General features: G+C 69.8%; 56 protein-coding genes and 1 tRNA gene (2 of these 57 only partly in view). 31 read left to right on the top strand and 26 right to left on the bottom strand.

Annotated elements, in window-relative coordinates; translation table 11 throughout:
• On the top strand, positions 1-923 hold the 3' portion of the coding sequence (egtB, locus tag AC4GYY_RS08405) for an ergothioneine biosynthesis protein EgtB (RefSeq protein WP_491120231.1). 292 nt of this gene lie to the left of the window's left edge; 923 of the gene's 1,215 nt are visible here — the last part of the coding sequence; its start codon lies off the left edge, out of view; its stop codon occupies positions 921-923.
• Between the two features lies 1 nt (position 924).
• Positions 925-1,902 carry an L-histidine N(alpha)-methyltransferase gene (gene egtD / locus AC4GYY_RS08400; RefSeq protein ID WP_491119819.1) on the top strand — a complete coding sequence of 326 codons (978 nt, stop codon included), beginning with the start codon at positions 925-927 and terminating at the stop codon, positions 1,900-1,902.
• On the opposite strand, the gene AC4GYY_RS08395 is transcribed toward egtD, so the two are convergent.
• On the bottom strand, positions 1,899-2,894 hold the full coding sequence (locus AC4GYY_RS08395; protein WP_491119818.1) for a DUF1176 domain-containing protein: 996 nt from the start codon (positions 2,892-2,894) through the stop codon (positions 1,899-1,901). The two genes, egtD and AC4GYY_RS08395, sit on opposite strands and share 4 nt — an antisense overlap.
• A 74-nt stretch (positions 2,895-2,968) precedes the next feature.
• On the opposite strand from AC4GYY_RS08395, the gene AC4GYY_RS08390 reads away from it, so the two are divergent.
• From AC4GYY_RS08390 to AC4GYY_RS08375, 4 genes are all read left to right on the top strand, one after another.
• The gene (locus AC4GYY_RS08390) at positions 2,969-3,838 is read left to right on the top strand and encodes a 3-hydroxybutyryl-CoA dehydrogenase (protein ID WP_491119817.1); all 870 of its coding nucleotides are present in this window, start codon (positions 2,969-2,971) and stop codon (positions 3,836-3,838) included.
• A 27-nt stretch (positions 3,839-3,865) separates the two neighbouring features.
• Complete coding sequence (locus AC4GYY_RS08385; RefSeq protein WP_491119816.1) at positions 3,866-4,825, top strand: alpha/beta fold hydrolase; 960 nt, start codon at positions 3,866-3,868, stop codon at positions 4,823-4,825.
• Positions 4,822-4,968: a hypothetical protein gene (locus AC4GYY_RS08380; RefSeq protein WP_491119815.1), complete on the top strand. Its 147-nt coding sequence runs from the start codon at positions 4,822-4,824 to the stop codon at positions 4,966-4,968. The genes AC4GYY_RS08385 and AC4GYY_RS08380 overlap by 4 nt, the downstream gene beginning before the upstream one ends.
• A gap of 88 nt (positions 4,969-5,056) precedes the next feature.
• Positions 5,057-5,602, top strand: a complete 546-nt coding sequence (locus AC4GYY_RS08375) for a fasciclin domain-containing protein (RefSeq protein ID WP_491119814.1) — start codon at positions 5,057-5,059, stop codon at positions 5,600-5,602.
• Between the two features lie 42 nt (positions 5,603-5,644).
• On the opposite strand, the gene AC4GYY_RS08370 is transcribed toward AC4GYY_RS08375, so the two are convergent.
• Genes AC4GYY_RS08370 through AC4GYY_RS08360 form a run of 3 tightly spaced genes read right to left on the bottom strand, consistent with a single transcriptional unit; the run spans position 5,645 to position 8,092 of the window.
• Entirely contained in the window at positions 5,645-6,415 is a 771-nt protein-coding gene (locus AC4GYY_RS08370) for a MerR family transcriptional regulator (RefSeq protein ID WP_491119813.1), read from the bottom strand.
• Between the two features lie 49 nt (positions 6,416-6,464).
• Complete coding sequence (locus AC4GYY_RS08365; RefSeq protein WP_491119812.1) at positions 6,465-6,728, bottom strand: DUF1294 domain-containing protein; 264 nt, start codon at positions 6,726-6,728, stop codon at positions 6,465-6,467.
• Between the two features lie 35 nt (positions 6,729-6,763).
• Entirely contained in the window at positions 6,764-8,092 is a 1,329-nt protein-coding gene (locus AC4GYY_RS08360) for a NupC/NupG family nucleoside CNT transporter (RefSeq protein ID WP_491119811.1), read from the bottom strand.
• A 180-nt stretch (positions 8,093-8,272) separates the two neighbouring features.
• Between AC4GYY_RS08360 and AC4GYY_RS08355 the strand changes: the two genes are divergently transcribed.
• Genes AC4GYY_RS08355 through AC4GYY_RS08320 form a run of 8 tightly spaced genes read left to right on the top strand, consistent with a single transcriptional unit; the run spans position 8,273 to position 13,422 of the window.
• The gene (locus AC4GYY_RS08355; protein ID WP_491119810.1) at positions 8,273-8,911 is read left to right on the top strand and encodes a queuosine precursor transporter; all 639 of its coding nucleotides are present in this window, start codon (positions 8,273-8,275) and stop codon (positions 8,909-8,911) included.
• Positions 8,912-8,916: 5 nt separating this feature from the next.
• Positions 8,917-9,546: a TMEM175 family protein gene (locus AC4GYY_RS08350; protein ID WP_491119809.1), complete on the top strand. Its 630-nt coding sequence runs from the start codon at positions 8,917-8,919 to the stop codon at positions 9,544-9,546.
• Positions 9,536-10,036 carry a DUF2306 domain-containing protein gene (locus tag AC4GYY_RS08345; RefSeq protein ID WP_491119808.1) on the top strand — a complete coding sequence of 167 codons (501 nt, stop codon included), beginning with the start codon at positions 9,536-9,538 and terminating at the stop codon, positions 10,034-10,036. The genes AC4GYY_RS08350 and AC4GYY_RS08345 overlap by 11 nt, the downstream gene beginning before the upstream one ends.
• Before the next feature lie 44 nt (positions 10,037-10,080).
• Positions 10,081-10,971, top strand: a complete 891-nt coding sequence (gene argB, locus AC4GYY_RS08340) for an acetylglutamate kinase (RefSeq protein ID WP_491119807.1) — start codon at positions 10,081-10,083, stop codon at positions 10,969-10,971.
• A gap of 54 nt (positions 10,972-11,025) precedes the next feature.
• Entirely contained in the window at positions 11,026-11,331 is a 306-nt protein-coding gene (locus tag AC4GYY_RS08335) for a YggT family protein (protein WP_491119806.1), read from the top strand.
• Positions 11,328-12,194: a bifunctional methylenetetrahydrofolate dehydrogenase/methenyltetrahydrofolate cyclohydrolase FolD gene (gene folD / locus AC4GYY_RS08330; RefSeq protein ID WP_491119805.1), complete on the top strand. Its 867-nt coding sequence runs from the start codon at positions 11,328-11,330 to the stop codon at positions 12,192-12,194. Before AC4GYY_RS08335 ends, folD begins: the two co-directional genes overlap by 4 nt.
• 14 nt (positions 12,195-12,208) lie before the next feature.
• On the top strand, positions 12,209-12,784 hold the full coding sequence (locus tag AC4GYY_RS08325; protein WP_491119804.1) for a hypothetical protein: 576 nt from the start codon (positions 12,209-12,211) through the stop codon (positions 12,782-12,784).
• Positions 12,781-13,422, top strand: coding sequence for a MarC family protein (locus AC4GYY_RS08320; RefSeq protein WP_491119803.1), 642 nt, complete (start codon positions 12,781-12,783; stop codon positions 13,420-13,422). Before AC4GYY_RS08325 ends, AC4GYY_RS08320 begins: the two co-directional genes overlap by 4 nt.
• 731 nt (positions 13,423-14,153) lie before the next feature.
• Here the strand turns inward: AC4GYY_RS08320 and AC4GYY_RS08315 are convergent.
• On the bottom strand, positions 14,154-17,414 hold the full coding sequence (locus tag AC4GYY_RS08315; protein ID WP_491119802.1) for an error-prone DNA polymerase: 3,261 nt from the start codon (positions 17,412-17,414) through the stop codon (positions 14,154-14,156).
• A gap of 52 nt (positions 17,415-17,466) precedes the next feature.
• Here AC4GYY_RS08315 and AC4GYY_RS08310 point away from each other — a divergent pair, with 52 nt between their 5' ends.
• Positions 17,467-17,706: a type II toxin-antitoxin system Phd/YefM family antitoxin gene (locus tag AC4GYY_RS08310; RefSeq protein WP_491119801.1), complete on the top strand. Its 240-nt coding sequence runs from the start codon at positions 17,467-17,469 to the stop codon at positions 17,704-17,706.
• Positions 17,703-18,113 (top strand): type II toxin-antitoxin system VapC family toxin, encoded by a 411-nt coding sequence (locus tag AC4GYY_RS08305; RefSeq protein ID WP_491119800.1) that lies wholly within the window; start codon positions 17,703-17,705, stop codon positions 18,111-18,113. The genes AC4GYY_RS08310 and AC4GYY_RS08305 overlap by 4 nt, the downstream gene beginning before the upstream one ends.
• 11 nt (positions 18,114-18,124) lie before the next feature.
• Here the strand turns inward: AC4GYY_RS08305 and AC4GYY_RS08300 are convergent, their stop codons facing one another.
• Together AC4GYY_RS08300 and AC4GYY_RS08295 are read right to left on the bottom strand one after the other, a co-directional pair.
• Positions 18,125-20,494 (bottom strand): Y-family DNA polymerase, encoded by a 2,370-nt coding sequence (locus tag AC4GYY_RS08300; protein ID WP_491119799.1) that lies wholly within the window; start codon positions 20,492-20,494, stop codon positions 18,125-18,127.
• Positions 20,409-21,158 carry an ImuA family protein gene (locus tag AC4GYY_RS08295; protein ID WP_491119798.1) on the bottom strand — a complete coding sequence of 250 codons (750 nt, stop codon included), beginning with the start codon at positions 21,156-21,158 and terminating at the stop codon, positions 20,409-20,411. The genes AC4GYY_RS08300 and AC4GYY_RS08295 overlap by 86 nt, the downstream gene beginning before the upstream one ends.
• 168 nt (positions 21,159-21,326) lie before the next feature.
• On the opposite strand from AC4GYY_RS08295, the gene AC4GYY_RS08290 reads away from it, so the two are divergent.
• The 3 genes from AC4GYY_RS08290 (at position 21,327) to AC4GYY_RS08280 (ending at position 25,143) form a co-directional block, all read left to right on the top strand.
• A complete protein-coding gene (locus AC4GYY_RS08290; RefSeq protein WP_491119797.1) occupies positions 21,327-22,640 on the top strand; it encodes a thiamine pyrophosphate-dependent enzyme in 1,314 nt (437 codons plus the stop codon).
• 41 nt (positions 22,641-22,681) lie between these two features.
• Entirely contained in the window at positions 22,682-23,686 is a 1,005-nt protein-coding gene (locus AC4GYY_RS08285) for an alpha-ketoacid dehydrogenase subunit beta (protein WP_491120230.1), read from the top strand.
• 122 nt (positions 23,687-23,808) lie between these two features.
• Positions 23,809-25,143: a dihydrolipoamide acetyltransferase family protein gene (locus AC4GYY_RS08280; RefSeq protein WP_491119796.1), complete on the top strand. Its 1,335-nt coding sequence runs from the start codon at positions 23,809-23,811 to the stop codon at positions 25,141-25,143.
• 97 nt (positions 25,144-25,240) lie between these two features.
• On the opposite strand, the gene AC4GYY_RS08275 is transcribed toward AC4GYY_RS08280, so the two are convergent.
• From AC4GYY_RS08275 to AC4GYY_RS08260, 4 genes are all read right to left on the bottom strand, one after another.
• On the bottom strand, positions 25,241-25,387 hold the full coding sequence (locus tag AC4GYY_RS08275; RefSeq protein ID WP_491119795.1) for a lmo0937 family membrane protein: 147 nt from the start codon (positions 25,385-25,387) through the stop codon (positions 25,241-25,243).
• 180 nt (positions 25,388-25,567) lie between these two features.
• Positions 25,568-25,870: a hypothetical protein gene (locus tag AC4GYY_RS08270; protein ID WP_491119794.1), complete on the bottom strand. Its 303-nt coding sequence runs from the start codon at positions 25,868-25,870 to the stop codon at positions 25,568-25,570.
• A gap of 250 nt (positions 25,871-26,120) precedes the next feature.
• Positions 26,121-26,843 carry an NTP transferase domain-containing protein gene (locus tag AC4GYY_RS08265; RefSeq protein WP_491119793.1) on the bottom strand — a complete coding sequence of 241 codons (723 nt, stop codon included), beginning with the start codon at positions 26,841-26,843 and terminating at the stop codon, positions 26,121-26,123.
• A complete protein-coding gene (locus AC4GYY_RS08260; protein ID WP_491119792.1) occupies positions 26,844-27,947 on the bottom strand; it encodes an inositol-3-phosphate synthase in 1,104 nt (367 codons plus the stop codon).
• Between the two features lie 111 nt (positions 27,948-28,058).
• On the opposite strand from AC4GYY_RS08260, the gene AC4GYY_RS08255 reads away from it, so the two are divergent.
• Positions 28,059-28,949 (top strand): CDP-alcohol phosphatidyltransferase family protein, encoded by an 891-nt coding sequence (locus AC4GYY_RS08255; protein ID WP_491119791.1) that lies wholly within the window; start codon positions 28,059-28,061, stop codon positions 28,947-28,949.
• Complete coding sequence (locus AC4GYY_RS08250) at positions 28,949-29,479, top strand: superoxide dismutase family protein (protein ID WP_491119790.1); 531 nt, start codon at positions 28,949-28,951, stop codon at positions 29,477-29,479. Before AC4GYY_RS08255 ends, AC4GYY_RS08250 begins: the two co-directional genes overlap by 1 nt.
• Before the next feature lie 186 nt (positions 29,480-29,665).
• Here AC4GYY_RS08250 and AC4GYY_RS08245 read toward each other — a convergent pair whose 3' ends face one another.
• The 4 genes from AC4GYY_RS08245 to AC4GYY_RS08230 form a co-directional block, all read right to left on the bottom strand.
• Entirely contained in the window at positions 29,666-31,186 is a 1,521-nt protein-coding gene (locus AC4GYY_RS08245; RefSeq protein WP_491119789.1) for a TadA family conjugal transfer-associated ATPase, read from the bottom strand.
• Between the two features lie 87 nt (positions 31,187-31,273).
• Positions 31,274-32,785 carry a hypothetical protein gene (locus AC4GYY_RS08240; RefSeq protein WP_491119788.1) on the bottom strand — a complete coding sequence of 504 codons (1,512 nt, stop codon included), beginning with the start codon at positions 32,783-32,785 and terminating at the stop codon, positions 31,274-31,276.
• A gap of 81 nt (positions 32,786-32,866) precedes the next feature.
• Positions 32,867-34,360 (bottom strand): hypothetical protein, encoded by a 1,494-nt coding sequence (locus AC4GYY_RS08235; protein ID WP_491119787.1) that lies wholly within the window; start codon positions 34,358-34,360, stop codon positions 32,867-32,869.
• Between the two features lie 66 nt (positions 34,361-34,426).
• Positions 34,427-35,452: a bifunctional transcriptional activator/DNA repair enzyme AdaA gene (locus tag AC4GYY_RS08230; RefSeq protein WP_491119786.1), complete on the bottom strand. Its 1,026-nt coding sequence runs from the start codon at positions 35,450-35,452 to the stop codon at positions 34,427-34,429.
• A 158-nt stretch (positions 35,453-35,610) separates the two neighbouring features.
• Here AC4GYY_RS08230 and AC4GYY_RS08225 point away from each other — a divergent pair, with 158 nt between their 5' ends.
• Positions 35,611-36,591, top strand: coding sequence for a class I SAM-dependent methyltransferase (locus tag AC4GYY_RS08225; protein WP_491119785.1), 981 nt, complete (start codon positions 35,611-35,613; stop codon positions 36,589-36,591).
• 77 nt (positions 36,592-36,668) lie between these two features.
• A complete protein-coding gene (locus tag AC4GYY_RS08220; RefSeq protein WP_491119784.1) occupies positions 36,669-37,454 on the top strand; it encodes an enoyl-CoA hydratase in 786 nt (261 codons plus the stop codon).
• A gap of 10 nt (positions 37,455-37,464) precedes the next feature.
• Here the strand turns inward: AC4GYY_RS08220 and AC4GYY_RS08215 are convergent, their stop codons facing one another.
• The 5 genes from AC4GYY_RS08215 to AC4GYY_RS08195 form a co-directional block, all read right to left on the bottom strand.
• On the bottom strand, positions 37,465-38,244 hold the full coding sequence (locus AC4GYY_RS08215; protein WP_491119783.1) for a tyrosine-protein phosphatase: 780 nt from the start codon (positions 38,242-38,244) through the stop codon (positions 37,465-37,467).
• Positions 38,245-38,285: 41 nt separating this feature from the next.
• On the bottom strand, positions 38,286-39,323 hold the full coding sequence (locus AC4GYY_RS08210) for an alcohol dehydrogenase family protein (protein ID WP_491119782.1): 1,038 nt from the start codon (positions 39,321-39,323) through the stop codon (positions 38,286-38,288).
• A complete protein-coding gene (locus AC4GYY_RS08205; protein WP_491119781.1) occupies positions 39,320-40,366 on the bottom strand; it encodes an amidohydrolase family protein in 1,047 nt (348 codons plus the stop codon). Before AC4GYY_RS08205 ends, AC4GYY_RS08210 begins: the two co-directional genes overlap by 4 nt.
• Positions 40,367-40,516: 150 nt before the next feature.
• Positions 40,517-41,743 (bottom strand): acyl-CoA dehydrogenase family protein, encoded by a 1,227-nt coding sequence (locus AC4GYY_RS08200; RefSeq protein ID WP_491119780.1) that lies wholly within the window; start codon positions 41,741-41,743, stop codon positions 40,517-40,519.
• A 12-nt stretch (positions 41,744-41,755) separates the two neighbouring features.
• On the bottom strand, positions 41,756-42,820 hold the full coding sequence (locus tag AC4GYY_RS08195; RefSeq protein ID WP_491119779.1) for a phosphotransferase family protein: 1,065 nt from the start codon (positions 42,818-42,820) through the stop codon (positions 41,756-41,758).
• A gap of 95 nt (positions 42,821-42,915) precedes the next feature.
• Between AC4GYY_RS08195 and AC4GYY_RS08190 the strand changes: the two genes are divergently transcribed.
• Both AC4GYY_RS08190 and AC4GYY_RS08185 read left to right on the top strand, forming a co-directional pair.
• Positions 42,916-43,563 carry a TetR/AcrR family transcriptional regulator gene (locus AC4GYY_RS08190; RefSeq protein ID WP_491119778.1) on the top strand — a complete coding sequence of 216 codons (648 nt, stop codon included), beginning with the start codon at positions 42,916-42,918 and terminating at the stop codon, positions 43,561-43,563.
• On the top strand, positions 43,553-44,680 hold the full coding sequence (locus AC4GYY_RS08185; RefSeq protein ID WP_491119777.1) for a serine hydrolase domain-containing protein: 1,128 nt from the start codon (positions 43,553-43,555) through the stop codon (positions 44,678-44,680). The genes AC4GYY_RS08190 and AC4GYY_RS08185 overlap by 11 nt, the downstream gene beginning before the upstream one ends.
• Here the strand turns inward: AC4GYY_RS08185 and AC4GYY_RS08180 are convergent.
• The 5 genes from AC4GYY_RS08180 to AC4GYY_RS08160 all read right to left on the bottom strand — a co-directional run bounded on the left by AC4GYY_RS08180 (position 44,632) and on the right by AC4GYY_RS08160 (position 48,038).
• Positions 44,632-45,549, bottom strand: coding sequence for an alpha/beta fold hydrolase (locus AC4GYY_RS08180; protein ID WP_491119776.1), 918 nt, complete (start codon positions 45,547-45,549; stop codon positions 44,632-44,634). The genes AC4GYY_RS08185 and AC4GYY_RS08180 overlap by 49 nt on opposite strands.
• A gap of 1 nt (position 45,550) precedes the next feature.
• Entirely contained in the window at positions 45,551-45,754 is a 204-nt protein-coding gene (locus AC4GYY_RS08175; protein WP_491119775.1) for a helix-turn-helix transcriptional regulator, read from the bottom strand.
• The gene (locus AC4GYY_RS08170; RefSeq protein WP_491119774.1) at positions 45,751-46,149 is read right to left on the bottom strand and encodes a hypothetical protein; all 399 of its coding nucleotides are present in this window, start codon (positions 46,147-46,149) and stop codon (positions 45,751-45,753) included. Before AC4GYY_RS08170 ends, AC4GYY_RS08175 begins: the two co-directional genes overlap by 4 nt.
• A gap of 190 nt (positions 46,150-46,339) precedes the next feature.
• Positions 46,340-46,594 carry a DUF6356 family protein gene (locus AC4GYY_RS08165; protein WP_491119773.1) on the bottom strand — a complete coding sequence of 85 codons (255 nt, stop codon included), beginning with the start codon at positions 46,592-46,594 and terminating at the stop codon, positions 46,340-46,342.
• A gap of 31 nt (positions 46,595-46,625) precedes the next feature.
• The gene (locus AC4GYY_RS08160; protein WP_491119772.1) at positions 46,626-48,038 is read right to left on the bottom strand and encodes a glutamate ligase domain-containing protein; all 1,413 of its coding nucleotides are present in this window, start codon (positions 48,036-48,038) and stop codon (positions 46,626-46,628) included.
• Between the two features lie 217 nt (positions 48,039-48,255).
• Between AC4GYY_RS08160 and AC4GYY_RS08155 the strand changes: the two genes are divergently transcribed.
• From AC4GYY_RS08155 to AC4GYY_RS08140, 4 genes are all read left to right on the top strand, one after another.
• Positions 48,256-49,071 (top strand): LD-carboxypeptidase, encoded by an 816-nt coding sequence (locus AC4GYY_RS08155; protein ID WP_491119771.1) that lies wholly within the window; start codon positions 48,256-48,258, stop codon positions 49,069-49,071.
• A gap of 113 nt (positions 49,072-49,184) precedes the next feature.
• On the top strand, positions 49,185-50,984 hold the full coding sequence (locus AC4GYY_RS08150; RefSeq protein WP_491119770.1) for an aminopeptidase P family protein: 1,800 nt from the start codon (positions 49,185-49,187) through the stop codon (positions 50,982-50,984).
• Positions 50,948-51,082, top strand: coding sequence for a hypothetical protein (locus AC4GYY_RS08145; protein ID WP_491119769.1), 135 nt, complete (start codon positions 50,948-50,950; stop codon positions 51,080-51,082). Before AC4GYY_RS08150 ends, AC4GYY_RS08145 begins: the two co-directional genes overlap by 37 nt.
• A 210-nt stretch (positions 51,083-51,292) precedes the next feature.
• Positions 51,293-51,367 (top strand) — tRNA-Thr (locus tag AC4GYY_RS08140).
• Between the two features lie 294 nt (positions 51,368-51,661).
• On the opposite strand, the gene AC4GYY_RS08135 is transcribed toward AC4GYY_RS08140, so the two are convergent.
• The gene (locus AC4GYY_RS08135; protein WP_491119768.1) at positions 51,662-52,189 is read right to left on the bottom strand and encodes a RidA family protein; all 528 of its coding nucleotides are present in this window, start codon (positions 52,187-52,189) and stop codon (positions 51,662-51,664) included.
• 208 nt (positions 52,190-52,397) lie between these two features.
• Here AC4GYY_RS08135 and AC4GYY_RS08130 point away from each other — a divergent pair, with 208 nt between their 5' ends.
• Complete coding sequence (locus AC4GYY_RS08130; RefSeq protein WP_491119767.1) at positions 52,398-53,471, top strand: GlxA family transcriptional regulator; 1,074 nt, start codon at positions 52,398-52,400, stop codon at positions 53,469-53,471.
• 274 nt (positions 53,472-53,745) lie between these two features.
• Positions 53,746-54,304: the 5' portion of a beta-L-arabinofuranosidase domain-containing protein gene (locus AC4GYY_RS08125; protein ID WP_491119766.1), read on the top strand. 1,472 nt of this gene lie beyond the right edge of the window; only the first 559 of its 2,031 coding nucleotides appear in the window; the start codon lies at positions 53,746-53,748; its stop codon lies beyond the right edge, outside the window.

Below are 54,304 nucleotides of genomic sequence, written 5' to 3'. Positions count from 1 at the left end.
GCGCGCACGTCGATGCGGCGATCACGCGGGCGATGCCGGCGCTTTCCGAGGCGGCACGTGCGCTGGTCGAGTTGGGCTGCCACCACGAGGAGCAGCACCAGGAACTGCTCGTCACCGACATCCTGCACCTGTTCGGCGAGAACCCGCTCGAACCCGCGCTATGGCCTGCCGCGCCCAAGGTGCCGGTGGCGATGCCCGAACCGACCGGGTGGATCGAATCGCCCGAACGGATCGTCGAGATCGGCGACGATGGCGCGGGTTTCGCCTTCGACTGCGAGGGGCCGCGCCATCGCGCGCTCCTCCCCGCTTATGCGATCGCCGATCGTACCGTCACCAACGGCGAATGGCAGGCGTTCATCGCCGACGGCGGCTACCGCGATGCGCGCTGGTGGCTCGCCGACGGCTGGGCCTGGGTGCAGCGCGAGGGGGTCCACGCGCCGCTCTATTGGGAAGAGCGCGATGGAGTGTGGACCCGCTTCGGGCTCGACGGTCGCCGGCCGATCGATCCCGCCGCGCCAGTGACCCACGTCAGCTTCTTCGAGGCCGACGCCTATGCGAGCTGGGCGGGGGCGCGGCTGCCGACCGAGTTCGAATGGGAGGCCGCGGCGGCCCCGTCCGATCCGAACGGCGGTAACCAGATGGCTGCCGCCGGGCCGGTCGAGCCCCGGCCTGCGACCGGAGGGCCGGCCTTCTTCGGCGACGTCTGGGAATGGACCGGGAGCGCATACCGGCCCTATCCAGGCTTCGCCGCTGCCGAGGGTGCGGTCGGCGAATACAACGGCAAATTCATGAGCGGGCAGTTCGTGCTGCGCGGCGGATCGTGCGCGACCCCGCGCGGCCACGTCCGCGCGAGCTACCGCAACTTCTTCTACCCCCACCAGCGCTGGCAGTTCACCGGCGTCCGGCTGGCGAAGGATCTGTAGGATGCTCAAGCCCGAGATCGAGGATGGCGACGTCACGCTTGCCGATCCGCAGTTCCGCGCCGACGTGTCGGCGGGACTCGCGCGCCGTCCGCGCGCGATCCCGGCGCGGTGGTTCTACGACCGACGCGGGTCGGAGCTGTTCGAGGCGATCACCGAACTTCCCGAATATTATCCCACGCGCACCGAGGCGGCGCTGCTCGCCAGGATATGCCCCGAGCTGCCGCCGCTGATCGGCGAGGGGCGGGCGGTGGTCGAGTTCGGCTCGGGCTCGTCGACCAAGACGCCGCTGCTGCTGGAGGCGATCGCGCCGTCCGCCTATGTCCCGATCGACATTTCGGGCGCATTCCTGCGCGAGAGTTCGCGCGTCCTCTCGGCGCGGTTCCCGGGATTGCTGGTGCTGCCGTTCGAGGCGGACTTCACCCGGCCGCTGACGCTGCCGCGCGCGATCGCCGACGCGCCCAAGCTGGGGTTCTTCCCGGGCTCGACGATCGGCAACCTGACCCCGTTCGCCGCGGCCGACCTGCTGCGGGCTATGCGCGGCTCGCTGGCGGACGGCGCGATGCTGCTGATCGGGATGGACCGGGTGAAGTCTCCGGACGTGCTCGTCCCCGCCTATGACGACGCCGCGGGCGTGACGGCGGCGTTCAACCTCAACCTGCTCGAGCGGATCAACCGCGAACTGGACGGCACGATCCCGCTGGACGCCTTTCGGCACGTCGCGCGGTGGAACGACGCGGCGGCGCGGATCGAGATGCATCTGGAGGCGACCCGCGACGCCGCGTTCGAAGTCGCGGGGCAGGCGTTCGCCATCGCCGCCGGCGAGACGATCCACACCGAGAACAGCCACAAATATGGTCCGCGCGACGCCCGGCTGCTGCTGCGCGCGGGCGGGTGGACGCCGGTCGCCGAGTGGACCGATCCGGACGAGCGGTTCGCGGTGCTGCTCGCGGAGGCGTCGGTCGGCGAGGACGTGCCTTAACGGCTCGTCACGCGCGCGCGCCAGGTGGTGATCCAGTCGATCGAGCCGCGGCATTCGCCCATGCCGGTCGCTTTGACGAGGCGAAAGCGCGCGCCGTCCCAGGCGAATTCGGAACTGCCGCCGCAGTCGCCCACCCCGCGCGCCTTGACGTAATCGGACAAGCGTTGCGTCTGGGCGTCCCAGCCGCCGTTGGTCAGCTCGTTGGTGACGTCCTCGCCCATGCCGACGGGCGTGTCGAACGTCGCCTGCGCCGCGCGACCGCCCTCGTCGACGACATAGATGCTGGTGAAGGCGTTGTACGCGCCGTTGCCGCAAGGGTGCGGCACCATGACGAGGGTGTGCGCCGCGTCGAGCCGGTGCGCCTCCGGCTGGACCGGACCCGCGTCGTCGCAGGTGGTCGCATCCTTGCCGATCAGGGTCGCTGCGGCAGCAGGCGTGAGCGTCTTCGGCGGCTTCGCGGTCGGCGCGGGCGAGACGATGACGGGGAGCGCGGGGGCGACCACGCTCGCATCGGGCTTCGCGCCCGGGCGGCGGAGCGCGCCGGTCGTGCCGAGCCGGCCCTGCTGGTCGTCGATGTAGAGCATCGCCGCGGCGAGCCCCGCGAGCGAGGCGTGCGCGACCGGCTTGCCGCCGACGACCAACGTCGCCGCCTTGCCGTTGGCGAGCGCGGTGGCGGCGGCGCGATCGAGCGGGATCGTCGCGGTCGGATCGCCGCCGTCCGGGGAGGGCTTCGGCATGACCCGAGCGATCGGCCTCCCGTCGACGGCGAGCATGCCGCGCGCGCTCGCCGGCATCGTCAGCGTCGTCTGCGCCGCGCCGTCGCCGTCGCGCTTGAGGACGAGCAACAGATAGGTGTCGCGGTCGTCGCTGTCGGGGACGAGCGCGACCGCCTGGCAGCGCGCGCCATTGTCGCACCCGACGGTCCAATCGGCGAAGGTCTTAAGGTCGCCGGGGTGAGGCGCGGCGGCGGCGAGGAGGAGAGCGGCGATCATGCTGGCCGGTCTAGGCGGGTGTCCGCGCGGCGAAAAGCGGCTAAGCGCGCCCGCGAAATGGCGAAAGGACGGACGTGCAGACGATTGGCGTGATCGGGGCGGGGCAGATGGGCGCGGGGATCGTCCAGGTCTCGGCGCAGGCGGGCTACCGCGTGCTGGTGTCGGACGTCGATCAGGCGCGCGCCGAAGCCGGCAAGGCAGGGATCGCCAAGCGACTCGCGCGCGACCTCGAGAAGGGCAAGATCGACGGCGAGTCGCGTGACGCGGCGCTGGCGCGGATCGCGGCCGTCGACTCTCTGCAAGCCATGGGCGAGTGCGCGCTGGTGATCGAGGCGGCGACCGAGCGCGAGGAGATCAAGCGCGCGATCTTCAAGACCGTCGGCGAAGTGCTGGGCGCGGGTGCGGTGCTGGCGTCGAACACCTCGTCGATCCCGATCACGCGGCTGGCGCAGGCCGCGCCCGATCCGGCGCGCTTCATCGGCGTCCACTTCTTCAACCCCGTTCCCGTGATGGGACTGATCGAGGTGATCCGTGGGCTGGCGACTTCGGACGCCACGGTCGCGGTGGTCGAGGAGTATGCGGCGAAGCTCGGCAAGCGGGTGGTGCGCGCGAACGACGCGCCGGGTTTCATCGTCAACCGCGTGCTGATGCCGATGCTCAACGAGGCGTGCTTCGCGCTGGGTGAGGGCGTGGCGACGATCCTGGACATCGATGCGGCGTGCCAGCTCGGGCTCAACCATCCGATGGGTCCGTTGACGCTCGCCGACTTCATCGGGCTCGACACCTGCCTCGAGATCACGCGCGTGCTGTTCGAGGGGACCGGCGATCCCAAGTTCCGCCCCGCGCCACTGCTGGTGAAATATGTCGAGGCGGGCTGGTACGGGAAGAAGACGGGGCGCGGCTTCTACGATTACTCGGGTGCGGAGCCCGTGCCGACGCGCTAGGTTCTCGCAGAACGACGGGAGGAGCGGATGGCTGAGTTCATCACGGTGGCGGGCGACGTGCCAATCCGCGTGGCGGTCGAGGGCGAAGGGCCGCTGGTCCTGATGGTCCACGGCTTTCCCGAGAGCTGGTATTCGTGGCGGCATCAGCTGGCGCCGGTCGCGTCGGCGGGCTTCACCGCGGCGGCGATCGACGTGCGCGGCTATGGCGGATCGGGGAAGCCGGAACCGGTCGAGGCCTATTCGCTCGAGGCGATCGTCGGCGACGTCGTCCGCGTCGCCGACCATTTCGGCGGCGAGCCCGCGATCCTGGTCGGGCACGATTGGGGGGCGCCGATCGTGTGGAACTCGGCGCTGACCCGACCCGATCGGTTCCGCGCGGTCGCCGGGCTGTCGGTGCCGTTCACCGGCGTGCCGCAGCGCCCCTTCACCGAGGTGTTCCGCCGCGCCTTCACCGACAAGGGCAAGTTCTTCTACCAGGAATGGTTTCAGGAGCCGGGCCGCGCCGAGGCCGAGATCGAACCCGACGTCCGGCGGTTCCTGCGGATGTTCCTCTACGCCATCTCGGGCGATGCGCCGCCGGGGACCTGGCCCGACAAGCCGGCGGGAGCGTCCCTGCTGGAGGGGATGGTCGATCCGGGCGTGATGCCGACGTGGCTGAGCGAGGCGGACCTCGATTACTATACGGCCGAGTTCGAGGCTTCGGGGATGCGCGGGCCGCTCAATCGCTATCGCAACCACGAACGCGACTTCGCCTGGCTCCAGCCGTTCGCCGATCGCCGGATCGAGCAGCCGGCGCTCTTCATCGGCGGGACCAAGGACCCGGCGACGACGCTGTTCGGCGCGGTCGCCGATCCGGTCGCGGCGATGCGGCCGTTCGCGCCGCGGGTCGAGGGGCATCTGCTCGACGGCTGCGGGCATTGGACGCAGCAGGAACGCCCCGGGGAGGTTAATCGTTTGCTGATGCCCTGGCTGGAGCGGCAGCGGTGAGCATAGACGACACCATCATCGACACGCCCGACGGACCGATGACGTTCGCCGCGTGGAAGAAGAAGAACCCGGTCCAGATTCCCTCACGCCGAACGAAGGGCAAGAAATTGCCCAACAAGGTCAAGCTCATCACCGAAGAATAGCGTCAAGGGCGCGCGGCGACTGCATCCGCCGTCCACTAAGTGGCGTATAATCTCCGAGCTTCCATCTGGAAATCTCAGGAGACCGATCATGCACGCAGGATTTCGCACCTCGATCGCCGCCTTGGCGCTGCTCGCCAGCACCGGCGCGCTCGCCCGCAACCCGATGGTCGGCGGCGCCGCGATGTATCCGACCAAGACGATCGTCGAGAATGCGGTGAACTCGAAGGACCACACCACGCTGGTCGCCGCAGTCAAGGCGGCCGGACTGGTCGAGACGCTGTCGGGCGCCGGGCCCTTCACCGTGTTCGCGCCGACCAACGCCGCCTTCGCCAAGCTGCCCGCGGGAACCGTCGATACGCTGGTCAAGCCCGAGAACAAGGCGACGCTGACGTCGATCCTCACCTATCACGTCGTCCCCGGCACGATCACCGCGGCGGACATCGCGGCCAAGGCGAAGGCGAACGGCGGCACCGCAACCTACACCACCGTCCAGGGCGGATCGCTGATGTTCAAGGAGGCCGGGAGTGGCTGGGCGATCATGGACGCGAAGGGCGACACCGGAAAGATCACCATCGCCGATGTCCGCCAGTCGAACGGGATGATCCACGTCGTCGACACGGTGATGATGCCCTGACGGATCGCGGCGAGGCGGCCGGTCGCTGCCCCGCCGCCCGGCTCAGCGCGCGCCGGCGACCGGCGCGGGGCCGACCGATTTGATGAACGCCCAGACGGCGGGCGAGAAGGGCGGCGTCTGCTCGCCCTGCCACTCGCCGATGCGGTCGTAGATCTTGCCCACGCCCTGCATCATCGCCGGGGTGGCGATCGCGGTGAACGGCGCGAGCAGCGCGATCCACTCGTCGTAGAAGGCGCGCGCCCGCGGCGAGGCGGGGTCCATCGGCAGCGCCGCCTCGATCCGCCCCGCGAGGTCGGTCCATTTGGCGGAATATGCCGCCTGGTCGAAGCCAGCGGGCATCTTGGGCAGCGCCGTGGCGAAGTCCGCCTTGGCCTCGTCGCCGAGATAGCGGTCGGTCACCGCCTGCCAATTCTCGTGTTCCATCATTCGGTCTCCTTGTCGGATCAGCGAGCAGAGCGTCGCGACGTCGATCGGCTCGCCGCGATCGATGCGGGACTGGACCTGGAGGAGCAGCCGGCGGGTCTCGGCGATCGATTCTGCCGCCGCCTCGACCTCGGAGAGCTGCGCCGCGATCACTCGCCCCAGCTGGGGCGTGCGGCCGGCGAGCAGCTCGGCGATGCGCGACAGGCTGAACCCGGCGCGCTTGAGCGCGGTGACCGCGGTCAGCCGCGCGAGTTCGCCCGCGCCATATACCCGCCGCCCACCCGCGGTGCGCAACGGCCTCACCAGCCCCCGCGCCTCGTAGAAGCGCAACGCGCGGAGCGTCAGCCCCGTCCGTCTCGCGACTTCGCCGATATCGAGCACGTCCTCCATGCCGACTCGTGTAGCGGGTGACGTAACGTTAGGAGCAAGCGCGAATTTGCTAAAAGAGGAACGACGCGCCGACGCCCGCCTGCGCCGCCGCGATCAGCCATAGGCGGGTGGAAAAGGGCTGCTTCCTTGTCTTGTGACGGAAGCGGTGGCGGGCGAAGAATGCGCCGGGGGTGCCGCCGATCGCGGCCAGGAACAGCAGATCGGCTTCGGGAATCCGGCGAGCCCCCGCGACAGCACGCGCCTTGTCGTCGGCGAAGCGCCAGATCGTGAGGAGGTTTACGAGGCAGAGAGCGAGCAGGAGCGCGACGATCATGTCCGGCAGGATAACGGTGGACGGTAGCCGCTTCGTTATCCCACCATCAGCCCCGCCAGCGCCGCCGACATCAGGTTGGCGAGGCTTCCAGCCGCGAGAGCGCGCAGCCCGAGGCGGGCGATCACCGGGCGCTGGTTCGGGGCGAGGCCGCCGGTCACCGCCATCTGGATCGCGATCGAGGAGAAGTTGGCGAAACCGCACAGCGCGAAGGTGACGATCGCGACGGTGCGCGGCGAGAGCGCCGCCGCCTGCTTGCCGAGATCGATATAGGCGACGAACTCGTTGAGGACGATCTTCTCGCCGAACAGCCCGCCGGCGATTCCCGCCTCGGTCCACGGCACGTTCAAGAGGACCATGATCGGCTGGAAGACATAGCCGAGCAGCCGCTGGAAGCTCAGCCCCTCGATGCCGAACCAATGGCCGACGCCGCCGAGCAACCCGTTGGCGAGCGCGACCAAAGCGACGAAAGCGAGCACCATCGCGCCCACCGCGACGGCGAGGCGGACCCCGGTCTGCGCGCCCTGCGCAGCGGCCATGATGAGGTTGGCGGGCCGCTCCTCGTCGTGCGTCGCCTGTGGCATCGGCTCGCCGGGCGTCTCGGACAGCGCCGCATAGCCCCGCCCGCTGACGCGGTGTTCGGAAAGGCGGATCTCGGCATCGGCGTCGGGCAGGTCGCCGAGCGGCAGCTCGCCTTCGGGGGGGACCGAGCGATCGGGCATGATGATCTTCGCCATCAGAATCCCGCCGGGCGCGGCCATGAAGCTGGCGGCGAGGAGGTAGTCGATGCGGATGCCCATCGAGGCGTAGGCGGCGAGGATCGTGCCGGCGACCCCCGCCATCCCGCTGGTCATCACCGTGAAGACCTGCGGCGGGGTCAGTCCGGCGAGATAGGGTCGGATCACGAGCGGCGATTCGCTTTGCCCGACGAAGATGTTGGCGGCCGCGCAGAGCGATTCGACCTTCGACACGCCGATCACCCATTCGATCGCGCCGCCGAGCCAGCGGACGATCCGCTGCATCACGCCGAGATAATAGAGGATCGAGACGAGCGAGGCGAAGAAGATGATCACCGGCAGCGCGGCGATCGCGAACGAGGTGCCGCCGATCTCGGGCTTCGCCAGCGGGCCGAACAGGAACTCGACCCCGGCATGGGCGTAGCCGAGCAAGTTCGACACCCCGCCGGACGCCGCGCCGAGCGCGGCGACGCCCCACGGCGCCTTGAGCACGACCGCGGCGATCGCGACCTGGAGCGCGAAGGCCGCGCCGACCACGCGCGGGCGGATCGCGCGGCGATCGGTCGAGAGCGCGAGCGCGATGAGCAGGAGAACGGCGATCCCGGCCACGCCGATCAGGAACCGGCTCATGCGCGGGGAGACGGATTGAGGCGGTTGAGGCGTGGACGCAAGACGTGAGAACCCTCTGCGGCGGCCCTCGGAGCGAGCCTCGATCGCCTTATGCCGACAACGATAGGAGTAGGACAGGGGGGATGCCGGTTCGCCGACGCGAGCTTTGCGCCGCGGGCGTGCGCGGGTAAGCGTTGCGCGATGGACGCACGCCCCTCGCCCCGCTCGATCCCGCTTTCGCTGTTCGCCTTTGCTATCTTCTACGGCGGGATGGTGACGACCGCGGGGGTGCTCGGAGTCAAGCAGGTGGCGCTCGGGCCGCTCGCGGTGGAGGCGGGGATCTTCGCCTTTCTGCTGCTCGTCGTGATGTCGAGCGCGGTCGCCGAGCTCCACGGGCAGCGGACGGCGACGCTGCTGGTCCGGATGGGCTTCGTCCCGCTGATCGTCGCGGCGCTGCTAATCCGTCTCGTCATCGCGCTGCCGCACGACCCCGGCATGTACCCGCCGGCGATCGCCGCCTTCCCGATCGTCGTCGGGCAGGGCGCGCGGATGATGATCGCGGGGCTGATCTCCTACGGCCTGTCGCAGACGCTCAACGTCGCGCTGTTCGATCGTCTGCGCGCGCCGACGGGGCGATTGGTGTGGCTGCGCGGGATGATCGCGAGCGTCGTCTCGCAGATCGTCGACACGGTGCTGTTCATCACCATCAGCTTCCTCGGCACGCGCCCGATCCTCGACCTGATGGCGGGACAGATGTTGACCAAGGTGGTGCTGTCGGTGGTGCTGGTGCCGTTCCTGATCACAGGCTTCGTGGCGCTGGGGCGGCGGCTGGACGGGTAGCGGGCATGGACGAGCACGGCAGACTCGAGCGGTTGACGTTCTTTTCCGACGCGGTGTTCGCGATCGCGATGACCTTGCTCGTCATCGAGGTCCGCGTGCCGCATCTGGCAGGTGCGACCGATCGAGCGCTGGCGCAGGCGTTGGTCGATCTCGTGCCGAACTACATCGGCTTCGTCGTCAGCTTCGTGGTGATCGCGCGGTTCTGGATCGGGCATCACCGGGTGATGGCGATGCTGCGCGCCGCCGACACGCGGCTGGTGACCGCGAACCTCGGACTGCTCATGGCAATCGCGTTCATGCCATTCCCGACCGCGGTGCTGAGCGACTATGCCTCGCTGCGCGTCGCGGTCGGGGTCTATGCCGGATATCTGATGCTCGTCGGGGCCGCGAACGTCCTGCTAATCCGGGTGGCCCTGGGCGGAGGCCGGCTGCTTCGGGAGGATGCGCCGGAGCGTGAGATCGCACGGCTTCGGCGATCGATGTGGCTGCCGCTGTCGATCGGTGCGCTGGCGTTCGCGGCGGCGATGGTCGCGCCGTGGCTGGGTTTGGTGGCGCTGACGGCGGGTTCGGTGGCGCTCAACTGGATCGTTTCGCGCTCCGGCCCCACGCCGGTCACGGTGGTCGATGGCCGCTAGTCCGGCCGCCAGGGTGGTGACCACGCCCGGCGCGCTCGACCGGGTGCTGGCGGTCGCCGCCACCATCCTGTTCGCCGCGGCGGCGACCGCGATCGGCCTTGGCCGCGCGGAATGGGGCGCGGTGCCCGCGGTGATCTGGCTGCACCTGGCGACGGTGCTGACGGCCACCGCCCTGACCCCGGTCATGCTGCTCCGGCGCCGCGGGACTGGCGCGCATCGCGCGCTCGGGACGATCTGGGTCGCGGCGATGCTGCTGACCGCGATGATCTCGCTGTTCGTTCATGTCTCGGGCGCGGGGCGGTTCAGCGTGATCCACCTTCTGTCGGTGTGGACGCTGATCCAGGTGCCGATCCTCTGGTGGGCGGCGCGCACGCACCGGGTGGCGCGGCACAGGCGCGCGGTCCACGGCATGGTGATCGGCGCGCTGCTGGTCGCGGGATTTTTCACCTTTCCGTTCCACCGCCTGTTGGGCGGATGGCTGTTCGGGTGATGGGCGCGCTTCCCCGCTTGCCACGCCCCCGCTAAGCGCCGCCCATGACCGACCTCTCCCCCGCCCTGAAGGCCGAGACGCTCGTCGAGGCGCTGCCGTATCTCCAGCGTTATGCGGGTAAGACCTTCGTCGTGAAGTACGGCGGGCACGCGATGGGCGATCCCGAGGCGGCGCGGGACTTCGCCGAGGACGTGGTGCTGCTCAAGGCGGTGGGGATCAACCCGGTGGTCGTCCACGGCGGCGGGCCGCAGATCGGGGCGATGCTGAAGCGCCTGGGGGTCGAATCGCGCTTCGTCGATGGGCTGCGCGTCACCGACGCCGAGACCGCCAAGGTCGCCGAGATGATCCTGGCGGGCAGCATCAACAAGGAGATCGTGGGCTGGATCGCGGGCGCGGGCGGGCGTGCGGTCGGGATCAGCGGCAAGGACGCCGGGCTGGTCACCGCCGAGAAGGTGGGCGGACGGCGCGAGGCCGATCCCTTGCAGGGCGTCGAGCGCCACGTCGACCTGGGCTTCGTCGGCGAGCCGGTGGCGGTCGACGCCTCGATCCTGCGGAGCCTCTCCGCCGACGGCATCATCCCGGTGGTCGCGCCGATCGGCCTGGGCGCGGATGGCCACACCTACAACATCAACGCCGACACCGTCGCCGGGGCGATCGCCGCCGAGCTCAAGGCATCGCGCTTCTTCCTGCTGACCGATGTCGCCGGGGTGCTCGACAAGGACAAAAGGCTGGTGAGCGACCTGACCCCGGCGGGGATCGCGGCACTGCGCGCGGACGGGACGATCACCGGCGGGATGATCCCCAAGGTCGAGACCTGCGTCGCCGCGGTCGAGGCAGGGGTCGACGCCGCCGTCATCCTCGACGGGCGGGTACCGCATGCGATGCTGCTGGAGATGTTCACGCGGGCGGGCGCCGGGACGCTGATCCGGCGCTAGTCGGCTCGCGGCGGTTCGGCTAGAGAAGCGCGGTAATCCAGGAGACGCCCGCGCGTGGTGACGCTGACCATCATCCAGATCCTCCAGGTGATCCTCGACGTCGCGTGGTGGATCATCTTCGTCCAGTTCATCCTGTCCCTGCTGATCGCGTTCAACGTGATCAACACGCATAGCCCGTTCGTCCGCTCGCTGTGGGACGGGCTCGACCGGCTGACGGAGCCGATGTACCGGCCGATCCGCCGCGTGCTGCCGGCGACCGGCGGGCTCGATTTCGCGCCGATGGTGGTGCTGGTGATCCTGGCGATCCTCAACATCATCCTCAACAACACCTACGCCAGCGTCGCCGTGGGGGCGGTGTGACGGCGCAGGTCATCGACGGCAAGGCGTTCGCCGCTGCCTTACGCGCGCGAGTCGCCGAGGCGGCGGCCGAGGTGGTGGCGGCGGCGGGGCGCAAGCCGGGGCTGGCGGTCGTGTTGGTCGGCGAGGACCCGGCCTCGCAGGTCTATGTCCGCAACAAGGGCAAGGCGACGATCGCCGCGGGGATGGAGAGCTTCGAGCACCGGCTGCCGGCGGGGACCGAGCCTGGCGAGCTGTTCGCGCTGATCGACCGTCTCAACGCCGATCCGGCTGTCGATGGCATCCTCGTCCAGCTCCCCGCCCCGGGGATCGACGAGGGGGCGATCACGACGCGGATCGATCCCGAAAAGGACGTCGACGGGCTCAATCCGGTCAACGCCGGGCGGCTGGCGCTGGGGCTCGAGGGGTTCGTCCCCTGCACCCCGCTCGGCTGCCTGATGCTGTTGAAGGATGTGCGCGGCGATTTGGCGGGGCTCGATGCGGTCGTGATCGGCCGGTCGAACCTGGTCGGCAAACCGATGGCGCAGCTGCTGCTCGCGGCGAACTGCACGGTGACGCTTGCGCACTCGCGGACGCGCGACCTCCCCGACGTGGTGCGGCGCGCCGACATCGTCGTCGCGGCAGTGGGCCGGGCTGGGTTCGTCAAGGCGGACTGGGTTAAGCCCGGCGCGACGGTGATCGACGTCGGGATCAACCGGACCGAGGCCGGGCTGGTCGGCGACGTCGAGCCGGAGGTGTCGAACGTGGCCGGGGCGCTGACCCCGGTGCCTGGAGGAGTGGGTCCGATGACGATCGCCGTGCTCTTGAGAAACACCGTCGTCTCGGCGGCGCGGCGCGAGGGCGTGACGCTCTCGGACGCACTATGATCGCGGCGCTGCTGATGGCTGGAACCGCCGTCGACGCCGAGCGCGCCTTCGCCGCGCGCGCGCAGGCGGCGGGACAGTGGAAGGCCTTCGCCGAGTTCGCCGCCGAGAATGCGGTGATGTTCGTGCCCGAGCCGGTCAAGGCCAGGGACTGGCTGCCCAAGCAGACGGAGCCGCCGCGATCGGTCGAATGGGCGGCGACGGCGAGCTACGTCTCGTGCGACGGTGAGACCGCGGTCAACACCGGGCCGTTCTGGCTCGCGAGCGCGAAGCTCGACGGATTCTTCACGACGGTGTGGAGCAAGAGTGCCGAGGGCTGGCGCTGGACCTATGACGGCGGTGCGCCGCTCAAGACGCCGCGTCCGCGCGTCGCCGAGCCCAAGCTCGAGCGCGCGAGCTGCGCCGAGTCGCCGATCGACATGGCGCCGGTCATGCGGCGGGGCGTGAAGACCGGCGGCGGCGCGTCGCGCGACCGCTCGCTCGTCTGGGGCTGGTCGGTCGAGGCGAACGGCGCGCGCCACTTCAAGGCGCAGCTGTGGACCGGGGAGGCGTACCGTACGGTCGTCGAGGACGTGGTGCCCGCGCCCAAGTGATCGAGCTGTTCGCCTCGGCCTTCGTCACCTTCTTCGTGGTGATCGACCCGCCGGGCTGCGCGCCGATCTACGCCGGTCTCTCGGCGGGGGCGAGCGCGGCGCAACGCCGGGCGATGGCGATCCGCGCGGTGGTGGTCGCCGGGCTGATCCTGTTCGGCTTCGCGCTGTTCGGCGAGGCGCTTCTGAGCGGGCTCGGGATCGAGCTGGCGAGCTTCCGGATCGCGGGCGGGATCATGCTGTTCCTGATCGCGCTGGAGATGGTGTTCGAGAAGCGTACCGAACGCCGCGAGGACCGCGCCGCCAAGGTTTCGGCGGAGCAGGCCGACTCCGAGGTCGTCAACGATGTCTCGATCTTCCCGATGGCGATGCCGATGATCGCCGGGCCGGGATCGATCGCGACCGTCATGCTGCTGATGGCGCGGACCACGGGACTCGAACGCTCGGCGGTGGTGCTGGCGGCGATGGCGGCGAACCTCGCGCTCACGCTGATCGCGCTGCTGGCGGCGGGGCCGCTGATGCGGCTGCTCGGGCACAAGATCGAGGCGGTGATCACCCGGCTGCTCGGCGTGCTGCTGGCGGCGCTGGCGGTGCAGTTCGTGATCGACGGAGTGCAGAGCCAGCTGGGATTGGGGCGGTGACCTTCCGACACAAGCGGTTCTTGGTTCGTGTAAGATAGCGTTTGCGCGCGGTTGCGCGAGTAATTGTCTTCACGTGGGGTATCGCCGGGAAGCGCAAGAGGGGGCTGAGCAAGCAGGAGAAGACTCGATTTATCAAAACGATGAACCATCGATATCTTGCGCTGTCGGTCGGAATCACACTTTCGATCCTGCTGGGCAGCCGCAACGCAATCACGCAGGTTCAGTCGAACGTCTGGGGATCGCTCGACACAGAGGGGTTGCGTCTTTTCGGCAGGACGCTGCTTGGCTGGTACCTATTGTCTCGATGCACCGAAATTGCTTACTCGTTCCTGGTGGATGCGGGCGACAAGCTCAGGCTTGAGAAATCCGCAGCGAGCGGGCTGCGCTGGCATGAGCGCGTTCGACTAGCGCTAAACAGCTATGTCGAGCTGATCCTTAACTTTGGGCTTGTCTATGCGATGTTGCCGGCAAGCCTGTGGGGTTGCCCCAAGGTCGAGCGCATCGTGGGCGCAATTTGGTACAGCGCCAACGTTATAACTACCAGTGGTGGCGGCGGATTCGTTCCAGCAAACGGTGGTTGGCAAGCCTTATTCTTGCAGATTGTTACAGGGTATGAGATCGCGTGCGGGCTGATCCTGCTGGTAGTCTGCTTCACCATCTACGTTGGTCACGGAATCGCCAGTTCGAGCCGGGATGGAACCGGAAGAAGGACGAGGGCTCGGCATGCGTTGTCAATGAAAGTCGTGGGTCTTCACCCGCAGCGCCTCTTCCCTGAAGTGATAGTCGGTCCGCCCCCGCGGCTGCCAGCCGGGATCGCCGCGGTCGGGCGCGCCGGGATAGGTCGCGCCGTCGCCGCGTGAGACCATGCGCGGCAGGTCGAGGTCGCCGACCTGGCGCAGGAGCGGGGTCAGATCGGTGATCAGGTCGGCGACGACGTGGATCACCGGTCCCTCCTTCTGCACCCGGCCGCGGATCGAGACCATCGCCGAGGACATGACGGTGCGCCGCTGCGCCTCGAACCGGTCGGGCCAGAGGATGCCGTTGGCGACCCCGGTCTCGTCCTCGATGGTGATGAACAGGACGCCCTTGGCCGAGCCCGGGCGCTGGCGGACGAGGATGATGCCGGCGACGTCGACGTGCCGGCCGTCCTTGATCGTCGCGAGATCGGCGCAGGGAACCATCCGCCGGCGGGTCAGCTCGGCGCGCAGGAAGGTCAGCGGGTGCGCGCGCAGGCTGAGCTGGGTGGCGCGGTAATCCTCCACCACCTCGCGCCCCGCGGTGAGCGCCTTGAGGTGAACCGGCTCCTCGCGGCGCTCGAGTCCGGCGAGCAGGGGGAGAGGCGAGTCGCCGAGACCCTTGATGGCCCACAAGGACTGGCGGCGGTCGAGGCCCATGCCGGCGAAGGCGTCGGCCTTGGCGAGTTTCTCGAGCGTGGCGAGCGGGACGCCCGAGCGGCGCCACACGTCCTCGACCGAGGTAAAGGGTCGTTCGGCGCGCGCGGCGAGGATGCGGCCCGCGTCGGCGGCGGAGAGACCGTGGATCACGCGCAGGCCGAGGCGGAGGGGGGATCCGCCCTGCCGGAGTGACGGAAGAAGAATGGTATCCCACTCGCTCCGCATCACGCACGGCGGCAGCACCTCGACGCCGTGCGCGCGCGCGTCGCGGACGATCTGCGCGGGGGCGTAGAAGCCCATCGGCTGCGCGTTGAGCAGCGCCGCGCAGAACACGTCGGGGTGGTGGCATTTCATCCACGACGAGGCGTAGGCGATCTTGGCGAAGCTCGCCGCGTGGCTCTCGGGGAAGCCGTAGCTGCCGAAGCCCTCGATCTGCTTGACGAGGCGTTCGGCGAACGCCTGGCTGATGCCGTTCCCCAGCATCCCGCCGATCAATTTGTCGCGGAACTCGCCGACGCCGCCGGTCATCTTGAAGGTCGCCATCGCCCGGCGCAGCTTGTCCGCCTCGCCCGGGGTGAAGCCCGCGCCGATGATCGCGACCTGCATCGCCTGTTCCTGGAACAGCGGCACGCCGAGCGTCTTCTCGAGCACTGCCCTCAGCGCGTCGTTGGGATATTCGACCTTCTCGCGCCCGTCGCGGCGCTTGAGATAGGGGTGGACCATGTCGCCCTGGATCGGCCCCGGGCGGACGATCGCGACCTGGATGGCGATGTCGTAGAAGTTGGTGGGCTTCATCCGCGGCAGCATGCTCATCTGCGCGCGGCTCTCGATCTGGAACACGCCGAGCGTGTCCGCCTTCCGGATCATCGCGAAGGTTTCCGGATCGTCGGTCTGCAAGGCGTCCGACGCGAGCGTCAGCCTGAGGCCCCGGCGCGTCTCGAGCAGATCGAACGCGCGGCGCATGCAGCCGAGCATCCCGAGCCCGAGGATGTCGACCTTCATGAAGCCGAGCTCCTCGATGTCCTGCTTCTCCCATTCGACGACGCGCCGATCGACCATCGCCGCGGGCTCGATCGGGACGAGATCGTGCAAGGGATCGCGGGTCAGCACGAAGCCGCCGGGATGCTGCGACAGGTGGCGGGGCGTGCCGATCAGCTGGCGCGCGAGATCGAGCGCCAGCGCGAGGCGCGGCTCGGTCGCGTCGAGGTTGAGCGCGGCGACGTGGCTGTCGGGCACGCCTTCGTTCGACCAGCCCCAGACCTGGCCGGCGAGCGCGCCGGTCATGTCTTCGGGCAGACCCAGCACCTTGCCGACCTCGCGGATCGCGCCGCGGGTGCGGAAGCGGCTGACCACCGCAGTCAGCGCGGCATGGTCGTGGCCGTAGGTCTCGTAGATCCACTGGATCACCTCCTCGCGCCGCTCGTGCTCGAAATCGATGTCGATGTCGGGGGGCTCGTGGCGCTCCTCGGAGATGAAGCGTTCGAACAGGAGCTGGTGCTTGACCGGGTCGATCGAGGTGATGCCGAGGACGAAGCAGATCACCGAATTGGCCGCCGAGCCGCGCCCCTGGCACAGGATGCCGATGAAGCGGGCGTAGCTGACGATCGCGTAGACGGTGAGGAAATAGGGCGCATAGCCCATCCTGGCGACGAGCGAGAGTTCGTGTTCCAGCAGCTTCGAATAAGCGGGGGGCGGCGCGCCGTCGTGCAGCGTCGCCAGCGCGTCGCGTGCGAGCCGTTCCAGCGCCTCCTGCGGTGTCCGGCCGCTCATCACGATCTCGTCGGGATATTGATAGTCGAGTTCGCGCAGCGAGAAGGTGCAGCGCTCGACGATCGCGTCGATCGCGGCGAGCGCCTGCGGGTGGTCGCGGAACCGGCGCGCCATCTCCTCGGGCGGTTGCAGGTGGCGATCGGCGCTGCGCTCGCGGCGCAGCCCGAGTTCGTCGATCGTGGTCTTCTCGCGGATGGCGGTGACGACATCCTGGAGCATCCGCTGGTCGGGGGTCGCATAGAGGACGTCGCCGGTGGCGAGCGGGATCAGGCCATGGCGTCTCGCGACCCCGTCCAGCCGGTGCAGCCGCAACGCCTCGCCGGGACGATGGTGATGCGTCAGGCACAGATGTCCGCGATCGCCGAACGCTTCCGCCATCCAGCGGGGCGCGCGATCATCCTCGGCGTAGGTCTCGCCGATGCCGGGAACCAGCGCGGCGACCAGACCGTCGGCATGGGCGGCGACATCCTCCCAGTGAAGGAAGCAGCGGCCCTTCTCGCCGCGCTGGGCATCGGCGCGCGACTTGCCGAGCGTGAGCAGCCGGGTGAGGCGGCTCCACGCCGCGCGGTCCTCGGGCCACACGAGGACGGACGTGCCGTCGACCAGATCGAGCCGGCAGCCGGGGATCGATCGGATGACGAGGCCGCTGTCCTTCCCGATCTGCTCGGCGGCGTAGAGCGCGCGCACGACGCCGGCGACCGAATTGCGGTCCACGACGCCGAGCGCTGGCATCCCCATCAGCGCGGCGGTCGCGAACAGCTGCTCGCAACTCGACGCCCCGCGCAGGAACGAGAAGTGGGTGGTGACCTGGAGTTCGGTGTACGTCATTGGCAAGCTGGCGTGAGATGACTAGATATTGTGTACAGATCAGGAGCCGGCGATGGCGAAAGTGGTGAGCGCGACCGAGTTCAAGGCCAAGTGCCTGAAACTGATCGACGACATGCAGAAGGACGGCGAGCCGGTGACCGTCACCAAGCGCGGCAAGGTGGTGGCGGAGCTCAAGCCGAAAACCGAGGAGTATGTGCCCGTGATCGGCATGCTGCGCAGCCCGGAGTACCGGTTCGACTGGGACCCGGAAGAACCCGCTGCCGATCCGTCCGATTGGGATGCGCTGCGTTGATCGTCCTCGACACGCACGTGCTGATCTGGGCCGTGCAGGACGACAGCAAGTTGGGAGTGGAAGCGGCACGGACCATAGAGGCGGCGGCGGTGGAGTCGCGCATCCTGGTGCCGGCGATCTCGACATGGGAGATCGGATTAATCGAGCGGCGCGACAGAGTGGTTTTTCCCGGCGGTGCGCTGGCATGGTGTAATCGCGTACTGGCGAGATCGAGCTTTGAACTGGCGCAGCTCACGCCCGAGATCGCGATCCGGACCGTGCAGCTGGACTGGGATCACCGTGATCCCGCCGACCGCATGATCGTCGCCACCGCGATTGTCCGAAATGCGCCGTTGCTGACCGTTGACAGAAAAATCCTCGACTACTCCGCCGCCGGCCATCTGAAGGTGATCGACGCCCGTCGCTGACCCCGCCCGCCTCACGACATCGCCGCCTGCAGGTACCAGCTGAGGTCGCCGGTCTCCGCGCGCTGGCCGTCGCCGTGGCGGAACAGCCAGAAGCGGTGGCCGGTGTCGTCCTCGACGCGGAAATAGTCGCGGCACAGGTCGCGCTCGGCCGTCCTGCGCCACCATTCGCCGAACACGCGCTCGGGGCCGTCGCCGCGGACGACGCGGTGGGTCGTCCCGCGCCAGGTGAAGCGGCGCGGGGGCTGATCGGGCAGTTCGGCGAGGACATGGTCGATCCGCTCGGGGCGACGGAGCAGGCGGACCGGGCGCGGCCAGCGCGGATGCCAGGGATCGTCCTGCGACCGGGTGTCGAGCCGGCGGACGTCGTCGCGCCGGAGCGCGGGGGCGTCGCGGTCCTCGGGATCGAGCGGTGGGAGGATCGCGACGCTGCGTTCGGGGACGTCGCTCTCGACCGCTCTCGCGCGCCATAGCTTGGCCGGGCCGATGCGGTTGGCGAGCGCGTCGACCAAGGGCGCGAGATCGGGCGCGTCGTCGCCGGCGAGCGTCGCGCCCAGCATCTCGGCCCCGAGCGGATCGGCGCGGCGGACGTGGAGCTCGATTGCGTCGATCCCCCAGCCCGGCTCCACCTCCTCGACGCGGCGGGCAAGGAGACGCAGCAGATGCGCCGGGTCGCGGGTCGGGCGGGCGAGGCCGATGCGGAGGGCCTGAGTGGTGTTGTCGACCTTGCGGCAGGCGAGGACGATCGCACGCGCGCCCAGCCCTGCTTCGGCGAGCGCGTCGGCGAGTTCGGCGACGAGGCCGGCGAGCCAGTGGCGGATCGCCTCGGCGGTGGCGATCGGCTCGGCGAAGCGGCGCATCACCGCGATCGGCTCGGGCGGGATGACGGGGACGAGCGGCTCCGACCCCGCGCCGCTCGCCTGGTCGAGCCGTTCCGCGACGGCGCGGCCGAAGCGGCGGACGAGGGGGCCGCGGGGAAGCGCGGCGAGTTCGCCGACGGTGTCGATGCCGAGCCGGCGGGTGAGCTCGACGGCTTCCTCCGGCAGACGAAGCGCGGTGACCGGGAGGGGGGCGAGGGGGGTGAGGCGGTGAGCGGGAGGGAGGATCAGAAATCCTCCCCGGTACGGGGAGGTGGCGCGCAGCGCCGGAGGGGGGCCGCCGCGGGCGACGCGCTCGTGGTGGGCCCCCTCCACCATTCGCTGAAGAAGCGAATGGTCCCCCTCCCCGTGCCGGGGAGGATCTAAGTAGCGCGCCGCCGCCCAGGCCGCGCCGGTCGTGTCCGCCACCGCAATCCGCGCGGTCACGCCGAGCCGCGCGAGCAGGCGGACGAGCCGCGCCGCCATCGCCGCCTCGCCGCCGTGGAGGTGGGCGACCCCGGTCACGTCGAGGAACAGCCCGTCGTCGTCCGACACCGCGACCACCGGGCACCAGCGGCGCGCGAGCGCGAGTGCGAGGCGGTCGAGGTCGGCGCGGTCGCCCGCCGGATCGGCGTCGCGGACGTCGAGATCGGGGACGCTCGCGCGCGCCTGGGTCAGCGCCATGCCCGGCTCCAGCCCGATCGCGGCGGCGGCGGGAGAGACCGCGGCGAGTTCGATCCGGCTGCCAACCTTCTGGACGGTGACGAGCGGGCGGCCCGCGGCGAAGCGGAGGGGCGCGCGTGCGGAGGCGTCCTCGCGGCAGACCCGCGCGAGCGTGCCCGCGGTGGTGCGGCCGGTGTCGAAGAAGGGGACGACTCCAGGCGGCGCGGAATGCGGGTCGTTCGAACCTCGCCGGGCATGTTTGTCGGGGCGCGGGCCTTCGCCGGGGGAGCTGACCCGCGGCATCTCCCTCCACCGTGCGAGCGCGGCGGCCGCGCGTTCGTCGCCGTTCGGGTCGATGCCGGTGAACGGCGAAGGTCGGTCGAGCAGGCCGTTCGGGTGCTGGTGGAGGTATTCGCCGAAGCCGGCGTTTCCAGCAAAGCCCTCACCTTTCCCATCGCTGACGCAATGGACCGCTTCGCTCTTCCGCGTCCAGGAGAGGGAGTTCGTCTCCTCCCACCCCTGCGACTTGCCGCCGTCGTCGCCGGGGAGCCGCTTGAACGGCATCTCGGCGGCTTCGCTGCGGCGACCCAGCTCGCGCATCGGCGGGCGCTGGTGTTCGGGCATCGTCGCCACCTGGCGCTCGACATCGGCGCGGGTTTCGCGCGCCCATCTGGCGCCGGGACGCCAGCCGGTGTTCTTCGGCGAATCGCACGCCTTGCCGCCCTGCTCGGCATCGGCGGCGGCCTTGATGGCGAGCAGATCCGCGTCGGCGGTCGCCTCAGGCGGCGGCGCGGCGCGTCGGTCCGACCGCAGCACGCGCTCGATCGCCCAGAGCGGCAGGTAGAGCGAGGCGACCCGTTTCATCTGTAGCCTCCACGAGGATGTCGAAGGATTCGCCGCCACGCTGGCGGACGCAGGAAAGGTCCCAGCGCGGGCGGCCGAGCCCGCGCGTGGGGAGAGGGGAGGAGGGCGCCGAGGCGACCCGCCAGCGGGTGACCGCGGCCGAGGGGACCGCGAACGGGTCCGCCTCCGCGCGGGCATGGCGCTTCATGAGGAGCGCGATCGTCTTGCCGCCTTCCGCCGCCAGCTGGAGCCTGCGGGTCGAGGCGGTGGCGGCACGCTTGGCCTCGCCGATCACCGCGCCCAGGCAGCGGTGGCGCAAGCCCTCCTCCATGAGCGCGAGCAGCTCGGCGTCGTCCGCCGCTTCGGCGTAGATCAGGCGGTGCGGCGCGAGCCCGGCCTGGTAGAGGCCGGGCGCGAACAGGTCGCGGCGGCGCACCACCCACAAGACCGGCCCCCAGGCGCGCGCGGCGATCCCGGCGAGGAACAAGGTCGCCGAGGCGTCGTCGCCGGGATGCGCGGTGGCGGCGGCGATCTCGTGGAGCGCGTCGAGCCGCAAACCCCCGTCGGCGAGCCGCGAATCGATCGCCTCGACTCCGAACGGCAGCCGCTCGCGACGGCGATGGCCGTCGCCTTCAATGCGCTCAAGCGCCTGCCGAAGCTGGGCTATGATGGCGGCGTCTGGCATAAGGTGACTCGGGACACGACTCGAACAAGGATTATGTTCCTATTCTGTTCCAACCGTCGGCAGAGTCAATCCACTCTGGCGGCGGTTCCTGTTCGGCAGGGACTCGCCACGGGCGTTGAACGATTATAATAGCCGCGGGTAATCTTCGCGGCGCGTGGCTCCATGCGAATGCGACACGACACTGGAGAGACCGGCTTGGCGGACGCCCCCCGCAGCAATCTGAGGCCCCTCAGCCTCCACGTGCCCGAGCCGAAGTTCCGGCCCGGCGACGCGGTCGATTTCGCCGAGGTCGCGATCGTCCCTGCGGGCGAGACCCGGCGGCCCGACACCGCGACGCCCGCCACCGAGATGCCCGATCTCGCCTACGGGCTGGTGCGGGTGCTCGACGATCACGGGCAGGCGGCCGGCCCGTGGAACCCGCGGCTCGACGCCGAAACGCTGCGCCGCATGCTGCGCAACATGGCGCTGGTCCGCGCCTTCGACGAGCGGATGTTCCGTGCGCAGCGGCAGGGCAAGACGAGCTTCTACATGAAGTCGCTGGGCGAGGAGGCGGTCGCCGTCGCCGCCGCCCACGCGCTCGACGCCGAGGACATGTGCTTCCCCTCGTACCGCCAGCAGGGGCTGCTGATCACGCGCGGCTGTCCGCTGGTCGACATGATGAACCAGATCTACTCGAACAGCGCCGACAAATTGGGCGGCAAGCAGCTGCCGATCATGTATTCGGAGCGGCGGTTCGCCTTCTTCTCGATCTCGGGCAACCTCGCGACGCAATATCCGCAGGCGGTGGGCTGGGCGATGGCCTCGGCCGCGAAGGGCGACACGCGGATCGCGGCGACCTGGTGCGGCGAGGGCTCGACCGCGGAAGGGGACTTCCACTCGGCGCTGACCTTCGGGACGGTCTACCGCGCGCCGGTGATCTTCAACGTCGTCAACAACCAATGGGCGATCTCGAGCTTCTCGGGTTTCGCCGGCGCGGAGGCGACGACCTTCGCGGCGCGCGCGGTCGGCTACGGCATTGCCGGCCTGCGGGTCGACGGCAACGACGCGCTCGCGGTCTATGCCGCGACGCAGTGGGCGGCGGAGCGCGCGCGGACCAATCTGGGGCCGACGCTGATCGAGCATTTCACCTATCGCGCCGAAGGCCATTCGACCTCCGACGACCCCTCGCAATACCGCTCCGCGGGCGAGCCGACCGCCTGGCCGCTGGGCGACCCGATCCGGCGGCTCAAGGATCACCTGATCGCGATCGGCGAGTGGGACGAGGCCCGCCATGCCGAACAGGACAAGGCGCTCGCCGAGGAAGTCCGCGCCGCGCAGAAGGAGGCCGAGAAGAACGGCATCCTGGGCCACGGCCTCCAGCAGCCGCTCGATTCTCTGTTCGACGGGGTGTTCGAGGAGATGCCCTGGCATCTGCAGGAGCAGCGCCAGCAGATGCTCGACGAGGAAGCCGCGAGCGGGCGGCCGTGGGATCGCAAGGCATGACCGACACGCTGACCGAGGCGGACGCCCCCGCGACCGCCCGCATGACGATGATCCAGGCGATCAACTCCGCGCTCGACGTGGCGATGACGCGCGACCCCGACGTGATCGTGATGGGCGAGGACGTCGGCTATTTCGGTGGGGTGTTCCGCGCCACCGCGGGGTTGCAGGCGAAGCACGGCAAGACCCGCGTGTTCGACACGCCGATCACCGAGATCGGGATCATGGGCGTCGCGATCGGGATGGGCGCGTACGGCTTGCGCCCCGTCCCCGAGATCCAGTTCGCCGACTACATCTATCCCGCGCTCGACCAGCTCGTCAGCGAGGCGGCGCGGCTGCGCTATCGCTCGAACGCTGAGTTCATCTCACCCCTGACGATCCGGTCGCCCTATGGCGGCGGCATCTTCGGCGGGCAGACGCATTCGCAGTCGCCCGAGGGCATCTTCACCCATGTCTCCGGCATGAAGACGGTGATCCCGTCGACCCCCTACGACGCCAAGGGGCTGCTGCTCTCGGCGATCGCGGACAACGATCCGGTCCTCTTCCTTGAGCCCAAGCGGATCTACAACGGCCCGTTCAACGGCCATTGGGATCGCCCGTCCGAAAACTGGTCGAAGCATCCCGGGGGCGAGGTGCCGACCGGCCATTACACCGTGCCGCTGGGCACGGCGAACGTGGTGCGCGCGGGCGAGGCGGTGACGATCCTCTGCTACGGCACGATGGTCCACGTCTGCGCGAGCGCCGTCGCGGACGCCGGGGTCGACGCCGAGATCGTCGACCTGCGCACTTTGGTCCCGCTCGACATTGAGACGATCGAGGCGAGCGTGAAGAAGACCGGGCGGTGCATGATCGTCCACGAGGCGACCCGGACGTCCGGCTTCGGCGCGGAATTGTCGGCCTTGGTGCAGGAGCGGTGCTTCTACCACCTCGAAGCCCCGATCGAGCGCGTCACCGGGTTCGACACGCCGTATCCGCACAGCCTGGAATGGGCGTATTTCCCCGGGCCGGTGCGGATCGGCATGGCGCTGAAGAAGATCATGGCGGCCTGAGCGGCCTCGCCGCCCCGTTCGTCCCGAGCGAAGTCGAGGGACGGGGCGATACGGCTGCCGCGAGATCTCGACTTCGCTCGACACAGGCTTACTCGGCACGAACTGATTGGGTTGGAACTGACATGGCGCGCTTCACCTTCAAGCTGCCGGATATCGGCGAGGGCATTTCCGAGGCCGAGATCGTCGCCTGGCACGTCGCGGTCGGCGACCGCGTCGAGGAGGACCAGCAGCTCGCCGACATGATGACCGACAAGGCGACCGTCGAGATGGAGTCGCCGGTCGCGGGCGTCGTGGTCGAGCTGGCGGGCGAGGTCGGCGATCAGGTGTCGATCGGTGCCGCGCTGGTAGTGATCGAGACCGATGCGGCGGGCGAAGCGGCGGCTCCGGCGGAGGCGCCGGCGTCGGTGGAGGAGCCGACGTTCGAGGCGGAGAATCCGGGGGTGGAGGAGGCCATTCCCTCTCCCCTCCGGGGAGAGGGAGAGCCGCGCAGCGGCGAGGGAGAGGGGCAGAGCAATGCGGTTGGTGAGTCGCACAGCCCCTCTCCCGCCTCGCCTTCGGCTCGGCACCCTCTCCCCGGAGGGGAGAGGGAAGAGAAGCCCATCCTCGCCTCCCCTGCCGTGCGCATCCGCGCAAAGGAGCTCGGCGTCGATCTGTCGCAGGTGAAGGTGGCCGAGGGGGATCGCATCCGGCACTCGGACCTCGACGCGTTCCTCCGCTACGGTGCCGGCGAGGGCTATCACCAGCCCCACGCGTCCCGCGCGCGTGAAGACGAGCAGGTGCGCGTCATCGGCATGCGCCGGCGCATCGCCGAGAACATGGCGGCGGCGAAGCGCAACATCCCGCACTTCACCTATGTCGACGAGATCGACGTGACCGAGCTGGAGCGGATCCGCGCCGACCTCAACGACCATCGCGGGAGCCGGCCCAAACTCACCATGCTGCCGCTGCTGATCGTCGCGATCTGCCGGACGCTCCCCGACTTCCCGATGCTCAACGCGCGCTACGACGACGAGGCGGGCGTGGTGACTCGTTCGGGCCGCGTCCATCTCGGCATGGCGACGCAGACCGATGCCGGGCTGACCGTGCCGGTGATCCGCGACGCGCAGGACAGGAACGTCTGGCAGCTTGCGACCGAGATCACCCGGCTTGCGGAAGCGGCGCGGGCGAACAAGCTCAAGTCCGAGGAACTGCAAGGGGGGACGATCACCGTCACCTCGCTCGGCCCGCTCGGCGGGATTGCGACGACGCCGGTGATCAACCGTCCGGAGGTCGCGATCATCGGGCCGAACAAGATCGTCGAGCGCCCGGTCTTTGTCGGCGACGACATCGTCCGCGCCAAGCTCATGAACCTGTCGATCAGCTGCGACCACCGCGTCGTCGACGGCTGGGACGCCGCGAGCTACGTCCAGGCGCTCAGGACGTATCTCGAGACGCCGGTGCTGCTGTTCGCGGAGTGATGCGGCCGGCGTAATTTACCCCACCGTTCGCCCCAGCGACGTCGAGGGACAATGGGTCTCGACGTCGCTCGACACGGACGGCGATCGGGCGTGTGCGCTATACCCGTCGGCCGCTGAACAGCTGCACCAGCCCGACGATGATCGCCAGCACGATCAGGATGTGGATCAGCCCGCTCGTCACGTGGAACGCGAACAGGCCCAGCGCCCACAGGATCAGCAGGATGACGGCAATCGTCCACAGCATCGTTCGGGTCCTCTCTCGTAGGTAAGGCGCAAAACGGCGCGGTCCGAGCGTCCGTTCCCGTACGCGGCAACATTTCGTTACGGCAGCGACCGTTCGAGCACGACGCGAACGATGTGAACTGCCCTGCGCGGCAGCGCTGCCCGACAGGGAGAGTGAGCGACGGCGCGGGAGCGCGATCGGCTACCCTTCGGCGCCGCCCTGCTTGCCGGCGCCGGTGGTCGGATCGTCGGTGTCGAACTCCTCAGTCGGTCCGGCGCCGCTGCCGCGGGTCGCGCCCGTCGCGGGATCGAAGGAGGCGCGCGCGCCCGCGCCGTCGCCGGCGTCCTCGGGGCGCGCGGCGACGGTGCCCGAGGGAGCCTCGTCGCGCTTCAGATCCTCGTCGCGGACATGCTCGTCTTGGCCCGAATAGCCTTTGGCACGATCGAACGGCGCCTCGCCATGCTCGCGCTCGGGATCGACGTCTGGGTGGGGATGTTGGGTCATGCGGCTTCAACGCTCGGCAGCACGATCCGTGCCGGCTGCCCGGGTCCGCATTTTCGAAGCTCCGGTATGGAGCCGAATGGTGGGTGGCGGCGCGCGGGGCGCGGCCGCTTGCCGCGCCGCACGACGCGCCGCCGTACGTGCATCCTCCGGTCCGCTCATCGTCCGTCTTGTGCGGCTTGGCGGTTCCGACGGCTTAGGACCGGCCCCAACCAGCGCCAAGCCCGATTTCCGGGCAATGCACGAAAAAGCGTCAGTGTAGCGCTTCTGCAACAATCGGTATGTTAGCGATGTCAGACTCGGCACGTGCGAGCGCGGCCGGATCGTCGACGTCGATCCACCATCGCTCGCCGATCGTCAGCGACCGCGCGTCGCCGTGCAGCGCCAGCCGACCCACCCCCGCCGAGATCGAGCCCGCGCCGCCGCCCGCGATGTCGGCATGGAGCGCGTCGTGGAACATGCCGTCCACCCGGAACACGCCGCAATCGTAGGCGTCGTAATCGCCCAGATGCTTCCCGATCGCCAGGATCGCGTCGCCGTCGGTCCGAACCCGGGTGACGTCGTCCAGGTCGACGCGGGGATTGTCGAGCCGTCGATCGACCGCGAGCCGCAGGGGCGCGGGAGCGGCGGCGATCAGCGCGGCGACGATCGCGGCGTCGAACAGATGGTCGGCCATCATCAGCAGATGCGGCGCGCGGCCGATCGCGGTCGCGCCCGACAGCACCGAATGGCCGTTGGCGACGCTCCAGTCGGCGGTGCGGACGCAGCGGGCATCGGGATGCTCGGCGCGCAGATACGTCTCGACCATCTCGGCATGATGCCCGGTCACGACGACGAAGCCGGTCGCCCCGCCCGCGCGCGCCGCGTCGAGCACGCGCCCGATCAACGGCACCCCGGCGACCGGGGTCAGCGGCTTGGACGCAGAGACCGCGCGCAGGCGCGAGCCGTAGCCCGCCGCGACGATCAGCGCCTCCATCTATTCGGCGGCGATGCGGGCGTCGCCGTGGATGAACTCGTCGGTCAGCTGCGCGGCGATGTCGTCGGTGACCTGCTCGGGCGGGTGCTTGCAGAAGAAGGCGCTGGGGCCGGTCAGCGCACCCGACTGGCCGCGGTCGAGCGCGAGCTTCACACAGCGGATCGCGTCGACGACGACCGCGGCGGAGTTGGGACTGTCCTCGACCGACAGCCGCAGCTCGAGGTTCATCGGCACGTCGCCGAACAGATTGCCCTCGAGCCGCAGGAAGCAGAGCTTATTGTCGTGGAGCCAGGGGATATAGTCCGACGGCCCGACGTGGATGTTCTCGTCCGCCAGCCGTTCGGCGAGCACCGCCTGGACCGCCTCGGTCTTCGACTCCTTCTTGCTCGCCAGCCGGCCGCGGTCGAGCATGTTCATGAAGTCGGTGTTGCCGCCGGTATTGAGCTGATAGGTGTGGTCGATCGTCACCCCGCGCTGCCGGAACAGGTTCGACAGCACGCGGTGGACGATCGTCGCGCCGACCTGCGCCTTCACGTCGTCGCCGATGATCGGCAGCCCCGCGTCGGCGAAGCGCTGCTCCCACTCGGGACGGCTGGCGATGAACACGGGCATGCAGTTGACCACGCCGATCCCGGCCTCGATCGCGCACTCCATGTAGAATTCGGTCGCGGCCTGCGAGCCGACCGGCAGGAAGTTGACGAGGACCTCGGCCCCCGAACGGCGCAGCTCGGCGACAATCTGCTCGCGCGTCGCGTCGGCGGTGTCGTCGAGCTCGAAGCCGCGGTCGTTGGCGGCGAGCATGTGCGGGGCGACGCCGTCGAGCCGCGCGCCCATCCGGACGACCGTCCCGGTCTGCGGCACGTCACGGTGGAAGACCTTGGTGCAATTGGGCTTGGCGAAGATCGCCTCGCCGAGATCGCGCCCGACCTTGCGGTCGTCGACATCGAAGGCGGCGACGAAATTGATGTCGGAGACGCGGTAGCCGCCGATATCCTCGTGGATCAGCCCGGCGGCGGTGTTCTTGCCGGCATAGTGATACTTTCCCTGCACCAGCGAGCTGGCGCAATTGCCGACGCCCACCACCGCGACCTTGATGTCAGCCACTTCCACCTACCCATGAGGCGCGCACGCGCCGAAAAAGAGACAATCGAATTACGGCGTGGTGACAGAAGCGTGACGGCTGTCAAGCGAACCGCGTCGGGCTAAGAGGAAAGCGTGACTGCACCATCCGCTCCCCGCACCGGCAAGCCGCGCGAGGCGCAGGGCTGGTCGAACGCCCACCTGTTCCATCCGGCGGCGAGGCGGCTCGCGACCTGGCTCGCGCGGACGCCGGTGACGCCCAACATGGTCTCGGTCGCGGGCGCGGCGATGGTGGTCGCGGCGGGCGTGCTCTACGCCGTCGTCGCCACCCCCGCGGCGATCGCCCTCGGCCTCGCGATCCACCTCGGCTGGCACGTCGTGGACGGCGCGGACGGCGACCTTGCGCGGATGACCGGGCGCGCGTCGCCGATCGGCGAGGTGGTCGACGGACTGTGCGACTATGGCGGCCATATCGTTCTGTACCTGCTGCTGGCGGGCGCGCTGTTCCCGGCGCTCGGCTGGACGGCGTGGGCGCTGGCGGTGGCGGCGGGGCTCTCCCGGGTCGTCCAGTCGGTCTATGCCGAAACGCAGCGACGCACCTATCTGTGGTGGGCGTACGGCGTGCCGTGGCTGCGGACCGGGGGCGGCGCGAACGGGCGAGCCGGTGCGGCCGGGCGGCTCTACGTTGCGATCTCACGCCCGCTGAGCGCGGGAACGGAGGCGGTCGAGCCATTCGTCGCCGGCGGCGATCCGCGGGTCGCGCCGCTCGCCCGGAGGGAGGGACGCCGCACGCTGCCGCTGCAGGTCGCGCTTGGGGCGAATGCGCGGACCGTGGTGCTGGGACTGAGCATGATCGCGGGGAGCGCCGCCTGGTTCTTCCTGATCGAGGCGAGCGCGCTCAACCTGCTGCTGGTCGTCTCGATCCTCCAGCAGCGGCGCGCATCGGCGCGGATCGCGCGGGCGCTGGGCGGAACCGCCGCGCATACGGCGGGTTCGTTTTGCCGAGAGAACGAGGGAGATCGGTGATGCGGACGGCGGTGGTTCTTGGGGTGGGCGCCCTGGCGCTGGCGGGGTGTGGCGAGGACCGGCCGGCGACCGGCGCGCCGGTCGCCGGCGGCGCGCGCGCGACCGCGGTGCTGACGACCGCCGCCGGGGTCGAGGTCGGTCGGGCCACCGTCGCGGACGTGAAGGACGGGATGCGGGTGACCTTCGACGGCAAGGCGCTGCCGTTCGGCACCCACGGCATCCACCTCCACACGGTCGGCCGCTGCGACGCCCCGGACTTCGCCAGCGCGGGCGGGCATTGGAATCCGACGGGGATGAAGCACGGTTCGATGAACCCGCAAGGGCCGCACGAGGGCGACTTGCCAAATCTGCTGGTCGACACCGGCGGACGCGGGACGATCGGCGCGGTGATTCCGGGTGCGAGCGTCGCGGCGCTGCTCGACGCCGACGGCGCGGCGCTGGTGATCCACGCCGCCGCCGACGATCTGATGACCGATCCGTCGGGCAACAGCGGCGGGCGGGTGGCGTGCGGGGTGTTCGCGCCCGCCTGATCGCGACACCGTGCGTTACGCTCGTCACGATGCCTTCGCTGTTTCCCAAGCCTCGAAATATGAGCTCGATGTCTCGGCAAGCCCCTTGGAGAACTCACCACCGAGAGGATCATGCGGCATCGTGAGCGCGATCGGATCGAGCGACGCCGGCCGAGCTAGCGCCAGCGTGGCACTGGCCGCGCTGCGCTAGAGGCACGCCTCCAGATACGCCTGGTCGAAGCCGAACTGCTTCGCCTTGTCGAGCGTGTACGGGCGCAGGCCCATGGCGCGATATTCGCCGATGATCTTGCCGTCCGCCGATTCGTCGAGATATTCGAACTTGAAGAGTTCCTGCGTCACGATCACCGGGCCTTCCATGCCGATCACCTCGGTGACGTTGGTGACGCGCCTGGAGCCGTCGCGCAGACGCTTGACCTGGATGATGAGATCGACCGAATCGGCGATCTGACGCGAGATCGCTTCCTTGGGCACCTTGATGTCCGACATCATCACCATGTTCTCCATGCGCGCCAGGCATTCGCGCGGGGAGTTGGAGTGGAGCGTCGCCATCGAGCCGTCGTGGCCGGTGTTCATCGCGGCGAGCAGATCGAAACACTCGCTGCCGCGGATCTCGCCCAGGATGATCCGGTCCGGGCGCATACGCAGCGCGTTCTTGACGAGGTCGCGGATGCTGATCTCGCCCTGACCCTCGAGGTTCGCCGGGCGGGTCTCCAGCGGCAGCCAGTGCGGCTGCTGGAGGCGGAGCTCGGCCGCGTCTTCGATCGTCAGCACGCGCTCGCCGGGGTCGATCATCTTCGAGATCGCATTGAGCATCGTCGTCTTGCCCGAGCCGGTGCCGCCCGAGATGACGACGTTGAACCGGCACGCGCCCGCGATCTTGAGCGCGGTCGCCATCTTGGGGCTCATCGAGCCGAAGCCTGCCATCATGTCGAGCGTGATCGGCTTGGCCGAGAACTTGCGGATCGAGATCGCGGTGCCGCGCAGCGATAGCGGCGGCACGATGACGTTGACGCGGCTGCCGTCCTTGAGGCGCGCGTCAGCGAGCGGCGTCGTCTGGTCGACGCGGCGGCCGACCGAGTTGCAGATCCGCTGCGCGATCTGGAACAGATGCTCCTCGTCGCGGAAGCTGATCTGCGCGAGCTGGAGCTTGCCCTTCTTCTCGATGTAGGTCTGTTCCGGCCCGTTGACCATGATGTCGCTGATGTCCGGATCGGCGAGCAGCTCCTCGAGCGGCCCGAGCCCGAGCAGCTCGTCGACGAGCACCTTTTCGAGCGCGAACTGCTCGCGCCGGTTGAGCGTGAGCTTCAGCTCGGCGAGCACCTCGCCGATGATCGGGCGGAACTCCTCGGCCAGCTCGTCCTTGCCGAGCGTGGCCGCGGCCTCGGGATCGACGCGCTCGAGCAGGCGGGGGAGCACCTGCTCCTTGATCTTGTGGATCGACGCCTCGAACCCCTCGACGCGGCTGTTGCCCGCCTCGCCGCTCGCGTTCTGGCGATCGGTGAGCCGCTGCATCGCGTCGACCGACGACGCGCCCGGCATCGCCGCCAGCGTGTCCTCGGTCTCGCCGGGTAGCGGCGGGAGGGTGTCGAGCGGGGGAAACTGGTCGCCGCCCGGCTCCCCGCGACCGCCACCCTGCATCGGCCGGGCGACGCCGAACCCCGGGCGTCCCCCCGTGCCTACCCCGTTCCGCCGCCCGAATGCGCTCATGGTCGTGTCGATCCTACCCCGGTCCTGCCGACCGTCCGGTTAAGCGTGAAGCTTTGCGATTTCATAAATGACCGGACCGCGTCGGGGTCACGGCACGACGCGCGGCCAGGGCGACGTCCAGCACCGCACCGGATCGTGCGGCGTCACCCACGCCGGCGTCGTCGGGCGGACGGGGGCGGGCACGCGCGCCAGTCGCGCGACATACGTCGCCGCTCCGCCGGGCACGACCCCCAGATACCCGCACAGCATCGCCGGCGCGCGCGGCGCCGTGACGGCGCGCAGCACCTCGTTGGCGGGGGTGGCCAAGCCGATCGCGAGCGCCACGCCGGCCCAGGTCCGCGCCCGCGCCGCGCGAGGATCGGCCGGAGCGGATCCCAGCAGGTCGGCGAGCGCCACCGACAGGACGGCCAGCGCCGGGATGCTCGCGCGCATGATGAAGTCGACCGAGTCGCCGATCCGTCCGAACGGCGCGAGCAGGAGGACGCCGGTGGTGATCCCGAGCGCGACCGTACCGAGACGTCCGCTCCGGCGGGCGAGCCACGCCGCGTAGAGCAACGGGCCGACCTCGAGGAGCTCGAACACGACATAATCGCCCCACCGCGGCCATTCGAACGTCCCGCCCACGGTGTCTCCGGCGGCCGCCAGGTACAGGAACGACGGCGTTGCCAGGATCACGGCGAGCGTCGGCAGAGCGATTGCGGCCGCCGGACGTTTCCGGGCGCGAAGCAGCGGCCAGCCGGCATGCGCGGCGAAGGGAAGCATCCCCAGCATGGCCAGCGGCGAGAGCACGCCGAGCGCCGGGACGACCGCCAACACCGCCGGGGCCGGGGCCCGGCCGTTGCGCCAGAGGAGATAGAGCAACGCGCCGATCCACCCCGCCAGCGCGTGTTGCGGCGCCCAGAAGGCCTGGGTGACGTGCGACGAATATTGCGCGTGCGCGGCCCAGCCTTCCAGATGCCCGATCGGCGATCGTCCGGTCAGCACCGCGCCGATCACGTCCATGCCGCTGAAGCCGGTCACGACCGCCAGCGCGATCACTCTGCCGCGGGCGGTGGCGAACAGCCCGCGGCCGAGCGCGAGGACGGCGGTCAGCACGGCGCTGTTCTGGGCCAGCATCGCTACCTCGGCCGCGCGCTCGCCGAGCAGTTTGCCGGCCATGGCCGGCAGCATGTAAAGCCCGATCGGCAACCGGAGCAGGGTGCCGCCGTCGACCGAATAGACGAACGGCCAGGGATCGAGAACGAGGTCGCGCAGGACGGCGTTGCGCACCTGCCAATCGGTATTGGCGTAGAACAGGCGCGCTTCGCCGCCCAGGACGAAGACGACGAGCGACACCGCGAACAGCCGGCCGAGCGTGCTCCACCCGACCGCGTCACGCGCCCAGCCGGCCGCCCGGCGCATCGCCGCGACGAAGGCGGCGAAGGCGAGGACGCCTGCGACCAGCGCCGTCGGGCCGAACCCCAGGAAGCGCCAGAGCAGCAGGTGCTGGATCGACAGCCAGGCGAACAGGCCGGCGGACAGCGTCGCCGGGCTCAGCGCCGTCGGGACCGTCCACCCGCGATGGGCGCGCCGGAGCGGTTCGTCAGCGAGAGCGCCCACCTGCATCCGCCCCCTGATGGCGACGATCCGTTGCGGTCGGGTTAACCAAGGCATCAAAGCGCCGCTCTCGGCCTTGTCCGGTCAGAGAGCGGGACGCATCGGAACTCGGGCGGCGACGCACGGCGGGGGTCGCCAGCCGCGATCGGGCCGGTCGGGCGCGACGACGAACAGCGTGAAGACCTGTCCGTCGAATCCGGCGGGCACATGCGCGACGCGCGCGATCAGGCCGTCGAAGACGCCGCTCCTCAGGCGATCCAGCGGGAGTTCGGTCAGCAGGTAGAGTCGGCCGTGCCGACGGGTCAGGTCGCGGAGATATCGCGCCAGTTGCGCCGGCTGAAAGGCGGCGCGGCCGTTCCACCGGACGAAGCTCTGGCGGCATTCCTGGCCCACCCGCATGAACTCGAGGCCCGAGAGCGCCGCCACCCCCTCGCCCGAGCTTTCGGGGAAGTTAATCCATGTCCGGTCTTCCAGGTGCGCCGCCCGGATCGCCCGCACCGCCTCGGGCGCGGTGTCGAACGGCGTCGCGAGGTTGATCGCGGCGACGAGCAGTCCGCACGCGGTGCCGACGGCGAGCCAGAGCCGGAAGACCGCGTCGGGCGCCTCGCCGTGTTCGGCCGCACGCCAGCGTAGCGCGACCAGCACCATCGCGCAGAGCGACAGGTGTCGCGCCTGGAGGGGATAGACCGCGAGGCTGAAGACGAGCGTCACCCCGATGAACCCGCCGAGCAGGAGGCGATCCAGCGGTCGCTCCCGCGTCTCGTAATGAGCGAACCACACGAACAGCGGACCGAACACCGTGCCCAGCAGGAATGGCGCCGGGGCGTTCCAGCCCAGCACCGCGGTCTTGCCCGCCTGGAGCGGGACGAGCGAGACGCCGAGATTGGCGATCCACGCGCCGAAGTCCTCGAACGGCGGGTTGAGCGCCAGCGCCGGCACGACGTCGGCGGCGGGACGGACGCACCAGGCGGCGGCGACGCCGAGCGCGAGCCAGGCGGCGATGCCCGGCGTCCAGAGCCGGCGGTCGCGCCATTGCAGGATCACCAGCCCCACCGAGATGACGCCGAACAGGAAGTCGCACATCGGCAGCAATGCGATCGGCAGCCACGCCCACCGCGACCGGCGCAGCGCCATCGCCAGCACGACGGCCATCACGCCCAGACTGAGGCTGCGCGAGAGCGTGAGATATTCGAACGTCATCAGCTCGCCCGCGGCGAGCATCAGCCGCTCGGCACGGCTGAACGGCGCACGCCAGAGGATGGTCGCCTGGGTGACGAGCGCGATCGGCAGCAGCGCCGCGGCGAGCACCCAGCCGGACGGGACCAATGCGCCGAGCGCCCGCAGGATCAGATACCAGAGCGGCGGGTGGCCTTCGTAGCGCAGGTTCGCGAACAGATCGGCCAGGGTCGGCGACTCCAGCGCGATCAGCAGCGCCTGCCATTCGTCGAGCCAAGGGCGGTGTCCGACGATCAGCGCCGTCTGGACGATCGCCAGCGCGCCGATCGCCGCCCACCAGGCGAGCGACGCTGCGGCGGGGGTGCGCCACGTCGGCGCCGGCCTGGGCAGCGGCGCGACCATGGTCGAAGCTGAAGCGTGATCGATCCTCACGCGGCTCCGATGCGCGAAAAATGGTTAAGACAACCCTCAGACGCCCTCGCGCCGGCGCAGCGCGCGTTTGCGATCGAGGCCCCAGGCGTAGCCGGCGAGATCGCCGCTCTTGCGCTGGGCGCGGTGGCAGGGGATCACGATCGAGACCGGGTTCGCGCCGCATGCCGTGCCCGCGGCGCGCACCGCCTCGGGCCTGCCGACCGCCGCGGCGAGTTCGGAATAGGTCCGCGTCTCGCCCGGCGGGATCGCGGCGAGCGCCTGCCACACCGCCTCCTGGAACGCCGTTCCGCGCAGGTCGAGCGGCAGCGCGCGGCCGCGGCCGGGGCGCTCGACCTGCTCGACGACCGCCGCCGCGAGCCGCGCCAGCGCCGCGTCGCCGGGGACGATCGTCGCCGCGGGGAAGTGCTTCGCGAGGGCCGCCTCGCCCTCGTCGAACGAGACGCGGCACAGGCCCTTGGCGGTCGCGGCGACCAGCAACGGGCCGAGCGAGGTCGCGGCGACGGTCCAGCGGATCGTCTCGCCCGGCGCCCCCCTGGCGCGCGTCGCGGGCGACATGCCCAGCCGCTTCGCGCCACTTTCGTAGAAGCGGCTGGGGGCGGAATAGCCCGCCTCGTAGATCGCCTGGGTCACGCTGCCGCCGGCCAGCGCGTCGGCGGCACGCCGGGCCCGGACGCCCCTGGCGTAGGCGGCGGGGGTGACGCCGGTGTCGCGCTTGAACAGCCGGTGGAAGTGATGCGGGGCGTAGCCGACGCGGGCCGCGAGATCGTCGAGCGCGATCGTTTCCGCCGCGGCCTCGAGCAGCGCCATCGCCTCGGCCACCGCCTGCGCGTCGCGGCCGGCCTCGTCGGGTCGGCACCGCAGGCACGCGCGAAAGCCCTGGCCGCGGGCCTCGTCCGCGGTGGGGAGGAAGCGGACGTTCTCGCGGCGGGGCCGCCGCGCCGCGCAACTCGGCTTGCAGTAGATGCCGGTGGTGACGACCGCGACGACGAACGTCCCGTCGGCGGCGCGGTCGCGCGCGAGGAAGGCGGTCCAGGCGGCGGCTTGGTCGATGGCGTGGGTCATGGCGACGATCTACGCTAGCGGCGCCCCGCGGACACCCCGGGGCTTGCGGTCAAAGCGCGCACCGCGCCGCAGTCGCGCCGCGACTCGTGGCGTTTCAACACACCGTTAACCACAGCGTCGCTAATCCTGCCGCTCCGGCAAGGCGGGGGAGCGATCCGATGACGATTGAGGCGCACGAACGGCAGAAGAACGGATGCCTTTGCTGCGGAGGCGCCGACCTGGCGGCCGAAATGTCGATCGTCTCGTCCTATCTGGCGTACAAGGCGTTCGGCGGGCGTCCCGAGACCTGCCGACTGCTCACCTGCCGAAGCTGCGGGTTCCGCTTCTACGACCGCGGGCTCACCGATGCCGAGCAGGAGGCCTATTACGTCGGCTACCGCAACGAGGATTATTACGTCGAGCGGCATGGCCACGAGCCGTTCTACACCCGCGGGGAGCACGCGAAGATCGCCGACCGGCTGGGTTCGGGCGCTCGCCGCGCGGATTTCACTCGGACGCTCGAACGCGCTGCGGTCGATCCGCACTTCGTGTCGGTGATCGACTATGGCGGTGGCGAAGGTTCGCTGATCGCCGATCTTCCCGCGGCACGCCGCGTCTCGTTCGACCCTTCCGGCACGCCGGGGTTGCCGGGCGTCGAGGTGATCGGCGCGCGGCCCGATCTGCCCGCCGACGCCGACCTGATCACCTGCGCGCAGGTTCTGGAGCATGTCTCCGATCCCGGCGCGGTGCTCGACGACATGATCGCGCTCGCACGACCGGGCGGCCTGCTCTACCTTGAGGTGCCGGACCAGGTCTGGCGGCGGCCGATCCCGGGGACATTGGGGCGGCGCACCGCGGAATGGCTGTGCCGTCACCCGCGCGCGCTGCTCGCGGCGGATGTCTTCGGGACCGCCTTCCGCGTGAAGCTGGGCGTGCTGCCGCCCTTCGCCTTCGTGCCGATGCGCGAGCACATCAACTTCTTCTCCGCGGCGGCGCTGCGCGCACTCGCGGAGCGCGATCCCGCGCTTCGGATCCGTTACGAAGGCCGGGCGGCGGACGGATCGTTCTGCCTGATCGCCGAGAAGCGGACGAGCGGGACCGGAGCGCGCCCGCAAGCCGCCGAACATCTCGACGCCGCGCCGCTCGCCGTCGCCTGCTGAGACCGTCCTGATCCGTCGTGGCGGCGGCGGCGCGCCCGGTGTACGCTGATCCCGGCGATCGCGGACGGGAGAGCGGGATGGACGACGAACAGCCGGTGCTGGTGACGATCGACGGCGCGGTGGCGACGGTGACGCTCAACCGCCCGCAGGCGATGAACGCATTGTCGAAGGCGCTGCGCGCCGAACTGTACCGCGCGATGGTGCGGGTCGACGGCGACGAGTCGGTCCGCGTCGTGATCCTGACGGGGGCGGGCGACCGCGCCTTCACCGCCGGGCTCGACCTCAAGGAACTGGGATCGCAGGCGGGCGCGCTAGGCAGCGCCAACGCGACCGGCGCGGACGAGAACCCGGTCAAGGCGATCGAGCTCTGCCGCAAGCCGGTGATCGGCGCGATCAACGGCGTCGCGATCACCGGCGGGTTCGAGGTCGCGCTCGCCTGCGACATCCTGATCGCGAGCGAGACGGCGCGCTTCGCCGACACGCATGCGCGGGTCGGGGTGATGCCGGGCTGGGGGCTGAGCCAGAAACTGTCGCGGCTGATCGGCGTGAGCCGCGCCAAGGAGCTGTCGCTGTCGGGCAACTTCCTCGACGCCGCGACGGCGGAACGTTGGGGCCTGGTCAACCGCGTGGTGCCGACGGACGAACTGATGCCGGCGGCGCGGCGGCTGGCGGCCGATATCGCCTCGGCCGATCCGGACTTCATCGGCGCGTACAAGCGGCTGATCGACGACGGCTTCGCGCTGCCGTTCGGCGAGGGAATGGCGCTGGAGCACGAACGCTCGTCGGCGGCGAATGCAGCGGTGACGCCCGAGTCGGTCGAGGCACGCCGGGCGGCGGTGCAGGCGCGCGGGCGGGCGCAGTAATCCCAGCGCGCTAGGCGACCAGCCGCATCGCCAGCGCCTCGCGTCGCGTCGCGTCGACCCCGAGCACCTCGTCGGCGTAGCGCTCGACGCTGCCGAACCGCTCGCCGATCGCGGCGAAGGCGGCGGCGAGATAGTCCGCCTCGACGCCCATCAACGCCAGGATCGTCTCGTCGTCCATATGCTCGCCGTAGCGCGCGCGGATCGACGGGGCGGCGGAGGCGATTCGGCGCGCGGGGTCGCCCGCGGTTAGGGTCAGCAGATAGTCCGCGGTCGCGTCGTCGGGGTGGACGCCGAGCAGCGAATGGAGCAGCGCGACGGCCAGCCCCGTACGGTCCTTGCCGGCGAGACAGTGGAGCAGCGACGCGCCGTCGCGGGTTGCCAGCGCCTCGAAATAAAGCCGCAGCGAGCCGACCAGCACCGGGCGGAACGGCATGTTGACGTAGAGGCGACGCATCGCCGCGCGCGCGCCCGCGGCGTCCTGGATGCCTTGCCCGGCCTCCTCGTGCGGAGCGAGTTCGGTGCCCGCGGTCTCGCCGGGGGCGAACAACACTTCGCCCGCGAAGCCGTCGACGCGGCGGCACGGCATCTCGCTGCGCTCGGCGTCGCCGCGCAGATCGATGACGGTGCGGATGTCGAGCCGGGCGATCTGCGCAAGGTCGTCGTCGGTCGCGTCGCCGTGCTGGCCCGAGCGCCACAGGACGCCGGTGCGGATGCGCCCGCCCGCCGCCGGATAGCCGCCATAGTCACGGAAGTTGTGGACGCCTTCGAGGGTGAGGATGCGATCGGTCATGGCCTCCGCCCTGTCGCCGCTTTGCGTCGCTGTCGTGACCGTCATGCGGTGAGCACCATCTTGAGCGCGCCGTCCTCGCGCGCATCGAACATCCGATACGCCTCCTCGCCGGCGGCAAGGGGCATCCGGTGGCTGATGTAGCATTCGGGCTTCAGGCGCCCGGCGCGGACCAGCGGGATCAGCGCGGGCAGCTCCTCCGGGACCGAGCAGGTGCCGACCCGGAAGGTGAGCCCGCCGGCGAAGGCGCGTTCGAGCGGGAAGGCGAACCGGCGCGATTGCTGGACGCCGATCACCGACACCGTGCCCCGCCGCCGGACGAGGCGGAGCGAGAGGTCGACGGTCGCGTCGGCGCCGACCGCCTCGACGACGCTGTCGAGCTTGCGCCCGCCGGTCGCCTCCTCGATCGTCTCGATCGCGCCATCGGGATGGAGCGCGACCGCGCCCGCCGCCTCGGCGAGCGCGCGGCGCTCGGCGATCGGGTCGATCGCATAGACGACGCCTGCGCCCATCACGTAGGCCGCCTCGACCGCCATCAGCCCGATCGGGCCGAGCCCGACGATCGCGACGCTCGCACCGGGGACGATGTCGGCGCCCCGCGCGCCGAACCAGGCGGTGGCGAGCGCGTCGGTCATCATCAGCGCCTGCTCGGCGGAGACGCCCTCGGGGATCTTCACCGCGTTCATGTCGGCCGCGGGGACGCGGAACCACTCCGACTGGACGCCCTGGAGCTTGGCGGAGAGGCCGTAGCACCCCCCGGCGTTGTTGGCGCAGTCGATGACGTTGCCGGCGAGGCACGACCGGCACGCACCGCAGCCCACCGCGGCGGGCATCATCACGGTGTCACCGACCTTGATCTGCGTCACCGCGCGGCCGACCTCGACGATCTCCCCGACCGATTCGTGCCCGACGCAGAAGCCGACGTCCTCGGAGAAGCCGTGGCCGTGATAGATGTGGAGATCGCTGCCGCAGATGCTGCATGCGGTCATCTTCACGATCGCGTCGCGGTCGGTTTCGAGCCGTGGATCGGGCATGTCGTCGTGGCGGATGTCGCGCGCGCCGAAATAGCGGAGGGCTTTCATGGCAGCTGGTCCTCGATGCGGTAGAAGCGGGCCGCGGTGCCGGCGAACAGGTCGCGCTTCTCGTCGGCGCTTGCACCCCGGGCGATCAGCTTGAAGGCGGTCCAGAGCGTGCCGTATTCGGTTCCCCAGCGATCGACCGGGAAGTTGCTCTCGAACATCGCGCGCGACGGGCCGAACGCCTCGATCCCGGCCTCGACATAGGGGCGGAACAGGTCGGCGAGCGGCGCGGCGGTCGGTCGCGTGTCCGGGCCGAGGTGGCCGAGCGCGCAGAAGGGCATGGCGAGACCGCCGAGCTTGACGGTGACGTTGGGGCAGGTCGCAAGCTCGTCGATCGCGGCCTTCCACCCGGCGAAGCGCTCGTCGTGGCGTCCCTTGTAAGTCCCCAGGCCGAGCGGAGTGCCGAGGTGGTCGAGGACGATCGGTTGTTCGGGAAAGGCGCGGGCGAGTGCGGTCACCTCGCCGATCTGCGGTTCGAGCACCCAGGCGTCGAAGGTCAGGCCGCGCCGGCCGAGCTCGGCGAAGCCGTCCCGGAACGTCGCGTCGGCATAGAGGCCGGCGGGGGCGTGGCCGAGCGGGCCGAGCACCTCCGGGTCCGCGTCGTGCGCGCCGATGTGGCGGATGCCGCGGAACCGGCCGCCTCCGGCCGCGATCTCGGCATCGAGCACCGCGCCGACTTGCGCGCCGAGCGTCAGATCGGCCTGGCCGACGATCCCGGCGCAGGCGCGCCAAGGACCGTAGGTCCCGCTCGCCGACATCGCAGCGACGCCGTTCACGAACTCCACCTCGCCGACCGGCTTCAGCTCGGCCGGCCCGTCGGCGCGGTAGAAGGCGCCGCACTGGAGGAAGACGGTGGCGACGATGTTGTGCCCCGCCCCGCGGCAGTCGGCGCGCAATTCGTCGAACAGATAGCGCGGGCTCTGGCGCAGGATCGCGCCAAAGGGGTGCGGGCTTTCCGGCATGTGCGGCAGCGCCGGGGTGAAGTCCCACAGATGATGGTGGGGATCGACGATCGGCAGATCGGGGTCGAGGATGTCTTCGGTCATGGCTGCCCTTTTAGTTGCCCCCACCCCGTCCGTCCTGAGTAGCCGCTGAGCGAAGCGAAGTGGCGTATCAAAGGACCTGAGGCGCGGGTCCTTCGATACGGGCCTTGGCTGCGCTCAGTCCCTACCAGGACGAACGGATGGGGTGGGACGTCACCGCGCATTGCTCGCGGCATATTCGCGGATCTTCTGCTTGCCGAGCTGGCTCATGTGGACCTCGTCGGGGCCGTCGGCGATGCGGACGAAGCGGTTGATCGTGAAGAACTCGGCGATCGGCGTGTCGTCGCTGACGCCCATCCCGCCGTGCGCCTGGATCGCGCGGTCGCACACCTGCTGCGCCATCATCGGCGCGACGACCTTGATCGCGGCGATCAGGTCCTTGGCCTCCTTGTTGCCGACCTTGTCCATCCGGTCGGCGGCCTTGAGCGTGAGGAGTCGTGCCATCTCGACCTCGCAGAAGCCGCGGGCGACGTCCTGGCGGATGCTCGACTGGTCGGAGAGCTTCTTGCCGAACGCGACGCGGCTGTCGACGCGGCGCGCCATGATCTCCAGCGCGCGCTGCGCCTGGCCGATCGAGCGCATGCAATGGTGGATGCGCCCCGGCCCGAGCCGGCCCTGCGCGATCTCGAACCCGCGGCCCTCGCCCAGAATCAGATTGCCCTTGGGGACGCGGACGTTGTCGAACTTCAACTCCGCCTCGCCGCCGGGCGAGTGGAGGCTGCCGAACACGCGCTGATTCTTCACCACGCTGATGCCGGGCGTGGCCTTGGGGACGAGGATCGTCGAATGCTGGGCGTGGCGGGGCGCGTCGAAATCGGTCTTCCCCATCACAATCAGCAAGGTGGTCGCCGGGTGCATGAAGCCCGAGATCCACCATTTGCGGCCGTTGATGACGTAATCGTCGCCGTCGGGGGTGATCGACATCTCCAGATTGGTCGCGTCCGACGAGGCGACCTGCGGCTCGGTCATCACATAGGCGGAGCGGATCTCGCCCGCGAGCAGCGGCTTGAGCCAGCGCTCCTGCTGCTCGGGGCTGCCGTATTTCGCCAGCACCTCCATGTTGCCGGTGTCGGGGGCGGAGCAGTTGAACACCTCGCTCGACCACGGCACGCGGCCCATGATCTCGGCGAGCGGCGCATATTCGAGGTTGGTGAGACCGGGCGAGACCGCGCCATATTCGTGCGGCAGGAACAGGTTCCAAAGCCCTTCGGCCTTGGCCTTGGCCTTGAGCGCCTCCAGCCCCGGCCATTCCTTCCACAGGTTCTCGGGCGCGAGGACGAACTCGTGGCGCTCCTCCTCGTGCGGATAGACGTGCGCGTCCATGAACGCTTCGACGCGAGCGATCAGGTCCTTGGTCTTGTCGGAATAGTCGAAGTCCATCGCGGGGTTCCTTCAGAGAATCGGGTGCTCGATCCGGCGCAGCGCGCGCTGGAAGAGCTGGATGGTGTGGGCGTGGAGCGCGTCGCCGATCGGCTTGGGGGTCAGCCCGGCGCAGGCGCGGGCGTGGCTGCCTTCGAGGATCGCGCCGAGCTTGAACGGGGCGAGGACGGCGAACCAGCGCGCGTCTTCGGGCGTGCGGCCCGTCGCGGTCAGATAACGTTCGACGATCTCGGCGAGCGTCGGAAAGCCGTCCCACGGCTCGACCGAAACGCGCTGTTCGCCCTCGTCGGGGTCGCGCCAGGTCGCGGTCAGCCAGCCGAGATCGAGCAGCGGATCGCCCTTCGAGGCAAGCTCCCAGTCGACGATCGCGGCGAGTTCTGGCGAATCGGGGCGGAACATGACGTTAGCGAGGTGATAGTCGCCGTGGATGATCCCCGGTCGCATCGCCGCAGGCCGGTTCGCCTCCAGCCAGGCGGTGATCGCGTCGACCCCGGGGAGGGCGGCCAGCCCGCTCCATCCCTCGAACTTGGCATAGCCCTCCAGCTGCGCGCGCCAGCGCGGGGCCTGGCGTTCGAGCCAGCCGTCGAGCGAGCCGAACGACCCCTCTACCTTGTCGGGATCTACCCGCGACAGCGCGACGATGCCGTCGACCATCGCCTCCCCCATCCGCCGTCGCATCGCCGGGTCCCCGGCGTGGAGCGCGGGCAATCCTTGCGTCGGGTTGAACCCCTCGACCGGGCGCATGAGGTAGAAGGCGCTGCCGAGCACCGCCGGCTCGCCCTCGCCCGCGACGAAGCGCGGGTGCGGCACGTCCGAGCCGTCGAGCGCGGCCAGCACGCGCATCTCGCGGCGCATCACCTCGTCGCTCTCCGGACGCGGTCGGCGCGGCGGGCGGCGGAGGACGAAGCCTTCGCCGGCGCGATCGAACCGGAGCAGGACGTTCTGGGTGCCGCCGCCGAGCGTGCGCGGCGATTCGAGCGGGCCGGCGCCGAGTCCCCGCGCGTCCATCCAGCGGACGAGCGCATCGAGATCGATCAGCTCGCGCCAGAACTCCGCGTCATGCGCGATCTCGCCCACGCTATGTCTCTCCTAAGCCGTATGTTTTAGTATGGGCCGGGGCGTACCGGGTCAACGCTCTTGCCGGATCGCTTCGGCTCGCCGATGCTGGCGCGATGAGCAGCAAGCCCTTGACGCGCGGCGACACCACCCGTGGCGAGTTGAAGCGCGCCGCACGCCGCCTCTTCGCCGAACGCGGGATCGCCGCGGTCGGGATGCGCGACATCCTGGACGCCGCCGGGCAGCGCAACGCCGCGGCGGTTCATTATTATTTCGGCGGCAAGGACGAGCTGCTGCGCGAGCTGGTGATCGACGGCGCGCGGACGACGGATGCGCGGCGGCAGGAGATGGTGGACGCCGCGGAGGCGAAGGGCATCACCCTCGACGACGTCGTCCGCGCGATGGTCGTGCCCAGCGTCGAGCTGCCCGGCGATTGGGGAGAGGGCGAGACCTATCTGCGTTTCATCGGCAATCTGCAGGCCGAGCGCCGACAGCTGTTCGCGGAGGCCGCGGGAAGCGAATCGCCTGCTTATGCCCGGTGTTACGAGCACGTCCGCCGGCTGCTGGCGCACGTGCCGTTGGCGGTGGTCAACCAGCGGCTGCTGTTCGCCGGCCTTGCGCTTCAGGCGATCCTCGAGGCGCGCGAGGCGGCGCTCGACGGCGCCGACGCGCACGAGCATCCCTATTGGAGCCGGGAAGGCGCGCTCGACGCGATCGTCGACGCGGTCAAGGCGATCCTGGTCGGAGCGGGGGGTGCCGCCTAGCCTGCTGCTCGCCGCCGCGGCGCTGGCAAGCCCGGCCGCGGCGCCGGACTGGTCGCACGCGCTCCGCCCGGTCGGGACCTCGACGGCACGGTTCGCCGTGGCGCAGCGCATGGCGCGGTGGCGGGTGAAGGGGCTGAGCATCGCGGTGGTCGACGAGTGCCGGATCGTCGACCAGCGCGGGTTCGGGGTCGCCGACGCGGCGGGGACGCCCGTGACGTCGACGACGCTGTTCCAGGCGGCGTCGATCAGCAAGCCGGTGGCGGCGGTCGCGGCCTTGAAGCTGGTCGAGGCGGGACGGCTCTCGCTCGATGGCGACGTCCGCGCGGGACTCCGGTCGTGGACCCTGCCGGGCGACGCGCCGGTGACGCTGCGCGCGCTGCTCGGCCACGCCGCGGGCATCGGGGTCGCGAGCTTTCCGGGCTACACCGTGGGCGTGCCGCTGCCGTCCTTGACGCAGGTGCTGGACGGGGCGCCACCCGCGAATACGCCCGCGGTGCGGATCGACGGCGCGGCGGGGCGTTGGCGCTATTCGGGCGGCGGGTACGAGATCGTCCAGGCGCTGCTGGAGGATGTGTCGGGCGAGGGCTTCGCCACCCTCGCCGACCGACTCGTGCTCACGCCGGCCGGGATGCGCGACAGCGGGTTCGATCAACCGCCGACGCCCGAGCGCGCGGTCCGCGCCGCCACGGCGTTCAACGCCGCGGGCCTGCCGATGCGTGGCCGTTGGCGGGTCTATCCCGAACTCGCAGCGGCGGGCTTGTGGACGACCCCGGGCGACCTCGCCCGCTTCGCGATCGGGATCGCACGGAGTGTGCGCGCGGAGGGCGGGCTGCTCTCGCCCGACGGCGCGCGCGCCATGACGACGCGCGGGCCGGGCGGCTGGGGGCTCGGCGTCGTGCTCGGGCCCGGCGGCCGGTTCGGTCACACCGGCTCGAACGCAGGGTTCACCTCCGCGTTCGTGATCTTGCCGGAACGCTGCCGCGGAGCGGCGGTGATGACCAACGCCGACGCCGGGCGCGCTCTGATCGACGAAGTGCTGCGCGCGATCGGCGAGGCTTATGGCTGGGATCAGCCGGCGACGAATGCGGCGAGCGCGCGGCCGAACGGCTCCGGCTGATCGAGCATGACGAAATGCGCCGCGCCGCCGATCGCGACGAAGCGCGTGCCCGGCGCATCGGCATAGGCGCGGCGATAGAGCCCGCCCGCCTGCGCTTCCGGCAGCGCGTCATTGTACGGATAGACGAGCGTGATCGGCGCGGCGATCGCCTTCAGGTCGGGACGCAGATCGGTCGCCAAGTCCTCGTACATCGCCTCGCCGGTGACGCGCGAGTCCGCGGCGGCGGCCCAGGCGGCGACTTTCACGCGCGCGTCCGGCGTCAGCGCGAAGCGTTCGGCGACGGCACGCGCGGCGGCGGGGTTCGGCGTGCCATAGCTCGCAACCGCGGCGTCACGCATCGCCTTAGCCTGCGGCTCCATCATCGCCGGGGTCATCTGCGGGCCGAACATCTGGCCGAAGAAGGGGAGCGAATCGACGATCATCAATTTGCCCGTGTCCGCCGGGTGCGCCTTCGCCAGCATGAGCGCGACGAGACCGCCCAGCGAATGACCGACGAGGGCCGCGTTCGTCAGACGCTCGCGCGCGAGATAGGCGTGGAGGTCGGCGACGACGCCGGCGAGAACGCCGGGCGAGAGGTTCGCGCCCGGCGCGTCGCCGGCGAAGCCGTTGATCTGGACGAGGATCACGCGGTGATCGCGGGCGAGCGTCGGCGCCACCCCATCCCACACGGCACGAGGGGAGGCGAGGCCGGGGATCAGGACGACGGGCGCACCGCGGCCGATCGCGACGACCGAGATGTGGTCCATCCGCGCCTCGGGAGCGGGGGCAGGGGCGGGCACCGGACCGACCGCATGGCACGGGTTCGTCGGAAGGACGGTCGCGACGGTGATCGCGGCGGCGAGCAGGCGGAGGCCGAAGAAACGGATCATCTCAATTCTCCTTCGAGGGACTGACGAAGACGTGCTCGATCGCCAGCCCGAACAGCTCGGCGATGCGAAAGGCGAGGGGAAGCGAAGGGTCGTAGCGGCCGGTCTCGATCGCGTTGACGCTCTGGCGCGAGACGCCCAGCCGTTCCGCGAGATCGCTCTGGCTCCAGCCGCGGTCGGCGCGGAGATCGCGGAGATGGTTGGTCACGCGCGCGCCTCCAACAGGCGGTTGGCGAGCGCACCGACGCCCATCCCGGCGAACCACAGGACCGCGACGAAGTAGCTCTCGACATGGCCGACCAGTCCGAACGATTCGAGAAATCCCCAGACAGTGGCGATGGCGAGCGCGACTCCGCTGCCCCACAGCACCTGGCGCGTCATCAGCAGCCGCAGGTACTCGTCCCGCTCCTCGGCAAGATAGGCCCCGACGGCGACGAAGATGCCGACGATCGCCAGCGCGGGCACGAGCGCCGCGGCCCAGGCGAGCGGCCCGGCGACGAGGTGATGCTTGAAGGCGTAGGCGTCGCCGAGCAGCGATGCGCCATACAGCGCGGAACACCACAGAACGCGGGTGTTGTAGCGGCGTTGCGCGGGGGTGGACATGGGTGGCGACTCCTTCACGAGCGATGTGAAGGGTGCTTTACATGGAAAGGGAGCTTTACGTCAAGGGGCCTTTACGTGCCGCCGCTTCGCACCATCCCGAGTCGTTGCCAGAACGGGATCGCCGCCGCGAGATCGTCGCTCGGCACGATCGCGACCGCGCCGACGCCGGGAATCTCGTCCGCGCGCGCCATCAGATGATGTATTCGACCGTCGTCAGCTGGGTCTGAGCATCGCGGGCCGCGGTGCGCTTGCGGACCATCTTCGCGTGGAGAGCCGCGATCGTCGTGCTGCCGGTGGTCTTGAAGGCGAAGGGGAGGAAGCCGTGGATCACCGCGCCGAGCCCGCCCGCGATCATCTTCGCGCCGAAGCCGGTGGCGACGCCCATATGCTCGAAATAGGTCTCGCCGACCGAGGCCGGGTGGTCGAGGAACAAGCGGCGGAACATGGGTCGCGATCTCCCTTGTGACGAGTCGGGTTTACCCTCGTTCGCCGAGTTCCGCCACCATGTCCGCGGCGAGTTGCGACAGGGAATCGTCGCGAGCGCCCATCACGACGATGCGGTCGCCCCGGTTCGCGACCGCGACGAGATGCGCGGCGGCGGCGGCGCGATCGGGAATGTGCAGCGCGGGGGCGCCCTGGACCGCGAGGTCTCGGACGATGTCGGCGCTGCCGACCTCGCGCGCGACGGTGCCGCCCTGATAGACCGGATCGGGGAGGACGAGCAGGTCGTCGGGACGCAGCCGGGCGGCGAGCGCGGCGACCAGCTCCGCGCGCATCACCTTGAGCGGGCCGTAGCCGTGCGGCTGGAAAAGCAGCAGCAGCCGTCCCGGAAACTCGCGGAGCGTGTCGAGCGTCGCGGCGAGCTTGTCGGGATTGTGCGCGAAGTCGTCGATCACCGCGACCCCGCCCGCCTCGCCGACGAGGTCGAAGCGGCGGCGCAGACCGGTGAACGTGCCGACCGCTTGCGCCGCCTCGCCGACCGGAACGCCGGCCGCGACGCAGGCGGCGATGGCGGCGAGCGCGTTCATCACGTTGTGGCGACCGGGGACGCGCAGCGACACCGGCATCGCGAGGCCGCCGGATCGCAAGGTGAAGGCGACCGAGAACGGCTCCGGCGCGAGATCGGTCGCCTGGTGATCCGCGTCGACGTCGATCGCGTAGGTCGTCACCCGCGCGCGCGGAAGCGCCATCGCCAGCGTCGCCGCATCGGGATTGTCGGCGTTGACCACGGCATGCGCGGCCTTGGCCAGATAGGCGCCGAACAGCGCGTTCAGTTCGTCGAGCGACTTGTGATCCAGGCTGACCCCGGTCAGCACCGCGATCCCGGGCGTGTAGAGCGCGATCGAGCCGTCGCTCTCGTCGACCTCGCTGACATAAGGCGCGCCGGCGCCGACCAGCGCGCTGGCGAACGGGCGGTCGGGCGCGGCGAAGTCCTTCATCACCGCGCCGTTCATCACCGTCGGGTCGCGTCCGGTCGCGTGCAGGATGGTCGCGATCATGCCGGTGACGGTCGATTTGCCGCTGGTTCCCGCCACCCCGATCGGCAGCGCGCTGGCGTTGAACAGCCGGGCGTTGAGCTGCGCGCGGGTCAATCGCGGGCAGCCGAGCGCGTTGGCCCGAACGAGATCGGCCACGCTCTCCTCGACCGCGGCGGAGGCGACGACGGTCTGATCCGCCGAGACGATGCCGCTTCCGTCCTGCGGGTGGAGGCGGATGCCCGCGGCTTCGAGCGCGGCGAACTTCGCGGGGATGCGGCCCTGGTCGAGCCCGCGATCCGACCCTTCTACGCTCGCGCCCCGCGCCGCGAGGATGGTGGCGAGCGGCATCATCCCCGAGCCGCCGATCCCGACGAGGAAGAAGCGCTGGTCCGAGAGCGAGGCGTCGTGCATGTCGCGGCTATCGCGGCACGACGGGGCGGGAGCAACTCCCAACCCGTTTGCCCCGAGCGAGAAGGGTCGCTCTCCTCTCCGTTCGTCCCGAGCGAAGTCGAGGGACGGTGGTGATGCGCCCGGCGCGGTGTCTCGACTTCGCTCGACACGAACGGGTGGTGATGACAGATTTCTCGACGTCGCTCGACACGAACGGATCTGGGTTGGAGCAAGACTGGTGAAGATCGGCGTTCTCGCCCCCGCGAGCATCGGCAAGCGCGAGGCGGAGGCGCCCGCGCTCGCGTTCGCGGCGATCGCTTATCCCGAGGTCGAGCTGCGGATCCACCCGCAATGCTATGAGGAGGCGGGGCATTTCGCCGGCGACGATGCGCGGCGCGCGGCGGCGTTCCTCGAATATGCCAACGATCCGTCGATCGCGGCGATCTGGTTCATGCGCGGCGGCTACGGGTCGAACCGGATCCTCGGCCGGGTGATGCCGCAGCTGGGCGAGGCGGCGCGGGCGAAGGCGTACCTCGGCTATTCGGACATCGGCTTCCTGCTGGCCGCGCTCTACGCGCGGCGGATCGGTCGGCCGACGCACGGGCCGATGCTGGCGGACATCCGGCGCGACGGCGGCGACGCGACGATCGCACGGTCGCTCGGCTGGCTGGCGCGGGGCGAGCGGCAGGGGCTGGAGCCGGGGCTCGATGGTCGGCCCGCAGCGGCGTTCAACCTCGCGATCCTCGGCGCGCTGATCGGCACGCCGTGGCTGCCCGACCTCGCCGATCACGTGCTGATGATCGAGGAGGTGTCGGAGCCGATGTACAACGTCGATCGGCTGCTGTTCACGATGGCGAACGCGACGCAGCTGCGCGGCGTCGCCGGGGTGCGGCTGGGCGCGGTGACCGCGGTCCAGCCCAACGATCCGCCCTGGGGCGAGAGACTCGAGTTCATGATCGACCGCTGGTGCCGAGACATGGGGGTGCCGTACCTCGGCCGCGCGGAGATCGGGCATACGCAGGCGAACCGGGTGGTGCCGTTCGGGGTGGTTTAGCGATGGCTGTGCGCCGTCGTCCCCGCGAAGACGGGAATGACCGACCTCGCGGCGGGGTTGTCCAAGACGGAAGCCTTCTGGCAAACCGCGCGCCTCACATCCGGAGCATCCCCATGTCCACCCACGCCGCCCGCCTCGCCGCGCTCCGCGAGCAGCTCGCGCGCGATGCGCTCGACGGCTTCGTCGTGCCGCTGACCGACGAGCATATGAGCGAATATGTCGGCGCCTATGCGCAGCGGCTGGCGTGGCTGACGGGGTTCCAGGGCTCGGCCGGAACCGCGGTGGTGCTGCCGGCGGAAGCCGCGATCTTCACCGACGGGCGCTACACGATCCAGGTCCGCCAGCAGGTGTCGGCGGACGATTGGCAGTTCGTCGGCGTGCCCGAGACGAGCGTGGCGGCCTGGCTCGCCGACCATGCCGGCAAGGGCGCGCGGATCGGCTACGATCCGTGGCTCCACACCGCCGCCTGGGTCGAGGAGGCGGGCAAGGCGCTGGCGGGCGTCGGCGCGACGCTCGTTCCGGTCGCGACCAACCCGGTCGACGCGGTCTGGCCCGATCGCCCCGCGCCTTCCGACGCGACGCTCGCGGTGCATGACGAGACCAGCGCGGGGCGATCGAGCGCGGAGAAGCGCGCCGCGGTCGCCGACTGGCTGGCGGAGCACGGCGCGGACGCGGTGGTGCTCTCCGCGCTCGACGGGATCGCGTGGCTGCTCAATGTCCGCGGGGCCGACGTCGATCATACCCCGGTCGCGCTCGCTTATGCGATCGTCGACAAGGACGGGAGCGCCGACCTGTTCGTCGCGCCCGAGAAGGTGACGGACGAAGTGCGGCGTCATCTCGGCAACGCCGTGCGGCTCCACGACCGCACCGCCTTCGCGCCGGCGCTGGCGGGCTATGCGGGCAAGCGCGTCACGCTGGATCCCGGCTTCGCGGTGGCGGCGATCGGGCAGGCGCTGGAGAGGGCAGGGGCGAGCGTGCTGAGCCTGCGCGATCCGACGCTTCTGGCGAAGGCGACCAAGAATGCCGTGGAAATCGCCGGGCACCGCGCGGCGAGCGCCCGCGACGGTGCGGCGCTGACGCGATTCCTCAAGTGGGTGGCCGAGGAGGCGCCCAAGGGCGGGCAGACCGAACTCTCCGCCGCGGCGACGCTGCTCGACCTGCGGCGCGCGACCGGCGTGCTGGTCGATACCAGTTTCGACACGATCAGCGCGACCGGCGACCACGGCGCGCTGCCGCATTATCACGTCACGCAAGAGTCGAACGCGCCGATCCTCCCCGGGCACCTCTACCTGGTCGATTCGGGCGGGCAGTACGTCGACGGCACCACCGATGTGACCCGGGTGGTCCCGATCGGCGCCCCGACGGCGGAGATGCGCGATCGCTTCACCCGCGTCCTCAAGGGCCATATCGCGCTCGCCACCGCCGTGTTTCCGGCGGGGACCACCGGCGGACAGCTCGACACGCTTGCCCGCGCGCCGCTCTGGCAAGCGGGGCTGGATTTCGCGCACGGCACCGGCCACGGGGTCGGCAGCTATCTCTCGGTCCACGAGGGACCGGCGCGGATCGCCAAGCCGAGCTATCCCGGCGGCGGCCCGTCGGAGCCGTTGCTCCCCGGCATGATCCTTTCGAACGAGCCGGGCTACTACAAGGCGGGCGAGTACGGCATTCGGATCGAAAACCTCCTCCTGGTCGTCGAGCGCGCAATCAAGGGTGGGGATGAGCCGATGCTCGCGTTCGAAACGCTTACTTTCGTGCCGATCGACCGCGATCTCATCGATCCGGACCTATTGACTCGTGACGAGCTTTGGTGGCTCAATGCCTATCACCAGCAGGTGGCGGCGAAGATCGGCCCCCTGCTCGGAGAGGAGGACAGGGCATGGCTCATGCAAAGATGTGCGCCCGTTACGCGATGATCGCGGTCGGCGGGCTGACGTTCTTCACGGCAGCGACGGCGGTCGCCTGGCAGGCGGCCGGCGCGGCGGTTACTCTGGGGACGTACGCGGTCCGCTAGGCTCTTCCGACAGCGGATCGGTAGCGCGCGGCGTCGAGCGCGCCTGGGCCTTGCGCTTGCGCAGATTGTCGCGGAGCGCCGCTGCGAGCCGCTGGGCGCGATCGTCCTTTTCGGGCATGATCCGGCCTGTGCCCCCGCCCACGCGGGTTGACAAGCGCGCCCCCCTCGTCTCTTAGGCGCGCTCTCCCGACGCCGGCGGCTGCGGGACGTGCTGCCGTAGCTCAGTGGTAGAGCGCATCCTTGGTAAGGCTGAGGTCGTGAGTTCAATCCTCACCGGCAGCACCATTTTTCAATGACTTAGCCGAAATTCGATTTTTCCCCGCGGGGGTGGCCATCACCGAGCCATCACGCGGGCATTTTATCGCGTGCGGGTTCAGCGTCCCGCGGACCTCACGGGATCACACGAAGCTCGCCGTTGAGGGCGCGCCGAGCGCGCTGGCGCAGAGGTGGCTTGAAGATGCGGATCGCGTGGACGCGGCGGCCTGCCCGGGCCGGCGTCGTGCGTGTTGCGGTTGACTTCATTCTACGGCTTCGTCGGCAAGAGGCACCGAGCGGGGCGACCTCGACAGGGCCTTCCGCCTACTTGCGGTGCGCCGCGATGCTCCGCACCTCGAGCTTCAGCGCTGGCGAGGCCAGCGAGTCCACCCCGATGATGTTCCACGTCGGGTATGGTGCGATGAAGTGCTTCTGCTTGACCTGCATGACGGCTGGGAGCGTCTCGGGCAGGTCTACGTGGTAGCTGGTGACATCGACGAGGTCCGCCATCGAGAGGCCGGCGAGGCGCAGGATCTCGGCCGTCCTCTTGAAGATTAGGTCGGCCTGTTCCTCGATCGTGTCGGCGATAGATCCGTCCGCTCTCGCCCCGACCACGCCGGCGATGAAGAGCAATCCGCCCGCTGACACCGCCGGCGAGTAACCGTAGCGCGTGAAGGCGTTCACGCTCTTGCCGAAGATGGGATTGGAGCTCGGTACGTTCAGCACCTCCTTCCCCGAGGAGGGGAGCATTCGGCCCCGGTCCTGCCGCTTGCCATGCGCGCCTTGCGTGATCCCCAGTGCCGCAGCGAGAGTGAGGACCGCACGCCGCGGGATCGATCGTTCGGACTTCATGCTCTTCTCACGGATCGGCGGGGCGGTAACGAGGTCGCTCCCGGGTTCGTAGGACTAGATCTGTCCGGTCCCATGCGAGCGGACGTTGATCCCTCACTTTACGACATCCGATTCTTAGTCGTTCTCGTTTGCTGTCCGGACGGGCATACGGATGGCTGAAGATGTCTCTTCCCTCCAAACGAGACATCAGTGCGCAAGGGCCGTGTCCATGACAGTTACTGATCTTTCGCGGTGCAACGAGACGCGAGGCAGCCTTCAGCAGGCGGAGACTGAGACCGGCGACGTCCCGACGCTTCCCAGGGATGTCGCCTTGCTCGTCTTCCCGGGTTTCCAGATACAGGACCTCGGCGGGCCCCTGTCCGCATTCGAGTTCGCGAGCAGGTCGCCGGAAGGTCCACGCTACCGTCTCCATGTTCTGTCGGAGGGCGGAGGCCTCGTCAGGAGTTCATGCGGGCTGACCGTGGACACGGCGAACGCCGGTTCTCGACGTTTCGACACTGTGCTCGTCGTTGGGGGTGGCCTCACAGACCAGCCGATGGAACTGGCGCGGGACTGGAGCTCGATGGCGTCTCGCGTGGCAATTGGAGCCCGTCGGGTCGCGAGCGTCTGCACAGGCGCCTTCATATTGGCCGGTGCCGGTCTGCTGGATCGCAGGTCCGCGACGACTCACTGGAGGCACGCGGCCGAGTTGCAGAAGCTGTTCCCGCTCGTCAGGGTCGAGGCATCGAGGATCTACACCTGTGACGGGGCGATCTGGACTTCGGCCGGGGTGACGGCGGGCATCGACATGACCCTCGCCCTCATCGAGGACGACCTGGGGTCTGACGTGTCCCGGGCCACCGCCAAGTCCCTAGTCGTCTACCACCGCCGGCCTGGTGGACAGGATCAGTTTTCCGCACTGCTCGAGATGAGCCCGGAGACGGACAGGGTCCGCAAGGTCCTTGCCTATATGCGCGAGCATCTCTCCGAGACGCTGTCCGTCGAGACCCTTGCCGGCGTCGCATGCCTGAGCACGCGCCAGTTCGGGCGCACCTTCCTCGCAGAGACCGGGACGACCCCCGCGAAGGCGGTGGAGCGGCTGAGGGCCGAGGCGGCCAAGCTCAGAGTCGAGTCGTCGGTCGAGCCCGTCGAGATGATCGCCCGCACCGTCGGTTTCCCCGACCCTGAGCGCATGCGCCGCGCTTTCCTCCGCAACTTCGGCCACCCGCCACAGGCTTTGCGTCGGATGGCGGGGGTGGAGCGGAGAGCCCGGGATCGAGAGCGTTCCAAGGTCCACGGCTGACGCTAGGCGTCACATGACCAGCATCGGCGATGGTGAAGGTCGGGACGGTGACGCGGTGGCGATATGGCGAAGCGTAGGGACTATCAACGACGTCGGATGACCGTGTTCTTAGTGCGATGCGAAGCCAAGGGATCGGTAAGATCAGGCGTCCTACCACGTCCCTCAGTGGCTCATTGAAATGCACGGCCTAATTTGAGGGAAAAGTGTCCTACTTCTCATCATAGTATTCGGACACTGGCTTCAATTGAATGACCCGTGGGGCATGAGAGAACGCTTGGGCTACCATCATCACCACGCCGATCGACGAACCTTTTTAGGCGGCACCGCCGCAGTCGCGACCGCGATCGCCGCCGTGCCGCTGGATGCCGCACAGTCGACGCCAGCCGGGACGAAGACTCCTCCCGTCAATCGCGCGCCGCTGAACGCTCAACCATATTACCTGCTTCCTACCGGTGCGGTGCGACCGGCGGGTTGGCTGCGCCGCCAGTTGCAGATCCAGGCCGACGGCATGGGTGGACGCATCGATGAGACTTGGCCCGATCTAGGCCCCGACAGCGGATGGCTGGGCGGCAAAGGCGAAAGCTGGGAGCGCGGCCCCTATTTCCTCGACGGGCTGGTGCCGCTGGCGTGGATGCTCGATTCCGAGCCGCTCAAAGCCAAGGCGATGAAGTTCATCGATTGGACGCTCGACAACACCGCCCCCAATGGCATGATCGGCCCGCGCCGCAACGACGACTGGTGGCCGCGCATGGTGATGCTAAAGGTGCTCACCCAATATCACGAGCTGACCGACGATCCGCGCGTCATCCCGGTGATGACCAACTATTTCCACC

Source organism: Sphingomonas sp. SP6, from assembly GCF_058313435.1.
Note: the sequence above shows the minus strand (reverse complement) of the source record. Positions and strands in the feature narration are given on the sequence as shown.

Excerpts from the sequence above, each read along its gene's own strand:
- egtD (WP_491119819.1), top strand. The coding sequence starts at position 925 with ATGCTCAAGCCCGAGATCGAGGATGGCGACGTCACGCTTGCCGATCCG.
- AC4GYY_RS08395 (WP_491119818.1), bottom strand. The coding sequence starts at position 2,894 with ATGATCGCCGCTCTCCTCCTCGCCGCCGCCGCGCCTCACCCCGGCGAC.
- AC4GYY_RS08385 (WP_491119816.1), top strand. The coding sequence starts at position 3,866 with ATGGCTGAGTTCATCACGGTGGCGGGCGACGTGCCAATCCGCGTGGCG.
- AC4GYY_RS08375 (WP_491119814.1), top strand. The coding sequence starts at position 5,057 with ATGCACGCAGGATTTCGCACCTCGATCGCCGCCTTGGCGCTGCTCGCC.
- AC4GYY_RS08370 (WP_491119813.1), bottom strand. The coding sequence starts at position 6,415 with ATGGAGGACGTGCTCGATATCGGCGAAGTCGCGAGACGGACGGGGCTG.
- AC4GYY_RS08365 (WP_491119812.1), bottom strand. The coding sequence starts at position 6,728 with ATGATCGTCGCGCTCCTGCTCGCTCTCTGCCTCGTAAACCTCCTCACG.
- AC4GYY_RS08360 (WP_491119811.1), bottom strand. The coding sequence starts at position 8,092 with ATGAGCCGGTTCCTGATCGGCGTGGCCGGGATCGCCGTTCTCCTGCTC.
- AC4GYY_RS08355 (WP_491119810.1), top strand. The coding sequence starts at position 8,273 with ATGGACGCACGCCCCTCGCCCCGCTCGATCCCGCTTTCGCTGTTCGCC.
- AC4GYY_RS08350 (WP_491119809.1), top strand. The coding sequence starts at position 8,917 with ATGGACGAGCACGGCAGACTCGAGCGGTTGACGTTCTTTTCCGACGCG.
- AC4GYY_RS08345 (WP_491119808.1), top strand. The coding sequence starts at position 9,536 with ATGGCCGCTAGTCCGGCCGCCAGGGTGGTGACCACGCCCGGCGCGCTC.
- argB (WP_491119807.1), top strand. The coding sequence starts at position 10,081 with ATGACCGACCTCTCCCCCGCCCTGAAGGCCGAGACGCTCGTCGAGGCG.
- AC4GYY_RS08325 (WP_491119804.1), top strand. The coding sequence starts at position 12,209 with ATGGCTGGAACCGCCGTCGACGCCGAGCGCGCCTTCGCCGCGCGCGCG.
- AC4GYY_RS08315 (WP_491119802.1), bottom strand. The coding sequence starts at position 17,414 with ATGACGTACACCGAACTCCAGGTCACCACCCACTTCTCGTTCCTGCGC.
- AC4GYY_RS08310 (WP_491119801.1), top strand. The coding sequence starts at position 17,467 with ATGGCGAAAGTGGTGAGCGCGACCGAGTTCAAGGCCAAGTGCCTGAAA.
- AC4GYY_RS08300 (WP_491119799.1), bottom strand. The coding sequence starts at position 20,494 with ATGAAACGGGTCGCCTCGCTCTACCTGCCGCTCTGGGCGATCGAGCGC.
- AC4GYY_RS08295 (WP_491119798.1), bottom strand. The coding sequence starts at position 21,158 with ATGCCAGACGCCGCCATCATAGCCCAGCTTCGGCAGGCGCTTGAGCGC.
- AC4GYY_RS08290 (WP_491119797.1), top strand. The coding sequence starts at position 21,327 with ATGCGACACGACACTGGAGAGACCGGCTTGGCGGACGCCCCCCGCAGC.
- AC4GYY_RS08285 (WP_491120230.1), top strand. The coding sequence starts at position 22,682 with ATGACGATGATCCAGGCGATCAACTCCGCGCTCGACGTGGCGATGACG.
- AC4GYY_RS08280 (WP_491119796.1), top strand. The coding sequence starts at position 23,809 with ATGGCGCGCTTCACCTTCAAGCTGCCGGATATCGGCGAGGGCATTTCC.
- AC4GYY_RS08275 (WP_491119795.1), bottom strand. The coding sequence starts at position 25,387 with ATGCTGTGGACGATTGCCGTCATCCTGCTGATCCTGTGGGCGCTGGGC.
- AC4GYY_RS08270 (WP_491119794.1), bottom strand. The coding sequence starts at position 25,870 with ATGACCCAACATCCCCACCCAGACGTCGATCCCGAGCGCGAGCATGGC.
- AC4GYY_RS08265 (WP_491119793.1), bottom strand. The coding sequence starts at position 26,843 with ATGGAGGCGCTGATCGTCGCGGCGGGCTACGGCTCGCGCCTGCGCGCG.
- AC4GYY_RS08250 (WP_491119790.1), top strand. The coding sequence starts at position 28,949 with ATGCGGACGGCGGTGGTTCTTGGGGTGGGCGCCCTGGCGCTGGCGGGG.
- AC4GYY_RS08245 (WP_491119789.1), bottom strand. The coding sequence starts at position 31,186 with ATGAGCGCATTCGGGCGGCGGAACGGGGTAGGCACGGGGGGACGCCCG.
- AC4GYY_RS08235 (WP_491119787.1), bottom strand. The coding sequence starts at position 34,360 with ATGGTCGCGCCGCTGCCCAGGCCGGCGCCGACGTGGCGCACCCCCGCC.
- AC4GYY_RS08230 (WP_491119786.1), bottom strand. The coding sequence starts at position 35,452 with ATGACCCACGCCATCGACCAAGCCGCCGCCTGGACCGCCTTCCTCGCG.
- AC4GYY_RS08225 (WP_491119785.1), top strand. The coding sequence starts at position 35,611 with ATGACGATTGAGGCGCACGAACGGCAGAAGAACGGATGCCTTTGCTGC.
- AC4GYY_RS08220 (WP_491119784.1), top strand. The coding sequence starts at position 36,669 with ATGGACGACGAACAGCCGGTGCTGGTGACGATCGACGGCGCGGTGGCG.
- AC4GYY_RS08215 (WP_491119783.1), bottom strand. The coding sequence starts at position 38,244 with ATGACCGATCGCATCCTCACCCTCGAAGGCGTCCACAACTTCCGTGAC.
- AC4GYY_RS08210 (WP_491119782.1), bottom strand. The coding sequence starts at position 39,323 with ATGAAAGCCCTCCGCTATTTCGGCGCGCGCGACATCCGCCACGACGAC.
- AC4GYY_RS08205 (WP_491119781.1), bottom strand. The coding sequence starts at position 40,366 with ATGACCGAAGACATCCTCGACCCCGATCTGCCGATCGTCGATCCCCAC.
- AC4GYY_RS08200 (WP_491119780.1), bottom strand. The coding sequence starts at position 41,743 with ATGGACTTCGACTATTCCGACAAGACCAAGGACCTGATCGCTCGCGTC.
- AC4GYY_RS08190 (WP_491119778.1), top strand. The coding sequence starts at position 42,916 with ATGAGCAGCAAGCCCTTGACGCGCGGCGACACCACCCGTGGCGAGTTG.
- AC4GYY_RS08180 (WP_491119776.1), bottom strand. The coding sequence starts at position 45,549 with ATGATCCGTTTCTTCGGCCTCCGCCTGCTCGCCGCCGCGATCACCGTC.
- AC4GYY_RS08170 (WP_491119774.1), bottom strand. The coding sequence starts at position 46,149 with ATGTCCACCCCCGCGCAACGCCGCTACAACACCCGCGTTCTGTGGTGT.
- AC4GYY_RS08165 (WP_491119773.1), bottom strand. The coding sequence starts at position 46,594 with ATGTTCCGCCGCTTGTTCCTCGACCACCCGGCCTCGGTCGGCGAGACC.
- AC4GYY_RS08160 (WP_491119772.1), bottom strand. The coding sequence starts at position 48,038 with ATGCACGACGCCTCGCTCTCGGACCAGCGCTTCTTCCTCGTCGGGATC.
- AC4GYY_RS08150 (WP_491119770.1), top strand. The coding sequence starts at position 49,185 with ATGTCCACCCACGCCGCCCGCCTCGCCGCGCTCCGCGAGCAGCTCGCG.
- AC4GYY_RS08145 (WP_491119769.1), top strand. The coding sequence starts at position 50,948 with ATGGCTCATGCAAAGATGTGCGCCCGTTACGCGATGATCGCGGTCGGC.
- AC4GYY_RS08135 (WP_491119768.1), bottom strand. The coding sequence starts at position 52,189 with ATGAAGTCCGAACGATCGATCCCGCGGCGTGCGGTCCTCACTCTCGCT.
- AC4GYY_RS08130 (WP_491119767.1), top strand. The coding sequence starts at position 52,398 with ATGACAGTTACTGATCTTTCGCGGTGCAACGAGACGCGAGGCAGCCTT.